Annotated in this window: 46 protein-coding genes, 1 tRNA gene and 1 pseudogene (2 of these 48 only partly in view); 27 read left to right on the top strand and 21 right to left on the bottom strand. The window is 69.0% G+C overall.

All coding sequences use genetic code 11. From position 1 onward, the window contains the following. A protein-coding gene (locus EJ913_RS19640; RefSeq protein ID WP_185909856.1) for a two-partner secretion domain-containing protein crosses the window boundary here: on the top strand, positions 1–5,021 show its 3' portion. The gene continues 1,747 nt to the left of window position 1, outside the view; the window shows 5,021 of its 6,768 coding nt (coding positions 1,748–6,768); its start codon lies beyond the left edge, outside the window; the stop codon is at positions 5,019–5,021. A gap of 350 nt (positions 5,022–5,371) precedes the next feature. On the opposite strand, the gene EJ913_RS19635 is transcribed toward EJ913_RS19640, so the two are convergent. Further along, a complete protein-coding gene (locus EJ913_RS19635) occupies positions 5,372–6,619 on the bottom strand; it encodes a calcium-binding protein (RefSeq protein WP_185909855.1) in 1,248 nt (415 codons plus the stop codon). Here EJ913_RS19635 and EJ913_RS33070 point away from each other — a divergent pair. Further along, the gene (locus tag EJ913_RS33070) at positions 6,527–7,063 is read left to right on the top strand and encodes a tyrosine-type recombinase/integrase (protein ID WP_127000969.1); all 537 of its coding nucleotides are present in this window, start codon (positions 6,527–6,529) and stop codon (positions 7,061–7,063) included. The two genes, EJ913_RS19635 and EJ913_RS33070, sit on opposite strands and share 93 nt — an antisense overlap. Before the next feature lie 69 nt (positions 7,064–7,132). Here EJ913_RS33070 and EJ913_RS19625 read toward each other — a convergent pair. The 4 genes from EJ913_RS19625 to EJ913_RS19610 form a co-directional block, all read right to left on the bottom strand. Beyond that, positions 7,133–7,209 (bottom strand) — tRNA-Arg (locus EJ913_RS19625). 129 nt (positions 7,210–7,338) lie between these two features. After that, entirely contained in the window at positions 7,339–8,340 is a 1,002-nt protein-coding gene (locus EJ913_RS19620) for a glutathione S-transferase family protein (RefSeq protein WP_127000967.1), read from the bottom strand. Positions 8,341–8,439: 99 nt separating this feature from the next. Continuing rightward, positions 8,440–9,015, bottom strand: a complete 576-nt coding sequence (locus tag EJ913_RS19615) for a YceI family protein (RefSeq protein ID WP_127000965.1) — start codon at positions 9,013–9,015, stop codon at positions 8,440–8,442. A gap of 96 nt (positions 9,016–9,111) precedes the next feature. Then, the gene (locus EJ913_RS19610; RefSeq protein ID WP_127000963.1) at positions 9,112–9,981 is read right to left on the bottom strand and encodes a hypothetical protein; all 870 of its coding nucleotides are present in this window, start codon (positions 9,979–9,981) and stop codon (positions 9,112–9,114) included. Positions 9,982–10,100: 119 nt separating this feature from the next. Here EJ913_RS19610 and EJ913_RS19605 point away from each other — a divergent pair, with 119 nt between their 5' ends. Then, on the top strand, positions 10,101–11,024 hold the full coding sequence (locus EJ913_RS19605; protein WP_127000961.1) for a LysR family transcriptional regulator: 924 nt from the start codon (positions 10,101–10,103) through the stop codon (positions 11,022–11,024). A 13-nt stretch (positions 11,025–11,037) separates the two neighbouring features. On the opposite strand, the gene EJ913_RS19600 is transcribed toward EJ913_RS19605, so the two are convergent. From EJ913_RS19600 to EJ913_RS31735, 7 genes are all read right to left on the bottom strand, one after another. Then, positions 11,038–11,736 (bottom strand): nitroreductase, encoded by a 699-nt coding sequence (locus EJ913_RS19600; protein WP_127000959.1) that lies wholly within the window; start codon positions 11,734–11,736, stop codon positions 11,038–11,040. Positions 11,737–11,979: 243 nt separating this feature from the next. Further along, positions 11,980–12,525, bottom strand: coding sequence for an ATP-grasp domain-containing protein (locus EJ913_RS19595; RefSeq protein ID WP_185909853.1), 546 nt, complete (start codon positions 12,523–12,525; stop codon positions 11,980–11,982). A gap of 320 nt (positions 12,526–12,845) precedes the next feature. Beyond that, positions 12,846–15,044, bottom strand: a complete 2,199-nt coding sequence (gene paoC, locus EJ913_RS19590) for an aldehyde oxidoreductase molybdenum-binding subunit PaoC (protein WP_127000955.1) — start codon at positions 15,042–15,044, stop codon at positions 12,846–12,848. 3 nt (positions 15,045–15,047) lie between these two features. After that, a complete protein-coding gene (locus EJ913_RS19585; protein WP_127000953.1) occupies positions 15,048–15,998 on the bottom strand; it encodes an FAD binding domain-containing protein in 951 nt (316 codons plus the stop codon). Further along, positions 15,995–16,633: an aldehyde dehydrogenase iron-sulfur subunit PaoA gene (paoA, locus tag EJ913_RS19580; RefSeq protein WP_127000951.1), complete on the bottom strand. Its 639-nt coding sequence runs from the start codon at positions 16,631–16,633 to the stop codon at positions 15,995–15,997. Before paoA ends, EJ913_RS19585 begins: the two co-directional genes overlap by 4 nt. 541 nt (positions 16,634–17,174) lie before the next feature. Continuing rightward, the gene (locus EJ913_RS19575; RefSeq protein ID WP_127000949.1) at positions 17,175–18,170 is read right to left on the bottom strand and encodes an aldo/keto reductase; all 996 of its coding nucleotides are present in this window, start codon (positions 18,168–18,170) and stop codon (positions 17,175–17,177) included. A gap of 165 nt (positions 18,171–18,335) precedes the next feature. After that, positions 18,336–18,488 (bottom strand): hypothetical protein, encoded by a 153-nt coding sequence (locus EJ913_RS31735; RefSeq protein WP_185909852.1) that lies wholly within the window; start codon positions 18,486–18,488, stop codon positions 18,336–18,338. Positions 18,489–18,918: 430 nt separating this feature from the next. Between EJ913_RS31735 and EJ913_RS19570 the strand changes: the two genes are divergently transcribed. Then, a complete protein-coding gene (locus EJ913_RS19570; protein WP_127000947.1) occupies positions 18,919–19,422 on the top strand; it encodes a YciE/YciF ferroxidase family protein in 504 nt (167 codons plus the stop codon). A 119-nt stretch (positions 19,423–19,541) separates the two neighbouring features. Here the strand turns inward: EJ913_RS19570 and EJ913_RS19565 are convergent, their stop codons facing one another. After that, positions 19,542–20,066 carry a GAF domain-containing protein gene (locus EJ913_RS19565; RefSeq protein ID WP_127000945.1) on the bottom strand — a complete coding sequence of 175 codons (525 nt, stop codon included), beginning with the start codon at positions 20,064–20,066 and terminating at the stop codon, positions 19,542–19,544. Between the two features lie 227 nt (positions 20,067–20,293). On the opposite strand from EJ913_RS19565, the gene EJ913_RS33275 reads away from it, so the two are divergent. The 3 genes and pseudogenes from EJ913_RS33275 (at position 20,294) to EJ913_RS19555 (ending at position 23,755) form a co-directional block, all read left to right on the top strand. Continuing rightward, entirely contained in the window at positions 20,294–20,461 is a 168-nt protein-coding gene (locus EJ913_RS33275; RefSeq protein ID WP_425321120.1) for a hypothetical protein, read from the top strand. Between the two features lie 146 nt (positions 20,462–20,607). Further along, a pseudogene (locus tag EJ913_RS33270) lies at positions 20,608–21,152 on the top strand (hypothetical protein); the annotation flags it as partial. Further along, positions 21,113–23,755, top strand: a complete 2,643-nt coding sequence (locus tag EJ913_RS19555) for an Ig-like domain-containing protein (RefSeq protein WP_127000943.1) — start codon at positions 21,113–21,115, stop codon at positions 23,753–23,755. The pseudogene EJ913_RS33270 and the gene EJ913_RS19555, both read left to right, overlap by 40 nt. A 42-nt stretch (positions 23,756–23,797) precedes the next feature. Here EJ913_RS19555 and EJ913_RS19550 read toward each other — a convergent pair whose 3' ends face one another. Then, positions 23,798–23,980 (bottom strand): hypothetical protein, encoded by a 183-nt coding sequence (locus tag EJ913_RS19550; RefSeq protein ID WP_127000941.1) that lies wholly within the window; start codon positions 23,978–23,980, stop codon positions 23,798–23,800. A 462-nt stretch (positions 23,981–24,442) separates the two neighbouring features. Between EJ913_RS19550 and EJ913_RS19545 the strand changes: the two genes are divergently transcribed. Further along, positions 24,443–25,537 (top strand): hypothetical protein, encoded by a 1,095-nt coding sequence (locus EJ913_RS19545; protein WP_127000939.1) that lies wholly within the window; start codon positions 24,443–24,445, stop codon positions 25,535–25,537. A gap of 135 nt (positions 25,538–25,672) precedes the next feature. On the opposite strand, the gene EJ913_RS19540 is transcribed toward EJ913_RS19545, so the two are convergent. Next, positions 25,673–26,770 (bottom strand): LacI family DNA-binding transcriptional regulator, encoded by a 1,098-nt coding sequence (locus EJ913_RS19540; protein WP_127000937.1) that lies wholly within the window; start codon positions 26,768–26,770, stop codon positions 25,673–25,675. A 123-nt stretch (positions 26,771–26,893) separates the two neighbouring features. Between EJ913_RS19540 and EJ913_RS19535 the strand changes: the two genes are divergently transcribed. The 5 genes from EJ913_RS19535 to EJ913_RS19515 are packed head-to-tail and all read left to right on the top strand — an operon-like array spanning position 26,894 to position 33,040. After that, on the top strand, positions 26,894–27,922 hold the full coding sequence (locus EJ913_RS19535; RefSeq protein ID WP_127000935.1) for a TRAP transporter substrate-binding protein: 1,029 nt from the start codon (positions 26,894–26,896) through the stop codon (positions 27,920–27,922). 43 nt (positions 27,923–27,965) lie between these two features. Continuing rightward, a complete protein-coding gene (locus tag EJ913_RS19530) occupies positions 27,966–29,855 on the top strand; it encodes a TRAP transporter large permease (RefSeq protein ID WP_127000933.1) in 1,890 nt (629 codons plus the stop codon). Between the two features lie 43 nt (positions 29,856–29,898). After that, positions 29,899–30,438, top strand: coding sequence for a VOC family protein (locus EJ913_RS19525; RefSeq protein WP_127000931.1), 540 nt, complete (start codon positions 29,899–29,901; stop codon positions 30,436–30,438). 13 nt (positions 30,439–30,451) lie between these two features. Next, a complete protein-coding gene (locus EJ913_RS19520; protein ID WP_127000929.1) occupies positions 30,452–31,720 on the top strand; it encodes a ribulose-bisphosphate carboxylase large subunit family protein in 1,269 nt (422 codons plus the stop codon). A gap of 3 nt (positions 31,721–31,723) precedes the next feature. Further along, positions 31,724–33,040: a four-carbon acid sugar kinase family protein gene (locus tag EJ913_RS19515; protein ID WP_127000927.1), complete on the top strand. Its 1,317-nt coding sequence runs from the start codon at positions 31,724–31,726 to the stop codon at positions 33,038–33,040. Here the strand turns inward: EJ913_RS19515 and EJ913_RS19510 are convergent, their stop codons facing one another. The 3 genes from EJ913_RS19510 to EJ913_RS19500 all read right to left on the bottom strand — a co-directional run bounded on the left by EJ913_RS19510 (position 33,041) and on the right by EJ913_RS19500 (position 35,467). Continuing rightward, the gene (locus EJ913_RS19510) at positions 33,041–33,520 is read right to left on the bottom strand and encodes an OsmC family protein (RefSeq protein WP_127000925.1); all 480 of its coding nucleotides are present in this window, start codon (positions 33,518–33,520) and stop codon (positions 33,041–33,043) included. A 28-nt stretch (positions 33,521–33,548) separates the two neighbouring features. Then, positions 33,549–34,451: an AEC family transporter gene (locus tag EJ913_RS19505; RefSeq protein WP_127000923.1), complete on the bottom strand. Its 903-nt coding sequence runs from the start codon at positions 34,449–34,451 to the stop codon at positions 33,549–33,551. 248 nt (positions 34,452–34,699) lie between these two features. Continuing rightward, on the bottom strand, positions 34,700–35,467 hold the full coding sequence (locus tag EJ913_RS19500; RefSeq protein WP_127000921.1) for a LuxR C-terminal-related transcriptional regulator: 768 nt from the start codon (positions 35,465–35,467) through the stop codon (positions 34,700–34,702). A gap of 725 nt (positions 35,468–36,192) precedes the next feature. On the opposite strand from EJ913_RS19500, the gene EJ913_RS19495 reads away from it, so the two are divergent. From EJ913_RS19495 to EJ913_RS19450, 10 genes are all read left to right on the top strand, one after another. Further along, positions 36,193–36,810, top strand: a complete 618-nt coding sequence (locus EJ913_RS19495) for a flavodoxin family protein (RefSeq protein ID WP_127000919.1) — start codon at positions 36,193–36,195, stop codon at positions 36,808–36,810. A gap of 205 nt (positions 36,811–37,015) precedes the next feature. Continuing rightward, the gene (gene bcsA, locus EJ913_RS19490) at positions 37,016–39,298 is read left to right on the top strand and encodes a UDP-forming cellulose synthase catalytic subunit (protein WP_127000917.1); all 2,283 of its coding nucleotides are present in this window, start codon (positions 37,016–37,018) and stop codon (positions 39,296–39,298) included. Next, positions 39,295–41,847 (top strand): cellulose biosynthesis cyclic di-GMP-binding regulatory protein BcsB, encoded by a 2,553-nt coding sequence (locus EJ913_RS19485; protein ID WP_127000915.1) that lies wholly within the window; start codon positions 39,295–39,297, stop codon positions 41,845–41,847. The genes bcsA and EJ913_RS19485 overlap by 4 nt, the downstream gene beginning before the upstream one ends. Beyond that, positions 41,844–42,890: a family 8 glycosyl hydrolase gene (locus EJ913_RS19480; RefSeq protein ID WP_127000913.1), complete on the top strand. Its 1,047-nt coding sequence runs from the start codon at positions 41,844–41,846 to the stop codon at positions 42,888–42,890. The genes EJ913_RS19485 and EJ913_RS19480 overlap by 4 nt, the downstream gene beginning before the upstream one ends. Further along, positions 42,887–44,707: a tetratricopeptide repeat protein gene (locus EJ913_RS19475; protein ID WP_244939421.1), complete on the top strand. Its 1,821-nt coding sequence runs from the start codon at positions 42,887–42,889 to the stop codon at positions 44,705–44,707. Before EJ913_RS19480 ends, EJ913_RS19475 begins: the two co-directional genes overlap by 4 nt. Before the next feature lie 13 nt (positions 44,708–44,720). Continuing rightward, entirely contained in the window at positions 44,721–45,383 is a 663-nt protein-coding gene (gene bcsN / locus EJ913_RS19470; protein ID WP_127000911.1) for a cellulose biosynthesis protein BcsN, read from the top strand. A 127-nt stretch (positions 45,384–45,510) separates the two neighbouring features. Next, the gene (locus EJ913_RS19465; RefSeq protein ID WP_127000909.1) at positions 45,511–46,281 is read left to right on the top strand and encodes a Crp/Fnr family transcriptional regulator; all 771 of its coding nucleotides are present in this window, start codon (positions 45,511–45,513) and stop codon (positions 46,279–46,281) included. A gap of 100 nt (positions 46,282–46,381) precedes the next feature. Then, positions 46,382–46,885 (top strand): (2Fe-2S)-binding protein, encoded by a 504-nt coding sequence (locus EJ913_RS19460; RefSeq protein WP_420797541.1) that lies wholly within the window; start codon positions 46,382–46,384, stop codon positions 46,883–46,885. Beyond that, complete coding sequence (locus tag EJ913_RS19455; protein ID WP_127000906.1) at positions 46,882–47,898, top strand: FAD binding domain-containing protein; 1,017 nt, start codon at positions 46,882–46,884, stop codon at positions 47,896–47,898. The genes EJ913_RS19460 and EJ913_RS19455 overlap by 4 nt, the downstream gene beginning before the upstream one ends. Before the next feature lie 16 nt (positions 47,899–47,914). Next, on the top strand, positions 47,915–50,158 hold the full coding sequence (locus EJ913_RS19450) for a xanthine dehydrogenase family protein molybdopterin-binding subunit (protein WP_127000904.1): 2,244 nt from the start codon (positions 47,915–47,917) through the stop codon (positions 50,156–50,158). Between the two features lie 44 nt (positions 50,159–50,202). Here the strand turns inward: EJ913_RS19450 and EJ913_RS19445 are convergent, their stop codons facing one another. The 3 genes from EJ913_RS19445 to EJ913_RS19435 are packed head-to-tail and all read right to left on the bottom strand — an operon-like array spanning position 50,203 to position 52,437. Continuing rightward, entirely contained in the window at positions 50,203–50,628 is a 426-nt protein-coding gene (locus tag EJ913_RS19445; protein ID WP_211099011.1) for a DUF2000 family protein, read from the bottom strand. Between the two features lie 43 nt (positions 50,629–50,671). Continuing rightward, on the bottom strand, positions 50,672–51,532 hold the full coding sequence (locus EJ913_RS19440) for an AraC family transcriptional regulator (protein WP_244939420.1): 861 nt from the start codon (positions 51,530–51,532) through the stop codon (positions 50,672–50,674). Next, positions 51,529–52,437 (bottom strand): LysR family transcriptional regulator, encoded by a 909-nt coding sequence (locus tag EJ913_RS19435; protein WP_127000902.1) that lies wholly within the window; start codon positions 52,435–52,437, stop codon positions 51,529–51,531. Before EJ913_RS19435 ends, EJ913_RS19440 begins: the two co-directional genes overlap by 4 nt. 118 nt (positions 52,438–52,555) lie before the next feature. Between EJ913_RS19435 and EJ913_RS19430 the strand changes: the two genes are divergently transcribed. From EJ913_RS19430 to purT, 4 genes are all read left to right on the top strand, one after another. Beyond that, positions 52,556–53,782: an MFS transporter gene (locus tag EJ913_RS19430; RefSeq protein ID WP_185909851.1), complete on the top strand. Its 1,227-nt coding sequence runs from the start codon at positions 52,556–52,558 to the stop codon at positions 53,780–53,782. A 116-nt stretch (positions 53,783–53,898) separates the two neighbouring features. After that, positions 53,899–54,360 carry a (2Fe-2S)-binding protein gene (locus EJ913_RS19425; RefSeq protein ID WP_127000898.1) on the top strand — a complete coding sequence of 154 codons (462 nt, stop codon included), beginning with the start codon at positions 53,899–53,901 and terminating at the stop codon, positions 54,358–54,360. Positions 54,361–54,363: 3 nt separating this feature from the next. Next, positions 54,364–56,610 (top strand): xanthine dehydrogenase family protein molybdopterin-binding subunit, encoded by a 2,247-nt coding sequence (locus tag EJ913_RS19420; RefSeq protein ID WP_127000896.1) that lies wholly within the window; start codon positions 54,364–54,366, stop codon positions 56,608–56,610. Positions 56,611–56,719: 109 nt separating this feature from the next. Beyond that, positions 56,720–57,175: the beginning of a formate-dependent phosphoribosylglycinamide formyltransferase gene (gene purT, locus EJ913_RS19415; RefSeq protein ID WP_127000894.1), read on the top strand. It continues 714 nt past the right edge of the window; only the first 456 of its 1,170 coding nucleotides appear in the window; its start codon is at positions 56,720–56,722; its stop codon lies off the right edge, out of view.

Below are 57,175 nucleotides of genomic sequence, written 5' to 3'. Positions count from 1 at the left end.
TCCTGGTCAATGTGGGTGGCGGCTCCACGCTCAGCATCCTTACCAACGGCGGCAATCTGCTGATCGGCGGCGGCACGGATCCCACGACCATCCCGGCGCGAGGACCGGCGGGCGGCGTCAACAAGTCGGGCGTCGAATTCCAGTCGGTCAACGTCGACACCGGTGGCGGCGACATCCGGATTCGCGGTAAGGGCGGCACCAGCTCCAGCGCCGGGCACAAAGGCGTTCTGCTGACCGACAGCCATCTGCAGGCGGGCGGCGGTCTCATCAGCCTGACGGGCATCGGCGGATCGAACGACAGCGTCGGCGGCGGCCAGAATTTCGGCGTCGAGCTGTCGGGCAGCCAGCTCGACACGATCGGCGTCATCGAGGTCACCGGCACCGGCGGCCGGGGGCCGGGCGGCCAGAACCACGGCGTCGCCTTTTTCGACAGCACCGTGACGGGGGAGGGTGGCGCCCTCGCCATCACCGGCACCGGCGGCAATGGTCTGGAGGACAGGTCCAGCGGCGGCGAGAACCTCGGCGTTTCGCTATCCGGAGGGTTGGTGAAATCGACCGGCGGCGGCGCCATCCAGATCCATGGTCAAGGAGGCGAGGGTTACGGAGGCTTCAACCACGGCGTCAAGCTGAGCAACGTCGCCGGGGTGGAAAGCAACCTCGGCGCTCTCACCGTCACCGGCATCGGTGGCAGCGGCCGGGACGACGGCGACAACGTCGGCTTCCTGCTCGGCAACGGTTCGTCTCTCAAGTCGCTCGGCAGCACGATCACGGTGACGGGCGATGGCGGCAGCGGCGAAACCAGCATCGGCAACGACGCCATGCAGATCGGCGGCACCATCAACGGGCATGGTACGGTCACGCTCACCGCCCAGGACAACGACCTTCTGCTGACCGAAGGGATCGTGAGGAGCACAAACGGGTCGGTGCTGGTCGACGGGAACGGTTCCGTGCGCCTGGACGGCGGCGGCAACCCCGACAAGGGCCGGATCACCGCCGGACAGATGGTCGAAATCACCGCTCAGGAGGCGCTGGAACTGACCGCCAGCGCCGGAATCAGCGCCGGCCAGTCCGTTGTCGCGGAGGCTCGGGACGGCGTCACGATGGACAACGCCACGGTGTCCGGCTCCCAAGGCGTCATCCTGAGATCCGATGGGGACGTGTGGCTGTCGGCAAGCGCCGTATCGACGAACGGCGGCGCGGCGGTGCTCAACGCCAACCGTTCCCTTTCCGGAGGACTCATCAAGCTCGATGCCGCGAGCAGCATCACGACCTCCGGCGGTGCCATCACGCTTGGCGGGGGGACCGACCCGACGACGGGCGCCGCCAAGGGATGGAGCGACAACTATCCGAACGGCGTGACCATCGCGGACGGCAGTCAGTTGTCGTCGGGCGGCGGCGCCATCACGATCACCGGCGAGAACGGCGAAGACGTCATACGGGGTTATGGCGTGGTCATCACCGGCTCGGGAACGGGCATCGACTCCGGCACCGGCACCGTCACGATCCGTGGCACCGCAACCTCCACCGCCACCCATGCCAATTGCACCGGCGCCTGCTGGAGCACCGGCGTCCTGCTCGACGGCAGCAGCGGACCGGTGACGATCCATTCCACCTCCTCCGCGTCCAACGCCATCCTGATCGACGGCAACGCCAGCGGCGCCACGACCGCTAAGGCGCAGGGGATGGTCGCCCGTGGTCAGGTCGCCATCACCACCGAGACCGGCGGGATCGCGCTGAAGGGGCAGGGCGGCCAGTCGGCCTCGTACGATACGGTCGGTGGTTTGGAACTCGACGCCAGCAGCGCGTCGGAGCTGGCGGTCCACTCCACATCCGGATCGATCAGCCTGGAGGGCACCACGGGGAACGGCAGCAGGTCGACCGGAATCCGGCTGGTCAACAACGTCAGGATCGGCAGTACCGCCAGCACGTCCAGCGCTTCGGCCATCACGCTGACCGCCGACACGATGGAACTGGGCGACAACGGCTCGCCAACGATCGACGGCAGCGGCCCCTTGGTGGTTCAGCCCAGGACGGCATCCACCAGCATCGGTCTTGCCGGCGGTTCCGGCACGCTGGATCTGTCCGACGACGAACTCGCCACCTTCGGTCTCAACCTCGCTTCCCTGACCATCGGGCGGGCCAACGGCAGCGGTCTGATCACGGTCGGCGGGCCGTGGTGGCTCACCACGAACCTGACGCTGAGGACCCCGAACGCGAACGGCCAGAACGTCGGCATCGCCCTCCAGGGCTCCCTGACCGCGCTTTCCACCGGCGTCACGCTGAACAGCGGCGGGATGGTCACGCAATACGCCCCCATCAGCGCCGCGCGGTTGGAACTGCTGGGGACCGGCTCCCACAACCTGTCGGATTCGTCCAACAGCGTTCAGGTGCTGGCCGGCGACACCGGTTCCGTCACTCTCAACAATCTGGGGGAGCTTGAGATCGGGACGGCCGGAGCCAGCGCGGGGTTGCGGGTCGGCGGCGGCACCCTTTCCCTGTCCACCACCGGCCGCATCCTCCAGACGGCGGCGCTGGGGAACGTCGGACTGCTGTCGCTCTCGGCCGGCGGCGACATCGAACTGGACCGCTCGGGCGTGGACAACACCATCGCATCGCTGGGGCACATCCGGCGGGGCGGCAGCCTGAACCTGTCCAACAGCGGCAACGGTCTCACCCTGACCCAGGCCATCGACGCCGATCCCGGCAACGTGACGATCCGCACCGCCGGAAATCTGACCCTGAACAGCGGGGCCAGCGTCGCGGCGGGCGGCAGCGGCAGCATCGTGCTCGCCGCCAACGGCCGCTTCATCAACAACGCGGGCGCGTCGGCCCTGACGGTCGACGCCGGACGCTGGCTGGTCTACGCCGCCGACGCGGGCACCCTGGTGGCCGGCGGCCTGACCGGCGACACGGTGTATGGCAGGAGCTACGCGTCCTACGGGCCGAGCGCCGTGACGGAAAGCGGGAACCTGTTCATTGTCGCGGCGGCGCAATCGGCTCCGACGTCCCCGCCCGTTGCCCCGGTGTCGCCGCCCGTTTCACCGCCGGTTTCGCCACCCGTCACCCCGCCGGTGACAACGGATCCGGACACCGAGACACCCACCACGCCGACGGCACCCACCACGCCGGAAACGCCGACCCCGCCGGTGACGACGGCTCCCGGCCCCGGGACGCCCACCACGCCCCCCCCTCCGGTAACGGCCACTCCCGAAACCGGGCCATCCACCACGCGCACCGTGCCCACCACGCCGACAGCCCCGGTTTCGCCGGCGGTGAGCACGGCGGATGCACGCGTCTCGAACACGTTGCAGACGGTGGCGAACATTGCCAACGCCCCCGTCACGACACCGCCTCCACCACCGAATGGTCCGTCGGGCAGCCCCACGACGACCGGCAGTTCTCCCGTCACCTTCCTGTCCAATCTTCAGCAGGGAACGCCCAACCAGCCCGCGCCGGACGGCGGCGGCACGCCCAACGCGCCGCCGGCCGGCCCGGTGACGGTGACGCTTGCCTCCGGCCGCACCATGACCTTCTCTCCGACGGCGGCCGCCGCCTATTCCACCGGGGCGACGCTGAGCCAGCCCGGTCCACAGGTGTTCGCCGCGCCGCAAGTCCAGGCGGCGGCGGCGACCCTGGTGCAGGCGGCGTCGGGCGACAGCATGGCCCAGGCGGTCGCCGCCGTGGCGAGCAGCGGGTTGACGCCCATCGAACAGCGCGCCGTCCTGCAGAGCGTTCCTGTCGCCACCCTGATCGGTGGGCTGACGCAGAGCGCCGACCCCGTCGCCGCCGGTGTCGGCGCAATCCTGCGGAACAACTTCGCGTCGGGCGCCCCGAACAGCTACGCCGAGGTGCGGACGCTGGTGTCCCAGGCCAACGTCCCGCCTGCCATGGCGATGGCCTACCTCGCCATGGCGCAGCGGGTGCAGCGCGAACAGCGCACCCAGACCCTGGGCGGTGCCCTGCGGCAATTGGTGGCCGATCCGTCGATGTCCGACATGTTCAGCCGCCCGCTGTCCTTGACGGCGCCCACCCTGCGGCAGGCGGGAGGAGGGCGCACGCGCGGCGGCACCATGACCCTGCGCGGCATCGTCGCCGACAGCGCCAACGTGGCGGAGGCGCGGGTCAACGGCCGCTGGGTCTTCATCGACGAGCAGGGCCAGTTCCGCACCAGCATCCCGGTCGAGCCCGGCAGGACCGAAGCCACCCTGACCATGACCGACGAGAAGGGCGACACGACCGAACAGGTCATCCAACTCGACTCCACGGCGATGGCGGCGCCGGACCCGGCGGCGGGGCAGGGGGGCAAGAAGATCGCGCTGATGATTGCGGTGGACAGCTACCGCAACAACGCCATCCCGACGCTGGCCACGCCTGCCGCCGACATCGCGCTGGTCGGCCAAACGTTGAACGAACGGCTTGGTTACGAAACGCGGGTCCTACGCAACCCGACCAAGGCGCAGATCGGCGACGCCCTGCGCAAGCTGGGCCGCGAGGTGGGCGAGCAGGACCAAGTCATGGTCTATTACGCCGGCCACGGCTACGAGCTGTCGGAGACCGGGGCCGGCTATTGGCTGCCGGCCGATGCCGACACCGACAGCGCGAAGAACTGGGTGTCCAACAACGACATCGGCCGCTTCCTCAGCCGCATGCCGGCCAAGCATGTGATGGTGGTGTCGGACAGCTGCTACTCCGGCGCCTTCACCAAGGAGCAGAAGATCGACGCCGCCGATCTCGGCAGCGGCGAGGAACTGCGCCAGCGCCGCTCGGTGATGGCCCTGTCGTCGGGCGGCGACGAGCCGGTGGCCGACGGCGAGGTGAACTCCCCCTTCGCGGCGGCGCTGGTCAACCGGGTGCGCGCCCTGCCCAAGGACAGCGGCGGCTTCGGCCTGTACCAGCAGGTGCGTGAGGACGTGTCCCGTGAGGCGCCGCAGACCCCGCAATACGGCGTCATCAAGGCCGCCGGCTACGACGAGGGCGGTGACTTCCTGCTGGGTGTGCAGAAGGCGCCGCTGGTGAATTGAGGGGGGCGGCCCACCGCCAAGATCACAGCGCCGCCGCCTGGCATCGTCCATGATCCCGTCATCACGGAGTGTCCCCCATGCATGCCGTCCCGGCCATCCGACCGTCTGTTCCGCAAGACGGCCCGTCGGCATGCCCTCGCCCAGGCCCAGAACTGGCGCTGCGTCCATTGCGTTCGCATCGGCCAGGGCCTTGGGCTTCATCGGGAGCAGGGATATGGTCGATCAGGCTGGAGACCGGCGGCAACAGCGCGGTGATGAATAGGATGGCAACGGTCATGGAGGTTGCCCCTCCCTTGGACGTGAAAAAGCCCGCGGCCGGATGGCGCGGGCTTAGGATGCGTCAATGGTGGTCAACGGTAGATGAAGTCGGATGCCTGGAGCGAAGTGACGCGATCCAGTGTGATAGTACCGATCGGAGAAGATGGCGTGGCAGATATGGAAGTAAACACCAATTCAGCTCGGTCCATTCCATTGACGACACTGTAATTGACGGTCATTCTGAGGAAAGGGCCGTGGGAAGGTTTGCCATTTGTTGGAGCGGGGACGCCGGTCAGTGACGTGCCGTCTTGCAGAACCACATCATACGCACTGAATATCCCTGTAAGATCGATCTTATCGAGGCCACTTTGGAAATCGGAAATGCTGTCGCCGAGCTCATCGGTCGCTGAGTAAACGAAGGTGTCTGCCCCCAGGGCGCCCACCAGCCAATCCGCACCGGCCCCACCCTTGATGACGTCATCGCCGGAATTGCCGTTGATCAGGTCGTTGCCGGCGCCGCCGCCGATATAATCAATCCCTTCACCGCCGGCCAACGTGTCGTTGCCGCTCCCGCCCCACAGAGTGTCGTTGCCGCCGCCGCCGAGCAGCGTGTCATTTCCGGCCGCGCCGTAAAGCGCAAAGCTGAACGACGCCCCTCCGTTGATGGTGCGCCCGATGTAGGTTGCCACCCGCCCCTCCGCCATGCCCGACAGCGCGAAGTGCTCCTCGCCGGAACTGATCTGCCCGGCGGCCACCGCTTGCGCCACGTCGGGGTTGCGCTGGAGATACCCGAGTTCATCGAAGGCGTCACCGCTGGCTTTGCGCCCTTCCGCCCGGCCCCAAGTGTTGTAATGCGTTTGAACGGACGGCAGCGTGCCGGCAAAGAAGGCGGCAGCCACGTCAGGGTTCTTGGCGAGATAGCCGCTCTCGCTGAACGCGGAAGCCGAAGGCGAGCGGTGTTCGAGGTTCCCGAAGTTCAGGTAATGCTGCGCGAGCCCGGCTGGTGTGGTCGTGGTCGCGGCCACGTCCGGGTTCTCGGCCTTGTAATAGTTCGCGTCGAAACTGCCATAGGGTGACGCGAGTCGGCCCTCGGCCTGACCGTAGGCGATGTAGTGGTCATAGCCGATCGCGTAGAGCCCGGTGCGCACCGCTGCCGCAACGTCCGGGTTGGCGGCCAGATAGCTCACTTCGTTGTAGCTGAGGGTATCGCTGCCCCAGCGGCCTTCCGCCGCACCGGCAGCCCGGTAATGGGCGAAGCCGCTGAGGTACTGGCCGGATCGGACAGCCGCAGCCACGTCCGGGTACATCGCCAGATAAAACGCCTCGTTGAATGCGGCCATGTTTGTTCTCCACCCTTGGCCAGTGCCTTTGATGCACGACGGTGTCATGGGGAAAAGTATACTGAGGCAGCCTGGGAGAGGGCCACAATCAAACTCATCAGAGACAGAAAATTTCTGGACAGAGTGGATTGGGGATCGCGCCACCTGGGTCCCCACACCCTGATTTTCCTTGGAATGGTTGAACCGCGCTGGGTTTCCCGGAAGTCGATCACCGCTCTGAAGGCGTCGTTCAAGTCGGCGGCGGTCGCGGCCGGTCTCTCCGGTATACACTCGCACACCCTGTGCCACACTTGCGCGACGTGGTTGCTGCGCGACGGGTTGGACATGTGGCAGGTCGGCGGATGCGTCGGGATTCCGCCGCAGACCATGCAGCAGGTCTATGATCACCATGCCGCCGAATTGATGACCAAGGCGGCAACGTCGCGGCAGGGAAACGGGGGATGAAGACGGGGATGAGCGGCCACTCATCCTCGGCAACGAAACTGGTAAATCTTTGATATGCAAGCGAGGAATTGGCGGACCCGAATGGATTCGAACCATCGGCCTCTGCCTTCGGAGGGCAGCGCTCTATCCAGCTGAGCTACGGGTCCGTCGCTTGCGGAGGCGCAACATAGCCCAAGCGAACCTCCAACGCAACAGCCGTTCTCAGATTTACGGATGCCGCGTCGCAGGTTCGCTTCACGGGGACGCGGACAGTGACAAGGACGGCCAAACGCCGCTCATCCCCGCGTCGGGATGCCTTGGCCGCGCAGACGGTCTCGGTCGTGGGAGGCGTCCAGATCCAGGGCCGGTCCCTTCGGCACGATCAGCGTCGGGTTGATCGCCGGATTGGTGTAGTAACCGGCCTTGATGGCCTCGACGCTCACCGTGGCGGCTATGCCGGGCCACTGGTACAGCTCGCGCAGATAGTTGGACAGGTTCGGGTAATCGGCGATGCGCCGCAGGTTGCACTTGAAGGCGCCGTGATAGGCCGGGTCGAAACGCACCAGCGTCACGAACAGGCGCCAGTCGGCCTCGGTCAGCCACTCCCCGGCCAGATAGCGGCTGGACGACAAATGCGCCTCCAGCCGGTCGAGCGTCCCGAACAGCGCGTCGAACGCCGCGTCGTAGCTTTCCTGGCTCTTGGCGAAGCCGCAGCGGTAGACGCCGTTGTTGACGGTCTCGTAGATCAGGCCGTTCCAGCGGTCGATGTCGGCGCGCAAGAACGCGGGGTACAGGTCCAGCCGGTTCCCGGTCAGGCCATCGAAGGCGCTGTTCAGGATGCGGATGATGTCGGCGGATTCGTTGTTGACGATCCGTCCCTCGCGACGGTCCCACAGCACGGGAACCGAAACCTTGCCGGTGTAGGCGGGGTCGCTCGCGGTGTAGAGTTCATGGTGGTGGCGGAAGCGGGGCAGGACTGGGCCTGCGTCCTCGTCGGAGGGGTAGACCCAACCGTCCTCGCCCAGGATCGGCCCGGCCACCGACAGGCCGACAACGCCTTCCAGGCCTTTCAGAGTCCGGAAGATCAATGCGCGCGACGCCCAGGGGCACAGGTAGGAGACGTAGAGGTGGTAGCGTCCGGCCTCCGCCGGGCGGGCGGGTTCGCCCTGCGGATCCGCCTCGCCGTTCGGCGTGATCCAGCCGCGGAAACGCGTCGGTTCACGGTGGAAGGCGCCGTTCCTGATCTCGCTGGCGGCGATGTCGCCCTTGACCCATACGCCGTTCACCAGTTGGGGCATGACCGTCCTCCCGCTGTTTCCTGCACATCGAAAAAGAAGGGGCGCGGCGGAGGGTTCCGCCGCGCCCCGTGTTTTAAGCCCGCGAACGGCGCCGGCGGATCAGGACTTGACCGCTTCGGCTTCGATCAGCAGCTGGATGTCGTCGCTGATGTTGGGAACGCCGTACTTCATGCCGAAATCGCTGCGCTTGATGGTGCCGCGCGCGGAGAAGCCGGCGGTCTCCAGCTTGGAGGCGGCGCTGACGCCGTCCTTGTTGAAGGTGACGGCCAGCGTGATCGGCTTGGTCACGCCCAGCAGGGTGAGGTCGCCGTGCAGGGTGCCGGTGTTGGCGCCGGTCTTCTCGATCTTCGTGCTCTTGAAGGTCATCTTCGGGAACTCCTTCGCGTTGAAGAAGTCCGGCGAGCGCAGATGCTCGTCACGCTTGGCGTGGTTGGTGTCCACGCTGGTGGTGTCGATGGTGACCGACAGGGTGCTCTTCTCGACCGCGTCCTTGTCGAAGCTGAGTTCGCCGGCGGCGGTGTTGAAACGGCCGATCAGGTTGGCGAAGCCCAGGTGGTTGACGATGAACCCGACGCTGAGATGCGAGGGATCGACCTTGTAGGCGACCGGGGCGGCGAAGGCCGGGGCGCCGACCAGCGTGGCGGCGAGGACGGCGGCGGAGAGAAGCTTCTTCATCACGGATGTTCCTGACATTGACGATGGATTGGCGGATGGGGGAGCGGAAACCGGGCGGTCGGAGCTGGAAGGCCCGAACCCGGCAGGATTTTGGTCTTAGTAAGGAGAAGCCTCGCCCCCGCTCAGTGCCCAAGCGGCGGCGATGGCGACCAGGGCGGGCAGCACGGCCAGCACGGTCACCGCGACGGTGCCCAGCGCCGGGCCGAAGCCGGTGTCGGGGATGGGCAGGCGGCGGCGCAGCGGTTCCGCCGCCAGAGCCGGCAAGGCGAGCAGCAGCGTGGCGGCCTGCACCTGGGTGTAGAGCGCAAGGATGGCGGCGAGCAGCAGCGGCAGGCCGAGCGCGACCCGGCCCGAGGCGCCCCAGACATGGCGCTCGGTCGGCCAGTTCCACAACAAAAACCCGCCGGTCGCCGCCGTCAGCGCCAGCCCGAGTTGGGCCAGCGAGGCCGAGGACCCGATCAGCGCGGTGACGCCGACCGCCAGCGCCAGCGCCAGCAGCACGGCCGCCGGGGCGGCGGCGCTGGAGGAGCCAGGGGAATGGCCGTCCGGTGCGGATCCGCCGAAGGCAACCCAGGCGCCGACCGCCAGCAGGACCAGCAGCGGAACGGCGGCGGCCAGCGAATCGAGCGCTGGTCCGGCGATCCAGCCCAGCGCCAGGACCAGCCACACAGCCACCGCCACCGAAACCGGCCGGCCCTTCAAGCCCAGCGCGTCGGCGGCAAGCCCCAGCACCAGACCGCCGGCGGCGGACCAGAACAGCTTGCCCATGCTCGACGGCGGTGGAAAGGCCGGAAGGCCGACGACCAGGATGAACAGGCCGAGGAAGGCCAGCGCGATTCCGGCCGGCGCCAGCAGCCGCCCGGTCCGGGCGCCGCCGACCAGCCGCAAGACGCCCACCGCGACCGCGCCGAGGATCAGCGGCAGAAGGCTGGATTGGACGAAGGGGTCGTTCAGCAGATCGGTCATGGCGGTTTGGCAATATCTTTCGTGGTAGTGGGGCGTTGCGCCGTGCGCCGTCCCTTCCCGGCCAAGCTACCGTGTGCGTAAATGAGCGGGAATTCGCATTCTTCGCATATGGTATCTGCATGAACGCACAGACGGATTGGGACGACGTCCGCTATTTTCTGGCGGTGGCGCGGGAGGGGTCGCTGTCGGCGGCGGCCCGCGTGCTGGGGGTCAACCATTCGACCGTGCTGCGTCGGCTGACCGGGCTGGAGGCGGCGATGGGGGTGCAGCTGTTCGACAAGCTGCCGCGCGGCTACGTCCTGACGGCGGCGGGCGAGGACATGCACCGCACCGCGCTCAGCGTGGAGGACACGCTGGCGGCGGCCAGCCGGCGGCTGTCGGGGCGCGACGCGCAGTTGGAAGGCACACTGCGCATCACCACGGTGGACATCCTGGCGATGCACATCCTGCCCCGCCATCTGGCGGCCTTCCGCGCCCTGCACCCCGGCATCCGGGTCGACATGACCGTTGCGGAAGCCAACCTCAGCCTGACCCGGCGCGAGGCCGACGTCGCCATCCGGCTGGCGGCCCAGCTGCCGGAGAATCTGGTCGGGCGCTCCCTGTCCGGCCTCGCCTTCGCCCCCTATGGCGAGGTCGGGATGGTGGCGCGCCATGGCGCCGCGCCGCCGGCCGAAGCCTGCTGGGTCGGGCTGGACGAAAGTTTCGACCACACCGCGATGGTGCGCTGGCTGAGGGCGGAGGTCCCGGCGGAGCGGATCGTCCAACGGGTGAACTCGGTGGCGGTCCTGGTCGAATCGGTGAGGGCCGGGCTGGGTTACGGCCTGCTGCCCTGCGCGCTCGCCGACCGCATGCCGGAGCTGCGGCGCGTCGGCCCCCCGGTGCCGGATTCGGGCGTTCGGCTGTGGCTGCTGACCCATGGCGACCTGCGCATGATGGGACGGGTGCGCGCCTTCCTCAGCTTCATGGCCGCCGCCCTGACGAGTGACCGCGACCTGCTGGAAGGACGCCTGCCCCAGCCGGTGCCCGCCCTGGCGGATGTGTAGGAAGCGCCCTTTTTCAGAACCCTGAAAACCGCGCGAAGCCAGCCGCCGCTTCGCGCTCCGTCGCGAAGCGGTTCTCCGGGGCCGACCAGTCGGCGTGGCCCAGCGCCATCCCGCTCGCCAGGATCTCGGTGTCGGGAATGCCGAGATGCCGCCGCACGATGGCGTGGCGGTAGCAGAAGGCCGCCTGCGGGCAGGTCTCCAGCCCGAAGCCGCGCGCCACGATCATCACGTTCTGCATGAACATGCCGAGGTCGAGCCAGCTGCCCTCGGTCAGGTCGCGGTCCAGCGTGAAGAACAGCCCGACCGGCGCGCCGAACAGGTCGTAGTTGCGACCGTGCTGGCGGGCCATGCGCTCGCGGTCGCCCTTGGCGATGCCGAGCGCGCCGTACAGATCCCAGCCGATTTTCCGGCGGCGGGCGAGGTAGGGCTCCCGCCAAGTGCCGGGGTAGTAGTCGTATTCCGGCTCCTCCGGCGCACCGGCCTCGTGGGCGGCGCGAAGCTCCGCCGTCAGCGCGTCGCGCACCGAACCGGCGGCGGCGTGGACCTTCCAGGGCTGGATGTTGGAGCCGCTCGGCGCGCGGGCGGCGAGGTCGAGGATGCGCTCCACCGTCGCGCGGGGAACGGGGGTGCCGGTGAAGGCGCGGACGCTGCGCCGTCCGGCGACCGCGTCGAGGGCGGAGACGGTGGAGTTGGGGGTGGCGACGCTGTCCATGCCGGTGACGGTCTCCCTCGTTGCGGTGCCCGGCCATGAAAAGGCCCGCGGATGGTTTTGGCAACCCTCCTTCCGTTCTGCGGATCGGTTCCGTTCTGGACGGCCGGTGCCCACGTCATCATGAAGCGCTTGGCGGCGGAGGTCCCAGAACCAGCCTGCGCGAAAGGGCGCATGGGATGGTCGCCGACAGGGGGCCGGTGACAGCGCAAGGGATGAGGATCGGAAGTGAAAAGGCGCGGGGCATCAAGCGAGATGAAGCTCCGGCGTGCTGCTTATGATCGCATCGGCGACCCGGCGCTCATTCCACGGCACATCATGGTGAGCCTGGATCAGATAGCGGCTCTTATGATCGCGGATCAATTCATTCGGGAACAGGGCAATCCGCATCTGCTCCCGCCTGTCGCGACGGTCTTCATAAGGCTGGCTGCTGAGAGCGCAGACCAATGCTTGGCAGAGGTCGGCACCGACCACTTTGCCCAGATGGGTCGTCTGGGTGGGGCGGGCATTGAATTCCAGAAAGACCGGTTCGCTGCCATCCTCGGGCAGGATGGCATCGATGCCACCAAAACCGGAATATTCCGCCAATTCCACCATGCGCTCAGCAACTTTCAGCAGGCCTGGGTGATCGATCACCTCGATGACGGAGGCAGGACCGAAAGGGGCCGGCTGGTGTTGCAGAGCGGAATATGAAAAAGCCTCCAGCATTTGTCCTTTCAGCGCGCTGAAGGACACCGATGCCGAGCGCCCGGGAATGAACTCCTGCGCGACGGTTTGGCATTCATCCGGCAACAGAGGACCGGATAATCCCTGCCAAGAGCCCCGCCCCCTCTCTCTCGCGCCAAAAAGTTGCCTTTTCGTCCACGAAGTCGGGGGCGTGGTGGCCATAGTCCTGCCGCACGGTCTGCGGCGACATCCCGACGAATCCGCCGACCAGCCCACGGCCACCCTACTCAAACACATCTCTGAAGCTGTACCCGTTCGGAGAGCCGGCCACGCAATAAGGGGCGTTGACCGCGGGCCTCCCTTGGCGGAGCAGCCCCCGGCCGGCACCGTCGCCTTGAGGACGGCTGGCAGGCCGGTGCCAGGTGAACCGCGCCGTCTTCGACGGTTCACCCCACCTCCGGCATCCGGTCCAGCAGTTTGTCGAGCGTGATCGGGTAATCGCGCACGCGCGCACCGGTGGCGTTGTGGATCGCGTTGGCGATGGCGGCTCCCACTCCACAAAGGCCGAGCTCCCCGACGCCCTTGGCCTTCATCGGCGAGGAGATCGGGTCGGTCTCGTCGAGGAAGATCACCTCCTGGTGCGGGATGTCGGCGTGGACCGGCACCTCATAGCCGGCAAGGTCGTGGTTGACGAAGAAGCCGGCGCGCGTGTCGACCGCCAGCTCCTCCATCAGCGCCGCCCCGACCCCCATGGTCATCGCGCCGATCACTTGGCTGCGCGCCGACAGGGGGTTGAGGATGCGGCCGGCGGCGCACACCGCCAGCATGCGCCGCACGCGGATTTCCGCCGTCGCGGCGTCGACGCCGACCTCGACGAAATGCGCGCCGAAGGTGGATTGCTGGTAGCGCTTGCCGAGGTCGCCGTATTCGATGGCGTCCTCGGCGGCGAGGCCCGGATCGCCCGCCGCCTGGGCAAGCGGTGCGCTGCGGTTGCCGGACCGGACCACACCGTCCGAAAACACCGCGTCGGCGGAGTTGAAGCCGAGCTTCTGCGCCACCGCCTCCCGCAGCTTGACGCAGGCGGCGTAGACGCCGGCTGTGGAGTTGTTGGCGCCCCATTGCCCGCCGGAGCCGGCCGACACCGGGAATTTCGAATCGCCCAGGCGCACCACGACCTTGTCCAGCCCCACGCCCATCATTTCGGCCGCCGTCTGGGCGAGGATCGTGTAGCTTCCGGTGCCGATGTCGGTCATGTCGGTCTCGACCGCCACCATCCCGTGCTTGTCGAGCCGCACCCGCGCCGCCGACGGCGTCAGCAAATTGTTGCGGAAGGCCGCGGCGACGCCCGTGCCGACCAGCCAACGCCCGTCCCGGTTCCGGGCGGGCTGCGCGCTGCGCCGGCTCCAGCCGAACCGCTCGGCGCCCAGGCGCAGGCATTCGACCAGTTGCCGCTGCGAGAAGGGGCGGTCGGGCTTTTCGGGATCGACCTGGGTGTCGTTGCGGATGCGGAACTCCACCGGATCGAGGCCGAGCTTTTCCGCCATCTCGTCCATGGCGATCTCCAGCGCCATCAGGCCCGGCGCCTCGCCCGGCGCGCGCATCGCGTTGCCCTCGGGCAGGTCGAGCACCGCCAGCCGCGTCCCCGTCAGGCGATTGGGAGCGGCGTAGAGCAGACGCGTCTGGTCCACCGCGTTCTCGGGCTTGCCGTCCGGCAGGTTGCCGGACCAGCTTTCGTGGCCGATGGCGGTGATGCGGCCGTCCGGGGTGGCGCCGATGCGGATGCGCTGGATCGTCGCGGGACGGTGCGTGGTGTTGTTCATTATCAAGGGGCGGGGCAGGGCCACCTTGACCGGTCGTCCGGTCGCCCGCGCGCCCAGCGCGGCCAGCAGCGTGTCGGCCCGCAGGAACAGCTTGCCGCCGAAGCCGCCGCCGACGAAGGGGGAGACGACGTGCACCTTTTCCTTCGGGATGCCCAGCGTCTTCGCCAGATCGGTCGTCGCCCAGTCGATCATCTGGTTGGAGGTCCAGACCGTGAGCTGGTCCCCGCGCCACGCGGCGATGGTGGCGTGCGGCTCCATCATTGCGTGGGACTGGTCGGGCGTGCGGTAGGTCGCGTCGAGCTGAATCGGCGCGGCGGCGAAGGCTCCGGCGAAATCGCCCAGGGTGGAATCCGGATCGTCCTTCGAAGGACCCGTCACGCCCTCCCTGGCGCGCTCCAGGTCGAAGGCGCCGTCGGCGCGGGTGTAATCGACGCGGATCAGCGCCGCCGCGGCGCGCGCCTGCTCGAAGCTCTCGGCGACCACCAGCGCGATGGCCTGATGGTAGTGCTCGATCTGCGGGCCGCCCAGCAGCGTGGCGATGTTGCGGTCGGCCTTGGCGAGCGGTCCGGCGTTCCCGGCCGTCACGACGGCGAGCACGCCCGGTGCGGCCTCGGCCGCCTTGACGTCCATGGATGCGATCCGGCCCTTGGCGATGGTCGAGCCGACCGCATAACCATAGGCTTGGTTCGCCACCACGTCGTGCCGCTCATAGGCGTAGGGAGCGGTTCCGGTCGTCTTGAGCGGTCCGTCGATCCGGCTGGTCGGGCGCCCGACCACCTTGAGCCGGTCGATCGGGTTGGTCGTTGCGGGGGTGTCGAATTTCATGTCTCAGCCTTTCGCTTCGGCCAGCACCGCGCCGAGCGTGCGCTCGACCAGCGGGAGCTTGAAGGCGTTCGCCGGCGTCGGGTTGGCGCCGGCGAGCAGTTGCGCGGCGACCGCCTTGGCGCCGCGCGGCATCTCGGCCTCGGCGGCCTCGATCCGCCACGGCTTGTGCGCCACGCCGCCCAGCGCCACCCGCCCGCTGCCGTCAGGCTGCACGATCGCGCCGACCGAGACGAGCGCGAAGGCGTAGGAGGCGCGGTCGCGCACCTTGCGGTACAGTTGGACGCCGCCGACCGGCTTGGGCAGCGTGACGGCGACGATCAGCTCACCGGGGGCAAGCGCCGTTTCGATGTGCGGCGTGTCGCCGGGCAGGCGGTGGAAGTCGGCGATCGGGATGCTCCGCGTGGCACCGTCCGGCTTCACCGTCTCCACCGTGGCGTCGAGCGCGCGCATCGCCACGGCCATGTCGCTCGGGTGGGTCGCGATGCACGCCTCGCTTCCCCCCACCACCGCGTGCTGGCGGCTGAAGCCGCCGATGGCGCCGCAGCCGCTGCCGGGCTGACGCTTGTTGCAGGGCTGGGCGGTGTCGTAGAAATAGGGGCAGCGGGTGCGCTGGAGCAGGTTGCCAGCCGTCGTGGCCTTGTTGCGCAGCTGGCCCGAGGCCCCCGCGAGCAGGGCGCGGGACAGCAGCCCGTAATCGCGCCGCACCCGCCCGTCGGCCGCCAGATCGGTGTTGCGCACCAGCGCGCCGATGCGCAGGCCGCCGTCCGGCGTCGCCTCGATGGTGTCGAGCGCGAGGCCGTTCACGTCGATCAGGTGGGGCGGCGCCTCGATCTCCAGCTTCATCAGATCCAGCAGGTTGGTGCCGCCCGCGATGAACTTGGCGCCCTGGCTGCGCGCGGCGGCGGCGGCGGCTTCGGCCGGCGAGCGGGCGCGCTCGTAGGTGAAGGGCCTCATGCTTGCCTCCCGGCGACCTCGGTGATCGCGTCGACGATGTTGGAATAGGCGCCGCAACGGCAGATGTTGCCGCTCATGCGTTCGCGCAGTTCGGCGGCCGTCGCCTGCGGCGGCGTGGTCAGGTCGGTGCTCGCGTGGCTCGGGATGCCGGCCTTGATCTCGTCGAGCACCGCCACGGCGGAGCAGATCTGTCCGGGCGTGCAGTAGCCGCACTGGTAGCCGTCGTGCTTCACGAAGGCGGCCTGCATCGGATGCAGGCCGTCCGGCAGCCCCAGCCCCTCGATGGTGGTGACGCTGTCGCCCTCGTGCATCACCGCCAGCGTCAGGCAGGCGTTGATCCGCCGGCCGGCCACCAGAACCGTGCAGGCGCCGCATTGCCCATGGTCGCAGCCCTTCTTGGGACCGGTGACGTGCAGATGGTCGCGCAGCGCGTCGAGCAGGGTGGTCCGGGTGTCAAGTTCGAGGCGGCGCGGTTTGCCGTTCACCGTAAACGACACCGTCGACAGGATCGGCTCCTGCCGCTTCGCCGCCGCATGGGCGGGTTCCGTGAAAGGGCCCGTCGTCAACGCCACCGCAGCGGCGCTGCCCATCAACACCCCTCGCCGGGTCAGTTCGAGGTCGCCGGGATTCTGCATCGCGTGCATCCCTCCTTCTTCCGCAAAGACAATGGCCGGGCCGATGCCGTACGCCCTGGAGCGCACCTGCCCCGGTAAGAGGGGAAAGGAGCCGTCAGGCCGGCGCGTTCTCCAGACATGGGCCGGCGCGTTGCCATGATTAGGGGCCCGTTGGCGATAGAGCCTATTAATTCAGGACATGAAACAGGAGGATGCTCCAAACGTTACACAAGGTTTTGGCATTCGCTGGAACAGACTCCTTGCGATTCGCTCTCAACAAAGCGACTGAATTCATGCGGTCGTCGCGGCTCGCTCTCTGTGCCGATCCGGATAAGCCGCCGGAGTCCGCTCGGAACCTCGGCCGGCGCTCTCGTTGCCCATGACCGTCACAGCTCCTGCGAGGTCGGGCGAACCAGGATCCCGTTCACAGCGACCTGGTCCGGCTGACCGACCGAGGAGACGTTGATGGCTTCCTTCCGGAAAGGACGGAGCCCGCGCGGGATGAAGCGCGGGCTCGGGCTCAACGCCGATACCGAAGGCGGTGCTGCCGGAAACGGCGGCGTCAGAGGCCGATGGTGGCCATCAGTCGTTCGGGATAGCGCTGTCCCTCGACCGGAATTGCGGCCGCCGCGCTCTGGATCCCGGCAAGATCGTCGGCGGTCAGCGCGACCTGCGCCGCCGCGAGGTTCTCCTCCAGCCGGTGCAGCTTGGTGGTGCCAGGGATCGGCACGATCCACGGCTTCTGCGCCAGCAGCCAGGCGAGCGCGACCTGGGCGGGGGTGGCGTTCTTTTCGGTCGCGATGCGGGTCAGAAGATCGACCAGCGCTTGGTTCCTCTCCATCGCCTCGGGCGTGAAGCGCGGCAGGATCCTGCGGAAATCGCCCTCGCCGAGCTTGGTGTCCTTGGTCATCGCCCCGGTCAGGAAACCCTTGCCGAGCGGGCTGTAGGCGACCAGCCCGATCCCCAGTTCCTCGCACGCCTCAAGGATGCCGTTGGTCTCGGGGCCGCGCGTCCATAGCGAATACTCGTTCTGCAAGGCGGTGACCGGCTGCACCGCGTGCGCGCGGCGGACGGTCTGGGCGCCGGGCTCCGACAGGCCGAAATGCTTGACCTTGCCCTCCCGGATCAGGTCCTTGACCGCGCCGGCCACGTCCTCGATCGGTACGTTGGGATCGACGCGATGCTGGTAGAAGAGGTCGATAACCTCGACGCCCAGCCGCTTCAGCGAGGCCTCCGCCACCTTGCGGATGTTTTCCGGCCGGCTGTCCATGCCGCTCTGCGCCTTCGTCTCGGGATCGATGGCGAAGCCGAACTTGGTGGCGATCACCACGTGGTCGCGCACCGGCTTCAGCGCCGCGCCGACCATCTCCTCGTTGGTGAAGGGGCCATAGACCTCGGCCGTGTCGAAGAAGGTGACGCCACGCTCCACCGCCTGCCGGATCAGCGCGATGCCGTCCTCCTTGCTCACCGAACTGGCGTAGCCGAAATTCAGGCCCATGCAGCCCAAGCCGATGGCCGAAACCTCCAGGCCGCTTTTCCCAAGGACACGCGTCTGCATGGTTCTTCCTCCAACCCACCTTGCGTGGGCGCCCAACCGTTGCGGTGAGCAGGAGATAGGCCACGGGGAGCCGGCCGATTAGACGGCATGATCGGCATGAGGCTATATCGGCATTTCATGAATGCACCGCGCCCTGCCCATCCCCGGCGCGGCGGGTTGGATGGGTCATCCCATGCGCTCCTCTCCGGACGGACGACGCTCCGGCACCGCGCTCTGTCTTGTTTCGTAGCGGAACGGGATCCCGAAGCCGTATCCGCTTCCCACCAGCAGAAGCGCGTAGAAGGAAACGATGACGATACCGATACCGATGCAGACCATGGGGGGAGTCTCCTGCCGCATGACACGGCTTAGCCTGGCACTCCGCCTGGCGGAGGCAGAGTGTGAGAGGAAATGGTCGAGCGAGGCCAAGGTTCCGCCCGCGTCGCCGCCGGTGTCGGGTGGCGGGATCGGTCCCCAGTTCGCTCAACCCGCCGGGAGGGGCGGGAGATAAGCCATTTCAGCCTCGCCGAGTAGACGGCACAATCGGCATGCGGCCATGACCGCGCTTCATGACTGCGTGGCGATACCCCGAAACGCGTGGGCTGGCGACCGCCCCCGCAAGCCCTGAATGTTCAACCGGCTCTGCCGCAGCCTATGCCATCCGATCAACCTCCTTCCGTCGCGGGAACTACGGGAGAGGCCTCTTATTGAACGAGCATCCGCCGCGACGCCGTCGCCGAACTCAACCGAATTCACGGAGGACCTCGCCATGGGTCTTTTCACCAAGGACATCCAAACGATGAACGACCTTTTCGTTCACCAACTGAAGGACATCTATTACGCCGAGAACCGAATCCTCAAGGGGCTGCCCAAGATGATCGAGAAGGCAACCGATCCGGGATTGAAACAGGGATTCGAAACGCACCTGCGCGAAACCGAGGGGCAGATCGAGCGGCTGAAGCAGGTATTCTCGATGCATGGTGTCTCACCCGAAGCCGTCACCTGCCCAGCCATCGACGGCATCTTGAAGGAGGCCGACGAGGTTGCCGGCGAGGTCGCGGACAAGCAGGTACTCGACGCAGCTCTGATCGCGGCGGCCCAGGCCGTGGAGCATTACGAGATTACCCGCTATGGCTCCCTGGTCGCCTGGGCCAAGCAACTGGGACGGAACGATTGCGCGGCCGTACTTCAAAAAAATCTCGACGAGGAGAAGGCGACCGACCTTAAGCTGACCGCGCTCGCCGAGTCCAAGGTGAACCGCGCCGCCGCGTAAGGTCAATGCTGCCGCCGTTGCCCAGAAGGCTTTCCATTCATGCAAAACTGGGGCGGCCTTGGCCGCCCCAGTTCGCGACAACGCCTTCACTCCTGCCTCAAAACCGAGGAAAGCTGTAGCTACCGGGTTTCGATAGCGGTCAGAGCGGAAAGGGTCAGCTGAGCCAGGACCATGCGATCCACCATGCTGAATGGTCGTGGAACCATATCGATCAAGCAAACCGATCCAAGTGCGAGGCGGTCACGGTTGATGATGGGGGCACCCGCGTAAAAACGGATGAAGGGAGAACCGAGGACCAGCGGGTTCTTCTCGAACCGGGTATCAAACAAGGCATCTTCCACCACCAAGGGAAGGCTTTGCTGAATGGTGAAATGGCAGAAAGCCACATCGCGCGGGGTCTGGTGGATGTCCAGCCCCCGTTTTGCCTTGAACCACTGCCGATCCGCGTCCAGCAGGGAGACCAGCGCAATCGGTACACGAAAATGATCGCAAGCCCAGGACACGATATTCTCGAAAGCCGGGTCGGACGACGTGTCGAGAATGCCGGAACGATGCAGCGCCGCAAGCCGAGCTGGCTCGTCAGCGATGGGTTCATCAGCAGTGCTCAACGAATGAGCTGGATCGATGTCATGGCAGATGGTCATGGTTTACTATTTGTGCCTGAAGGAAGTGGACAATTGCTTAACAAGGCAACCATCTGGCAATTGCTCATGGGGCTGGCGAAAAAGGCTGCGCCCTCAGGCTGGATATGATGCAACGTCGGGATGGAGACCCCGCCGCGCCACCGCCTGAGTGATGCCGAGAAGGACGCGCTGTGAACCGTCCCGGGTTTGTCGGATGCCCCGTTTCTTGAAAGGATGGGGTCATCCTGATGAAAGCGGCATCACGCAACTACGGCCCTGAAATGCGCGAGCGAGCGGTTCGGATGGTGTTCGAGCACGCTTCGCCGTGGGCGGCGATCGGCTCGATCGTGGCGGTGGCGAAGATCGGTTGCAATGGCGGAGACGCTGCGGGGCTGGCTCCGGCAGGCCGCGCGTGACCAAGGAAAGCGCTCCGCTGCAACAACGGACGAGCGGGAGCGGGAGCCGGAGCAAGGCGCTGGAGCGGAAGAACCGCGAACTGCGCCAGGCGAACGAGATCCTGCGCAAAACATCGGCGTCTTTCGCCCAGGCGGAGCACGCCGGCTTCGTCCTGGATGCCCTGGGGCAGGCGCTCCACGATCGCCGGCCAGCCCAAGGGCAGCGGCCTCATTCACCATAGCGAGCGCGGGTCGCGATCCGTTGCCATTCGGTACACCGAGTGTCTGACCGACGCCGGTGTCGAGCCCTCCGTCGGCAGCGTCGGCGATTCCCATGAACCCGAAGGGGCAGCGCAGCAACAACGCCTTGGCCGAGACCATCAATGGCCTCAACGAGACCGAGGGGATCCGGCGCCGCAGGCCGTGGCGCACCCTGGAGGCCGTCGAGTTCGCCACCCTGGAATGGGTCGACGGGTTCAACAACCGGCGCCGCCTCGAGCCCATCGGAAACATCCTTCCCGCCGAGGCAGAATTGTTCCCGAGAGCGCCGAAATTCAAAAGAAGCATTTTAACCAAAATGGCCGATAGCCAGTCGCGGCGTTGTGAAAACCGGGCATCGAAAGGAGACTTGCAACCATTGGTCAAAAACATACTGCTGATGGAGCCAAAGGAATGGCAATTCTCTGGGGTGGTGTCGGGGCCGATACGCTGACTGGTGGAGCGGAGGAGAACACGATCGGCGGAGGCGCCGGCAACGACCGGTTGACCGGCAACAACGCGCGCGACCAGATCTTCGGCGGCGATGGGAATGACACCATCACCGGCGGCGGGGGCAACGATTATCTGGAGGGCGGCGCCGGGCGGGACACCTTCGTGCTGCTGCCGGGCGACGGCTGGGACTACATCGGCGACTTCCAGGCCGGGGCCGGTGGCGACGTGCTCGACCTGACAGCCTGGACGGGCATCACCGACTTCGGCACGCTGCTGGCCTTGGCGACCAGCGACGGCAACGACACCATCCTGACCTTCAGCCCGACCGCCAGCGTCCGTCTGGCCGGCGTCGCGCGGTCGGCGCTGACCGCCGACAACGTCACCTTGGCGGCGGGTAGCGGCATGCCCGGCGAAAACCCGGACACGCCCCCGCCTGGCGGCACGCTGAGCCTCGGTCCGGCGACGGTCAGCGTGGCGGAAGGCAGCGGCGGCGGGACGACCAATTTCTTGTTCACGGTGACGCGCAGCGGCGACGTTTCGGCCGCCGCGTCGGTGAACTGGTCCACGGCGGGGGCCGGCGCGTCGGCCGCCGGGGCGGCCGATTTCGTCGGCGACGCGCTGCCCTCGGGGGTGGTGACCTTCGCGGCCGGACAGAGCACGGCGACCATTGCCGTTCCGGTGCGCGCCGACACGGGCGTCGAGACGGACGAGGGCTTCACCGTCACCCTGTCCGCACCTAGCACCGGCTGGACCATCGCCGTCGGCAGCGCCAACGGGCTGATCGTCAACGATGACGCGGCGGGCGGCAACACGCCGGGGCAGGCGCTGACCGGTACCGCCGCGCGCGACGAGCTGTACGGGACAGCTGGCAACGACACGATCGTCGGCGGGGCCGGCAACGACTATATGGAGGGCGGTGCCGGGTCCGACCGCTTCGTCATCAACGCCGGCGACGGCTGGGACGCCATCGGCGATTTCCAGGCGGGAAGCGGGGGTGACGTTCTCGACCTGCGGAGCTGGGGACTGACCAGCGCCGCCGCGCTGCTCGCCTCGGCGACCGAGGACAGCGGCGGCACGGTGCTGAACCTCAGCAGCAACACCGGGGTGCGCCTGATGGGCGTTTCCAAGGCGTCGCTGACCGCCGCCAATTTCCAGTTGGCCGGGTCGACCAACCAGCCTCCGGTCGCCCACGGGCAGGCCCTGACCACGGACGAGGATCGCAGCCTGTCGGGCCAGTTGTCGGCCACCGATCCGGAATCCGGAAGCAATGGGCTGAGCTACAGCCTTGTGGAGGGCGGCGCCCCGCAGCACGGCGCGGTGACGATCAACCGGGACGGCAGCTTCACCTACACGCCGGGCAAGGATTACTTCGGCGCGGACCGCTTCACGTTCCAGGTGACCGATGCGGGCGGCCTGTCGAGCACCGAATCGGTGGCGCTGACGGTCAACCGGCAGCGCGATGACGCCAACGCCTATTTCACGGCGGGCGGCGCCATCTATCGTGTCTCGCTGGACCAGCCGGGGGGCAAGCCGGAGGCCATGTCGGTGCTTAACGCCCAGGCGGGCAGCGGCGGCTTCGGGCAGATGACGGTGATGGGCAGCACGCTGTTCGCCACGACGTCCAATCAGACGATCCGTGCCTTCGACCTGGACAACCCCTCCGACACGGGACGCGCGCTGGCCATGCCGGGGCGCTTGTCCGTCTCCTCGGACGGCAAGCTGTACAGCTTCGATGGATCGCGGCTGTACAGCTACGATCCCACCCAGCCGGAGACCGCTCCCGCCTTGGTCGCCGACGTCAGCGCTTGGGGGGCGAGCCAGGGCTACTACCTGCCCCCGATGAACGGCTATTGGAGCGAGAGTTCCTTCCTCGTCAGCGACAACACTCTCTTCTTCTCCGCCGGTCCCGTGACAGAGATGGGGTTCGAGTTCGAACTGTGCCGTCTCGACCTCGGCACGCCAGGGGCCGAGCCCGTCAGAACCGATCTGTTTCCGGGAACGTTCCAAGCGCAGTACTACTCGAGCTTGGCGACCGCCGCCAACAGGAGCAGTCCTGCATCCTTCACCGAAGCGAACGGCGGCGTGTATTTCTCGGCGGCAACCCAATGGGCTGGCAGGGAGCTGCTCCAGGTCGCCGCCGGCAATTCATTGGGCGGAGCCAACCTGGTGGATGATCTTTACGAGGGATGGAGCCAGCAGGAACGGCCTTGGTACGGCATGCAATCCTCCCAACCCAGGGGCTATTACACGGAAACTATAACGAATGACAGCGCGCCGCAGAATCTGACGGAGGCCGGTGGCGACCTGTTCTTCACCGCCAGCACGCCGGAGAACGGGCGGGAGTTGTACCGTCTGGACACCGATCATCCCGGTGCCACCCCGACGCTGGTTGCCGATCTGATGCCGGGCAGCGCATCGAGCAACCCGACGAACCTGATGAGCACCGACACCGCCCTGTACTTCTCCGCGACCACGGCGGCCGGGCAGCAATTCCTGCGTTACGACCTCGCCTCCGGTCAGCTGGTCGACATGGCTGTCGATTGGAGCGGCTTCGGAACCGATGCCGCAAATCGGCCCACCAACTTCGTGTCCGCCATTACGTAACGTTGCCGCACCAGCCATGATCCGGTAGGCGCCGTCCAGTTGTCAGGCGGCGCCTTCTTCGGCCGGCAGCAGGCGCTGCTTTTCCAAGTCCCGGATCTCGGCGATCAGCGAGGCCGGAGGTGGGCGGCACCCGCAGGCCTGGACATGCTCCAGATGCCATTCGACCCGCTGCTGGCGGGTCGCCTTCGGGGGCATGGGGTGGGCTTCGTGCCAGTTCCTGTTCATTGCGGTTTCCTTTGGCTGGGGCGGTTCGGCTGGGAGCGCTCTTCCGGATCGCCAAAGTGGTCGGTGCCGGTCATCGTCTGCGTCAAGAGGCGGCAGCTGGCCCACCGCCCAAGAGGTGACAGGCGCCTCGGACATCATCGTGCGACAGTGAGGGAGATTGGGGCAAGGCACCTGATCTGGAGAGGGCTTTCTGCCGCACCGGCTTCGGAGGAGCCGCTGTCTCTCATCCCCGTCCTGGGCGCCTCCATCATTGGTCCGATCGAGGTAACTGGCAGGATGGCGCATCCCTCTCAATAGGCACTGATCGCCGCTGGCCAGTCCCTCACCGGAACTACCGACATCCAACAGCGTTCGGGCATGGGTTTTAAATAGGGCGCTGCCAAAAGAAGCCGAGAAACGTGGCAAGAACGGCTTGGCTTTCACAGGCTAATTCTCGCCCTCGATTCGAAAGGCGTTACTCGATTGTCTGCAATTACCCTTCCCAATCGCCCTTTATCGCTAACGCGAGATGCGATCTCCACGCCGCGCGCTTACTTCTGGTCGACGCCCATCATCCTGGCGTTGGCCATCTTCATGCTCGTCTGGGAAGGTCCCGGCGTCGTCCGCGATTTCCAGATCAGCCAAAACCCCTTGGTGCTTGAGGAGGGGGATGTGCGGAACGGGCGGTGCAAAACGCGCAAGGCCCTCTTCACCGACTGCGAGGCGCGGCTCGTCTACAGTTACAATGGGCGGAACTACAGCACCGACGTCGAGGTGATGTTCGTCGACTTCCATGTCGGGGATTATGAAACCGGGCTGGTGATTTCGGCCGATCACCCGGAACTGGCGACGATGACCCTGGCCCTGGACAAACTCTGGAACCGGATCATCACGCTGACGGTGTTCGTCGCGCTGCTGGGCGGCATGAGCTTGGCGATGATCTTCCTGGGCTTCCGGATCTGGCGCGTCAAAGGGCAACTGGGGCAGCCGGCCCCGCTGACAGCGGTCCCGGTCGAGATCACGGCGTTCGACCGTAAGCGCAACATCCTGTCCATCACCTACAACGACAAGATCGCCGACGACAAGACGGGCCGCTCGGCTTACACGCGCATGAGAAGCGGAGAGGAGCCTCTCGTCATCGGTGAAGCCAACGGCAAGGCGGTGGGGCTGGCCGTGAGGCATGGGGACACGGCTTTGCCCGTGCTCCTGGACGATCGGTTGCGGCGCGTCGACCTCACCGACGATGAACGAGCGGCCGCCCTCGCTCCGTTCGCTCATCAGCGTGAGGATGGTCGGAGCGCCCCGGCGCTGATCGACGAACCACGGAAGACGGTATCGGCGTGGAAGCGGCTTCAGGTGTTCTTCGGCATGCTCCTCCTGATCGTCGTGGGCGTGCTGGGCTTCTGGCTTTGGTACGTGACCAGTTCCCCCTCGCAGTTCCAATCGCCCGGAATGGACATCAACAACCTCATGCCGGCGCCTTTGAACCAATGGGGATGCGAGCAGCTCAAGAAGAAGTTCGGTCAGGACCGCGCCCCATACGGATGCGTTGCGGCGGATTACCAGAGCTGGAAATAGCGGCGGCGGCAGACATGGCAGGCATCGGCGCCCCGTTCGTAATCACTCACGGGGATGGCAACGCTGGCGTTCAGGGCTCACGTCCCGGCGCGCGCGGCCCGGCGCGCGTTGTTCGACGCTGCCGCCTCGTCTCTCTCAGGCGTCGGGCAGCACGCCCGGCGGCAGGTTCTCGCGGAAGATCACCTCGCTGCGTGGCGATTCGACGCCCTGCATCGGCGGCCGGCCGGCGCGCAGGTTGGCGAAGACCGACACGCAGGCGGTCAGCGTGTGGCGCGGGTCCTGGGTGATGACGGCGTCCAGCGTGCCGTCGATCAGCAGGGCACGGGTTTCCGGCGTCAGGCCGTGGCCGACGAAGACGATCTCGCGCTCGCGCCGCGTCTCCTTCAGGGCGCGGGCGACGCCTTCCGCCCCGCCGCCGATGTTGTAGACCGCCGCCAGATCGGGGTGCAGGCCCAGCAGCATGCGGGTCTGCCGGTAGGTCTTGCCGTCGTCGTCGTGGCCCTCGCGCAGCCCCACCACCTCGACGGCCGGGGCGTTCTCGTTCAGATGGTGCAAGAAGCCCATCTCGCGGTCCTCATGGGCGCGGTAGCTCAGGCTCCCGGCGACCATCGCCACCTTCGCCGGCCCCCGCCCCGTTCCTTGGCCGAGGAAGCGCGCGATCAGGTAGCCCGCCGTCCGCCCCGCCGCCCGGTTGTCCAGCCCGACATAGCCGGCGCGCCGGCAGTTCAGGATGTCGGAGATCAGCGTCACCGTCGGCACGTTGCGCTCGGCCAGCGCGTCCACCGCCTCGCGCACCGCCGGATGCTCCAGCGCCATGAAGGCGATCCCGTCGGCCTTGCGGCCCTGCTGCGACAGGCTGCGCGCCAGCAGTTCAGGGTTGAAGCTCTTGATGAACTCGACCTGCGCCTTGACCCCCAGCGGCGCCAGCCGGGCGTCGGAGGCGCGGATCATTTCGCCCAGCCGGTTCAGGAAGCGGTTGTCTCCCCCCGGCAGCAGGAAGGTCAGTCGCATCGGCTTGGGCGCCAGGGCGGCGTGGAGGTCGGCCTCCGGCCGGTAATCCAGTTCGGTGGCGGCCTTCAGCACGCGCTGGACGGTGGCGGCGCGCACGCCCGGCCGGTTGTTCAGCACCCGGTCCACCGTGGCCGTCGAGACCCCCGACAGCCGGGCGATGTCCACAATCCGCGGCAGCCCCCGCTCAACGCCTTGGGTTTGCTGATCGATTTCGCCTGCCATGTCGCCTTCCATCAAAATCCATCATTTTTGTCGTTTGACACGCTTGTTCGCTGGACCTACCGTCACTCCAACAATCATCAATTCACATCAGATCGCATCAGAAAACGCAAGGGAGGAACGACGATGAGCATCCTGAACCGCCGCACCATTTTGAAAGGCCTCGCCGCTGCTCCCGCCATCGGGGCCGCCGGCGCCGTCATCGGCATGCCGCACATCGCGCGCGCCGCCGAGTTCGAGCTGAAATACGGCAACAACCTGCCGCTGACCCACCCGCTGAACATCCGCGCCCAGGAAGCCGCCGACCGCATCGAGAAGGAGACGAAGGGCCGCGTCACCATCAAGATCTTCCCGAACAACCAGCTCGGCGGCGACACCGACATGCTGAGCCAGGTCCGCAGCGGCGGCCTGACCTTCTTCACGCCCTCGGCGCTGGTCATCGCGACGCTGGTGCCGGTGGCCGCGATCAACGCGGTCGGCTTCGCCTTCTCCGATTACGACCAGGTGTGGAAGGCGATGGACGGCGGCCTCGGCGCCCATGTCCGCGAGGCGATCTCCAAGGTCGGCCTCTACGCCTTCGAGAAGATGTGGGACAACGGCTTCCGCCAGATGACCACCAGCGGCGCGCCCATCGAGACGGTCGCCAACATGGACGGCCTGAAGATCCGCGTGCCGGTCAGCCCGCTCAGCATCTCGATGTTCAAGTCGCTTGGCTCCTCGCCGGCCAGCTTGCAGTTCAGCGAGGTCTACTCCTCGCTGCAGACCCGCATCGTCGACGCGCAGGAGAACCCGCTCCCCATCATCCAGGTCGCCAAGCTCTACGAGGTGCAGAAGAGCTGCGCGCTGACCAACCACATCTGGGACGGCTACTGGTTCATCGCCAACGGCCGCGCCTGGCGCGGGCTGCCGCCGGACTTGCAGACCATCGTGGCGGGCGCGATCAACGACGCCGGCCTCGCCCAGCGCGGCGACATCAAGGGGCTGAACCAGTCGGTGCAGGCCGATCTGGCCTCCAAGGGTCTGGCCTTCAACGCGCCGGCGCCCGACAGCTTCCGCGCCAAGCTGCGCGAGGCCGGCTTCTATTCGGAATGGAAGGGCCGCTTCGGCGACGAGGCCTGGGGCCTGCTGGAGGCGGCGGTCGGCAAGCTCGCCTGATCGTCCCCCTCCCGCGCAAAGCCCCCTTGTCAAGGAGCCCCCCATGTCCCATCCCGCGTCCGAGCCCGTGTCCCTCTACGCCGATCCCGGAGGCGGCGCCTTCGCCGATCTGGCGCGGCGGCTCGACCGTGGCCTGTCCGTCGGGGTGGAGACCCTGGCGGGGCTCCTGGTCCTGGTCGAGGTCGTCGTCCTGCTGGCCGGTGTCACCGCCCGCTACGTCTTCCACACGCCGCTGGTGTGGTCGGACGAGCTGGCCTCGATCCTCTTCCTGTGGCTGTCGATGCTGGGCGCCGTCGTGGCGCTGCGCCGGGGCGAGCACATGCGGATGACCGGTCTGGTCAGCCGGGTCGGCCCGCAACCCCGCGCCCTGCTGGAGACGCTGGCGATCACGGCGCCCGTCGCCTTTCTCGGCATGATCCTCTACCACGCGGTCGATTACGCGATGGAGGAGCACTTCATCGTCACCCCGGCGCTGGAGATCAGCAACGCGTGGCGCGCCTCGGCGCTGCCGGTCGGGCTGGCGCTGATGATGATCGCCGCCGTCTTCCGGCTGATGCGCGTCGCCCGCCCGGCGACCGTGCTGGCCGCCGTGGCGATCACCGCCGCCGTGGTCGGGGCCTTCTGGACGGCCGGACCGGTGCTCAAGCCGTTGGGGCAGGCCAACCTGCTGATCTTCTTCGTCGGGCTGGTCGCGGTGAACGTCTTCGCCGGGGTGCCCATCGCCTTCTCCTTCGCGCTCGCCACCTTCGGCTATCTGGCGCTGACCACCGGCACGCCGCTGCTGGTCATGGTCGGGCGGCTCGACGAGGGCATGTCGCACCTGATCCTGCTGGCGGTGCCGCTGTTCATCTTCCTCGGGCTGCTGATCGAGATGACCGGCATGGCGCGCGCCATGATCGGCTTCCTCGCCAGCCTGCTGGGCCATGTGCGCGGCGGTCTCTCCTACGTGCTGATCGGCGCGATGTATCTGGTGTCGGGCATCTCCGGCTCGAAGATCGCCGACATGGCGGCCATCGCCCCGGTGCTGTTCCCGGAGATGAAGAAGCGCGGCGCCCCTCCGGGCGATCTGGTGGCGTTGCTCTCGGCCACCGGCGCGCAGACCGAGACCATCCCGCCCAGCATCGTGCTGATCACCATCGGCTCGGTCACCGGCGTGTCGATCGCGGCGCTGTTCACCGGCGGCATGCTGCCCGGCCTCGTCCTCGGCGTGGCGCTCTGCGCCGTCGTCTGGTGGCGCTACCGGCACGAGGATCTGAGCCACGTCGCCCGCACGCCCAAGGCCGAGGTCGCCAAGCTCGCCGCCATCGCGCTGCCCGCCATCGCGCTGCCCTTCGTCATCCGCGCCGCCGTGGTCGAGGGCGTGGCGACGGCGACCGAGGTCTCCACCATCGGCATCGCCTATTCCACGCTGATGGGCCTGCTGGTCTACCGCCAGTTCGATTGGCGCCGGCTGAAGCCGATGCTGATCGAGACGGCCTCCTTGACGGGCGCTATCATCTTCATCGTCGGCTGCGCCACCGCGATGGCCTGGGGGCTGACGCAATCGGGCTTCTCGCAGGATCTGGCGGCCTGGATGGCCGGCATTCCGGGCGGCGCCTACGGCTTCCTTGCCATCTCCATCGTCGCCTTCATCATCCTGGGCAGCGTGCTGGAGGGCATCCCCGCCATCGTCCTCTTCGGGCCGCTGCTGTTCCCCATCGCGCGCGCCGCCGGGGTGCACGAGGTGCACTACGCGATGGTCGTCATCTTCGCCATGGGCATCGGCCTGTTCGCGCCGCCCTTCGGCGTCGGCTACTACGGCGCCTGCGCCATCAGCAAGGTGCACCCCGACGAGGGTCTCAAGCACATCTGGGGCTACGTCGCGGCCCTGCTGGTCGGCCTGATCGTGGTCGCCGCCATTCCCTGGATTTCCACCGGCTTCCTGGCCCGCTGAGCCAGTCCGACCACCTCACACATTTTACCTTCGGGAGTTCGCAATGAGCCGATTCTTCGGCCAGATCCGTCAGGCTGGCTACGTGGTGCACGACATCGAGGCCGCCATGGACTACTGGAGCCGCACGCTCGGCATCGGTCCCTGGTTCTACAACGAACGGGTTCCGATCAAGAAATACACCTACCGGGGCGAATCCTACGAGGTCCACAACTCGGTGGCGCTGGCCAACTCCGGCCCGTTGCAGATGGAGCTGATCCAGACCCGCAACGACGCGCCCTCGATGTACCGCGACTTCCTGAAGGCGGGGAACACCGGCCTCCAGCACGTCGCCTACTGGACCGAGAACTACGACGCCGACCTCGCCCGCCTGACCGCCCAGGGCTTCAAGGCGGTGATGAGCGGCGAGGTCGGCGAGAAGGGCCGCTTCGTCTATTTCGACACCGAATACCACCCCGGCACGGTGATCGAGCTGTCCGAGGTCGCGGGGCCGAAGGGCAAGATGTTCGACCTGATCCGCAACGCCTCGATCGACTGGGACGGCCGCGATCCGGTCCGCCCCTTCCCCGATCTCAGCACCCTGTAAGGCGGTCCGACCCATGGCCGACATGATCGAAGCCAGCTACCTGATCGAAACGCCGCTCGACCCCGCCAAGGTCGCGGAGGTGATGGCGGGCGAGCAGTCCTGCGGCACCTTCACCCGCGTCCATGGCGAGACCGACGACCTGCGCGCCCGCGCCCGCGCCATCGTGGAGTCGGTGGAGGAGCTTCCGCCCGCCGACACCCCCAGCCTGCCCAACACCTGGCTGGAACGGCAGCGCACGCCCGGTCCGTGGCGGCGCGCCCGCATCCGGATCTCCTTCCCCACCGCCAACATCGGCCCGAATCTGCCGACGCTGGCGGCGACGGTGGCCGGAAACCTCTACGATCTGGGCGAGGTCACCGGGCTGCGGCTGGTCGACGTCAAGCTTCCCGCCGCCTACCGCCGCCAGTTCGACATGCCGCGCCACGGCGTCGCCGGCACCCGGCGGCTGACCGGGGTGGCCGAGGGGCCGCTGGTCGGCTCGATCATCAAGCCCAACGTCGGGCTGTCGGCCGAGCAGACCGGCGAACTGGTCGGCACGCTGTGCGCGGCCGGTCTCGACTTCATCAAGGACGACGAGATCTGCGCCGACCCGGCCCACGCGCCGCTGGCCCAGCGGATTCCGGCGGTGATGGCGCGGGTGCGCCGCCACCAGGACCGCACCGGCAAGCACGTGATGGTCGCCTTCAACATCACCGACGAGACCGACGCCATGCGCCGCCACGCCGACCTCGTGGAGCGCGAGGGCGGAAGCTGCGTCATGGTCAGCCTGAACTGGTGCGGCTATTCCGCCGTGCAGACGCTGCGCCGGCACAGCGGGCTGGCGCTGCACGGGCACCGCAACGGCTTCGGCGCCTTCTCTCGGCACCCGCTGCTGGGCATCGGCTTCGACGCCTATCAGGCGCTGTGGCGGTTGGCCGGCGTGGACCACATGCACGTCCACGGCCTGAACGGCAAGTTCGCCCAGCCCGACGCGGAGGTGATCGACGGCGCGCGCGCCTCGCTGGCGCCGCTGGCCGAGGGCACCGACGACGCGGTGATGCCGGCCTTCTCCTCCGGCCAATGGGCGGGAACGGTCCCGGTGACCTGGGAGGCGGTCGGCACCGCCGACCTGCTGTTCATGTCCGGCGGCGGCATCATGGCGCATCCCGACGGCCCGGCCGCCGGCGTGCTCAGCATCCGTCAGGCCTGGGACGCGGTGCGCGCCGGGGTGAGCCTCGACGTGGCGGCGCGCGACCACGCGGAACTGCGCCGCGCGCTCGACTTCTTCGGCAAGAAGGGCTGAGGCATGGACCGGAACGGCACCGCACCGCTGCTTGGCCCAAGGCTTGGCTGGTACGGCGACGACTTCACCGGGGCGACCGACACGTTGGCCGCCCTGGCGATGGCCGGACGGCGGGCGCTGCTGTTCCTCGACCGGCCGGACGCGCGGCGGCTGGCCTCGGCCGGTCCGCTCGACGCGGTGGGGATCGCCGGGGCCTCGCGCACCATGGCCCCCGAGGCCATGACGGCGGAGCTGGAGCCGGTCGGGCGCTTCTTCGCCGAACTCGGCGTCCGGGTCATGCACTACAAGTGCTGCTCGACCTTCGACAGCGCGCCGCATGTGGGCAGTTTGGGCGCCGCCGTCCGCGCCCTGCGGGCGTCCTTCGCCAACCCCTTCCTGCCGGTGGTCGGCGGTCAGCCGAACATCGGGCGCTACTGCCTGTTCAGCACGCTCTTCGCCGCCGCCGGGACCGGGGGCACGGTCCATCGGATCGACCGCCACCCGACCATGCGGGTGCACCCGGTCACCCCGATGACCGAGGCCGACCTGCGCCTCCACCTCGCGGCACAGGGGCTGGAGGGTATGGCGGCGCTGCATTACCCGGATTACGACGGCGCCATTGACGCCACGCTGGACCGGCTTCTGGCCTCCGAGCCACCGGCCGTGCTGCTGGACATCGGGCGCGTCCCCGATCTGGCCGTCGCCGGGCGCCTGATCTGGACCCATGCCCTGAAGGCCCCGCTGCTGGCCGTGGGTCCTAGCAGCGTCGCCCAGGCGCTGACCGCGCATTGGGACGCCGAAGCCGCTTCGCCGGCCTTCGCGGACACCCCGCTGGCCCCGGCGGATGGCCCGGTCTTCGTCATGGCCGGCAGCCTGTCGCCGGTGACGCGGCGGCAGATCGACTCCGCGCCGTCCTTCGACCGTGTCCAGGCCGACGCGGCGCGGCTGTGCGGCGATCCGGCCTACACCGAGACCCTGCTGGCGCAGGTCACCGCCACGCTCCGCGCCGGTCGCCACACGCTGGTGTGGACGGCGCCCGCCGACGCGGCCACGGCCGACACCGGGCGGGCGGCCGACGTGGCGGCGGCGACGGCCAACTTCGTGGCGGCGGTGCTGCGCGCGGTGCCGCTGCGCCGGGTCGGCATCGCCGGTGGCGACACCTCCAGCATGGCGGTGCGCGCCTTGGGCTGCTGGGGGCTGTCCTACCGTACGGCACTGGCCCCCGGCGTCACCGTCAGCCGCACCCACGGCGACGACCCGGCCACGGACGGCATCGAGCTGATGCTCAAGGGCGGCCAGATGGGGCCGGACGACCTGTTCGAACGCCTGCTCGGGACGTGATCAGCCCGCCTCCACCGTCACGACCGGCTCGTGGGTCACGGGGAAGTTCACCGACCGGGCGATGAAGCATTTCGCCGACGCGTCGTGGTGCAGGGCCAGCGCCTTGTCCCGGTCGGACCCCGGCGCCAGCGTGACGCGCGGGCGCAGCACCACGCCGGTGAACTGCCCGGCGCCGCCGGCCTCCTCCTCCATCACGCCCTCGGCGTCGTCCTCGTAGGCGGTGACGACGATCCCGTTGGTGGAGCAGAGCGCCAGATACCAGAGCTGGTGGCAGGCGGACAGCGCGCCGACCAGCGTCTCCTCCGGGTTCCAGCGGGCGGGATCGCCGCGGAAGGCCGGGTCGGACGTGCCGAGGATCGCCGGCTTGCCCGGCGCGCTCAGGCTGTGGTCGCGGCTGTAGCCCCGGTAGGACGAGGTGCCGTTGCCCAGATTGCCCGTCCAATCGAGCCGGACGCCGTAGCGGTGCTGCCTGTTCGCCATCGCGCGTTTCCCTTTCCTTCAGTCGTTTCTATTGCATCACCATCATCAGCAGGGCCGGCAGGGCGATGAAGGCCATCGCCGTCGATCCCAGCACCAGCCCGGCCACGTCCTCGGGCCGGTTGCCGTAGCGCAGTGCCCACAGATAGTTGAACACGGCGACCGGCATGGAGCTTTGCAGCAGCACGACGCCGCGCGTCACCCCGGTCAGCCCCATCGCCCAGCAGACCAGCAACCCGACCCCGAACCCCAGCACCAGCCGCAGCGCCGACATCGACAGCGTCCGCAGCGCGCCCGACAGTTGCAGCTTGGACAGCGCCACGCCCAGCGCCAGCAGCATCAGCGGCACCGCGCAGTTGCCGAGCAGCGTCGTGGTGTTGGAGGCCCATTGCGGCGGGGTGAAGCCGGTCAATTGGCAGAGCACGGCGAGCCACACCGCGTGGATCGACGGGGTGCGGATCATCTGCCCCGGATCGAAGCGCCCGGAGGCCAGCGCCGGCCCCAGCGTGAACTGCGACACCGACATCACCGCGAAGAACAGCACGGCGAGGCTCAGCCCCTCCTCCCCGAAGGCGAACAGGCAGACCGGCAGACCGAGGTTGCCGGCGTTGGGAAAGGCCATGGAGGGCAGGTAGACGCTGACCGGCAGCCTTGCCGCCAGCATGAACGGGACGGAGAGCAGCCCGGCCAGCACGATGCAGGCGGTCGCCGCGACCGCCATCTCGCCCATCACGGCGCCGCTCAGGTGCAGGCGGGTCAGCGCCGAGAACACCAGGCAGGGCGAGGACACGTTGATGGCGAAGGTGGTGATGAAGGCGCTGTCGTAGGGCAGCTTGGCCCGGTTCCAGCCATAGCCGATGGCGGCTACCAGGAACACCGGCGCGATCACGGAAAAGGCGTCGGACAGAAGGGCGAGCGTGGAAAGCGGCGGCATGCGGACGGGTTGTCTCTGGCGAAAGCGGCGGGGGCGGCGGAGCGGTCCTGCCCACCATGGCGGCAAACCCGGCCTCCGTCACCCCTTGCCGCCCGCCCATCCGCGCAAGGCAGGATCGCGGCCCCGGCGTGGAGTTTGCCGTTGGACCGGAACCGCTTTTGCAACAAACAGTCGGCGTTCAGTATTTTTCTTTCTCTGCCTCCGGTTTTTGCCCTTCGTTGAAAATATTCGCAGGCTTTTGAAAGCACTCACGATCCGGTGCGCTCGGCGAAATACTCCATGTCCTGGATGATGCCGCTCTGCGCCGCCCACAGCGCCGCCTGGGTGCGGTTGCGCACGTTGATCGTCTGCATGATGTGGCGGACGTGCAGCTTCACCAGATCCTCGGTGAGGTCCAGCTCGCGGGCGATCTCCTTGTTGCTGTTGCCGTCCATGATCAGCTTCAGGATGCGGGCATGGCGTGGGTAGAGGCCGGGATAGCCGAACAATTCGGTCTCCTGAACCGGCAGGCTGCCGTCGTCGGGAGCCTTGCGGATCGGGGCGGGCGAGAAATGCTCCAGGCTTTCCTCGGGAAAGACCGGCTCGCCCTCGTGGATCAGGCGCAGCGCCAGCACGAAGGCGGTCGAGGACATGCGGTTCAGCAGATAGCCGCGCACCCCGAACCGCAACGCCACCCGCATGTAGTGGGGCGAGAATTCGTCCGCGATCATCGCGAGCTGGGCCTTTTCCCCATACCAGGAGCGGAAGTTCCAGGCATCCACCTTCAAGGACGGAAGGTCGAACAGCACGATGTCCGGCGGACGCCCATCCCACGCCGCGTTTCCATTCACCCGGATCGGCGACGATGCGGTCGCCCGGTCCTGCGCGCCGTTCAGACGATCGCCCAGCCGGTCCTGCGCGCCATTCAGACGGGCCTGCGGGTCGATGACCTCGAAGGCCCCATCCAGGATGTTCAGCATGGATTCACGCAACAACCGGCTGTGGTTGTGGATGATGACGCGGATGCGGTTCGGCATGTCCGTTTTCCCCCGATGGACGCTCGGCACAGGCGTTCGCGCGGCTTTTCCCTGCGCCGTGCGCCGCCTCGGCTCTGCCGGAGCGCGATTGTTTGAAAACCCGTGAGCAACGTCGGGCGGATGGTTGGGCAAGGCCCCCGCGAATTGGCGGCGGGGCAGGGCCGACGGCCGACGCGCCTTGCTGGTGGCGTGTCGCGGCCGGATCGGCACGGAGCCGAACTATGATCCGTCGCGCTCGGATTTGTCTGCTGCGCTTTGGAAGCCCTACAGAGGTGTGCTCGACTGCTCCCATCGGGAGACGGTTCCACTCGAATGGTTCGTTTTCGAAGCATCGCTTGGCGCCTGGGTGAGGGGGCCTACCGCGCGCAACGCCGATGATGCCCGGAGCCCGCCCGAAAGAGAGGTGAAGGAATCGCCGATTGCTCCATTGCCTCAGTCAAATTGCGAATCCTACTGTTATCTGGATACCGCGCAACAGGGACTGTGGAGGTCTGGACATTATCGGTCGGTTAAGACTCCAAATATTACGAAACTGAAGAAGGACAAGCCCTGAAACCCGATTTTGGCGACACGCCGGAACGCCCTTGCTGGGGGTTGTTCCGGGCCGGATCGCCATGCCCTGGAGGCCATGATGCGCGATGGTGGTAAAGGTTCCGCCGCCGTGTTGCCAGCCTCATCATCCGGTCCACTTCCGTCGTTGCCCAACGACCGGTAAGGACCGACCCATGACGGAACTGCGCGCCCTGGCCCTGAACTGTTCCCTGAAGACCTCCGACACGCCGTCCTCCACCGACCGGCTGCTCGGGGAGATCCTCGCCGCGCTGTCCGGCTTCGGCGTGACCGGCGAGATCGTGCGCGTGGCCGGGCTCGACATCAAACCCGGCGTCACCTCCGACGAGGGGCCGGGCGACGCGTGGCCGGAGTTGCGCCGTCGCGTGCTGGCGGCCGACATCCTGCTGGTCGGCACGCCGATCTGGCTGGGCCAGCCCTCCTCGGTCTGCAAGCGGGTGCTGGAGCGGATGGACGCCTTCTTCGACGAGACCGACGGGCAGGGCCGCATGCCGTCCTTCGGCAAGGTCGCCGCCGTCGCCGTGGTCGGCAACGAGGACGGCGCCCATCACGTCCACGCCGAACTCTACCAGGCGCTCAACGACGTCGGCTTCACGCTGGCCGCCGGGGCCGGGACCTATTGGGTGGGCGAGGCGATGCAGGGCAAGGATTACCGCGATTTGCCCGAGACGCCCAAGATGGTGGCCGTCACCACCGCCACCCTGGCCCGCAACGCCGCCCATCTCGCCCGCCTGCTGAAATCCGCCCCGTATCCCGGCGCACCGGAGGAGTGACGGCGCCGATTCGCCGTTGTTTTTAACGGCCGGGAGGAGAGTGCCCGGTAAGCGCTTCCGGTTTCACTCCGTTCCACGGCGGAAATGACGCAAACCCCAGCGCGACCCAGGCAATACCCACCATGCAGTCGTAACGAATTGTAAGGGAGCTTGAGCCATAAGGGAGGGCTGTTTATGTTACCGACCGATCATTTCGCGGACTGGCATGACATCCTCCCCAAGCGCCAAGACTGTTGTTCGGCCGCTGAACAATAAGACGCCGCAAGCAAAGCGCCAGCCGAACCCGCGCAGCCGACGCTTTTCCGTTCGCGGCGTGCTGCTTTGGGTTCTCCTGTTGCTTTCCGCGGGGTTGTTTCTTGCTTTGGCCGCCTTGCCGGTGGGGCGCGTCGCCAGCGTGGCGATCTCGGTGGCGGTGGTGGTCGCCGCCTTCGTGCTCGGCCGCTTCGCGCAGAAGTTCTGGCACGCGCGCACCCTCACCGTGCTGCTGCTCGCCTTCGTCACCTTCCGCTATTTCTTCTGGCGCCTGACCGGCACGATGCCGCCGGTCGACGACCTCGTGAACTTCATCCCCGGCGTCACCCTGTTCGCGGCCGAGGCGCTGTCCTTCGTCCTGTTCCTGACCTCGCTGTTCGTCATCATCGATCCCTTGAGCCGCGAGCCGTCGGAGCCGACCGGCGACCCGGCCTTCTGGCCCACGGTGGACGTCTACATCCCCTCCTACAACGAGGACGCGGAGCTGCTGGAGACGACGCTGGCCGCCGCCGTCTCCATCGACTACCCGAAGGACAAGCTCCGGGTCTACCTGCTGGACGACGGCGGCACCGACCAGAAGACGACCCAGGCCAACCCGGAGGCCGCGGCCTCGGCGCGCGAGCGGCGGACGACCCTGACGGCGCTGTGCGAGCGGCTGCACGTCACCTACATGACCCGCGCGCGCAACGAGCACGCCAAGGCCGGCAACATCAACCACGCCTTCACGCAGACCGACGGCGATCTGGTTCTGATTCTCGACGCCGACCACGTGCCGACGGTCGGCATCCTCCAGGCGACGGTCGGCTTCTTCCAGAAGGACTCCGGCCTGTTCCTGGTCCAGACCCCGCATTTCTTCGTCAACCCGGACCCGGTCGAATACAACCTCGGCACCTTCGAGCGGATGCCGAGCGAGAACGAGATGTTCTACTACTCGATCCAGCCGGGGCTCGACCGCTGGAACGGGGCCTTCTTCTGCGGCTCGGCCGCCGTCCTGCGCCGCGCGGCGCTGGAGGAGGTCGGCGGCTTCGCCGGCGAGACCATCACCGAGGATTGCGAGACCGCGCTGGAGCTGCATTCGCGCGGCTGGCGCAGCGTCTATCTGCCGCGCCCGCTGATCGCCGGGCTGCAGCCGGAGACCTTCGACAGCTTCATCGTCCAGCGCTCGCGCTGGACGCAGGGCATGATCCAGCTCTTCCTGCTGAAGAACCCGCTGTTCAAGCGCGGCCTGACCGTGCCGCAGCGCCTGTGCTACCTCAGCACGATGCTGTACTGGTTCTTCTGGTTCTGGCGGCCGATCTTCCTGCTGTCGCCGCTGTGCTATTCGCTGTTCGGGCTGGAGATCTACCGGATCAACCTGCCGGACTTCGCCTGCTTCGTGATTCCGCACGTCTTCGCCGCCGCCTTCCTGTCGCAGTTCCTGCACGGGCGGATGCGTTGGCCGCTGTTCTCGGAACTCTACGAGTATCTGCAAAGCTTCCACGTCTCGCGCGCAGCGCTGGCGACCATCATCCGGCCGCGCAACCCGGTGTTCAAGGTGACCGCCAAGGGCCAGTCGGTGGACGAGGACGGCTTCTCGCCGCTGGCGACGCCCTTCATCGTCGTCACCTTCCTGCTGGCGCTGGGCCTGGGGGCCTGCGCCTGGCGCTACGCCATCTTCCCGGAGCACCGGGCCGCCATCCTGCCGGTCGCGGTGTGGACCCTGCTGAGCTTCGTCCTGGCGCTGGGCGGTCTGGCGGTGGTCTACGAGCGCAAGCGCGTCCGCCGGCAGGAACGCTTCACCATGGAACGCCCGGCGGTGCTGGCCTTCGCCGACGGGACGACCATCGACGTGACCGTCGCCGACGTGTCGGCCGGGGGGGTCGGCATGGACGTGGAGGGCCGCTGGCGCGACCGCCTGTCCCAGACCGAGAATCCGGTCCTGACCATCACCGCGACCGAGACGGAATCCGCGACCACCACCGGCGTGCGGATCCACCGGCTGGAGATGCGGGGCGGCACGCTGTCGGTCGGCGCCGGCTTCGCGCCGCGCGACCGACAGGACATCGTCGAGATGGCCCGCTTCGTCTTCGGCAACAGCGTCGGCTGGGACGATTTCCTCGACCGCAAGCGGGTGCGGGCCCCGACCTTCTTCGGCGGGCTGCTGTTCTTCGTGACCCAGGTCCTGCCGCGTCTGGGCCATGTGCTGCTGGCCCTGCCGGGCGCCGTGTTCCGCATCCTCACCTTCCGGGCGCCATGAGCCGCACCACCGGAAAGGGGCCTGCCGGAAAAGGCTTCTGGGCGCTGGGGCTGGCCGTCTGGCTGTGGACCTTGGCGGTGGCGGCACCGGCCCAGGCGCTCGACCGCCGGGTCATCCCGCTGTCCAACCTGCGCGACGGCCAGCCCGAGGTCACCCTGCACGGCGAGAGCGAGACGGTGGCGCTGCGCGCCTTCATCCCGCCGACCGGCCCGCTGTCGTCGGTGCTGCTGACGCTGACCTACGAGAACGGCATCGACATCCTGCCGGACAAGGGGGCGCTGGCCGTCTTCATCAACGGCGCCGCCGTGGCGGAGCTGCCGCTCTCGGCCTTCCGGGGGCCGGTCAACGCGACGATCACCCTGCCGGCGAGCCTGATGCGGCCGGGCGAGAACCAGATCGTCTTCCAGACCAACGCCCAGCACCGCGCCATCTGCACGGTGCGCGGCACCTACGACCTGTGGGCGCGGGTCAATCTGGCGGCCTCCTCGCTGACGCTGGTGTCGGACGGCGGCGTGCCGGATCCCGATCTGGCGATGATGCGGCAGTTGATGATGGCGTCGGACCGCGCGCGCGATCCCCTGGCGATCCTGAAGATCGGCACCGAGGTCGATCCCGACCATCTCGGCTGGGGCGCCATGGTGGCGCAGAGCTACGGCCTGCTGCTGGGCGACCAGTCGCCGCGCGTCGTCGCCGTGCCGGTCCCGCCGGTGCGCCCCGCGCCGGCCGGCGCGCCCGCCGCCGCCGCCTCCGCCGCCGCCAGCGGCTCGCCCCTCGACACCCTGCCGCTGCCGGGCGCGAAGAACATCCTGATCGGCACCCGCGACCAGATCGCCCCCCTGCTGGGCGAGGCCCGCGCGGCGGCGATCACCGGGCCGTTCCTGGCGGTCTACCCCGTGGCCGGCGGTCCCGCCCCGCCGGGCGGCGCTGGAGCCGGAGTCGCCGGCGGCGCCTTCGTCGGCGTCGCCTCGGGCCGCACCCCGGCGGAGGTCGATCTGGCGGTGATGCGGCTGGCCGACGTGAACCGCGCGCTGCCGACCCAGGCCACCGCCCTTATCACCGACGCCGCCCCCGTCCAGCCGCCGCCGCGCCCGGTGCAGGCGGAGGGGCGCTACCGTCTGTCGGATCTGGGGTTCCCCACCGTCCAGCACAGCGGCTACCGCTACACCGGCCAGTTCACCTTGACCCTGCCGGCCGGTTTCGCACCGGTCAGCGACCGCGCCGTGCTGTTCCACGTCGACGGCGCCTTCGAGGGCAACCTCGGCCCCGGCGCCATCCTGAACGTCCGCGTCAACGGCGCCGCCGCCACAGCGATGGAGATCGACAAGCGGTCGAGCGGCATCATCGAGAACGGCGAGATGCAGTTGCCGATGGCGCTGTTCCGCCCCGGCCTCAACGTGATCGAGGTCGAGGCCGAGCTTCCCCCGGCCGGCGGCACCGACTGCGTCTTCGCGGTGCGGCGGCCGAGCTTCACGCTGCTCGACAGCTCCACCATCGAGATCCCCGGCTTCGCCCGGCTGGCCACCCTGCCCAACCTCGCGACCACCGCGCAGACCGCCTATCCCTACGGCGGGATGGCCGGACGCGACCCGGTGGAGCCCTTCGACCTCGTGGTGGTCGGCAAGGAGCCGGCGTGGTTCGGCGCCGCCTGGACGATGGCGGCGCGGCTGGCCCAGCGCTCCGGTGAGTTGCTGCGCGTCGTGCCCTACACCGGCTGGGACAGCGGGCCGGATGCCAACGCCCTGATCGTCGGCCCGATCGCGGCCCTGCCGCAGGGCGTCTTCACCAGCGCGCCGCTGCCGGCCGACCGGCTGGCCGGGCTGCTGGAGGCCGGCTCCCTGATCGCCCAGGCCAGCGCGCGGGGCGAGCCGATGGCGGCGAACGACCGCCGCGCCCTGGTGGATCGCCTGCGCACCGCCTGGGCCGGCGGCGGCACAACCCGCCCCGGCGGCTCCCCCCGATCGCTTGCCCCCATCGCCCCGGCGGCCGACAGCGGCGCGCAAAGCCGCTGGCAGCGCATGGCGGAGACCAAGGACGGCACCGCCGCCGCGTCCTCTGGCTGGGTGCCCGACTGGGCGCGGCGCGGGATGGCGGCGGTGGCGCGCTACGTCAACCGCTGGACCGTGGTCGAGGCACCGGTGGACGTCGTCGCCCTGACCGAGAACACCGAGACCCTGCCCGAGGCCGCCCTGCTGCAATACAAGGCGCCGGGGACCGAGCCGCTGACCTGGACGCTGCTGACCGCGTCGGATTCGCGCTCGATGGACCGCGCCATGCGCGCGCTCGGCGACGGCGGGCAATGGGACAAGCTGCGCGGCGGCGGGGGCTTGTGGAGCAGCGCCGCCCCGACGATGACGGTGCTGGAGCCGTCCCACCCGTATCAGGTGATCCTCAATCCCTTTGACATCGGCAACCTGATCCTCATTCTTGCGCGCAACCTGTCGCAGCGGATTGAGCTTCTGTTCGCCCTCCTGCTGGGGACGGCGGTGGTGCTGACGGTCAGCATGCGGTTGCTGCTGAAGCGCGGCCATGCGGAGCGGAGCGGGTCATGACGGCGCCATCGCGGCGTGAGGTGCTGATCGGGGCGGCCGCCGCCGGGCTTCTGGTGGCGGCGAAGCCCGTATGGGCCAAGCCCTTCGACGGGGCGGCGTGGCGCGACTATGCCCAGCGCTTCCTGCTGCCCGAGGGAAGGATCGTCGATTCCGGCAACAAGGGCGTCAGCCATTCGGAAGGGCAGGGCTACGGCATGCTGCTGGCCGAAGCGGCGGACGACCGCGCCGCCTTCGACCGCCTGTGGGGTTGGACCCAGCGCAACCTGATGGTCCGCGAGGACGGGCTGGCCGCGTGGCGCTGGCAGCCCGAAGGCGGCGTCACCGACCGCAACAACGCGTCGGACGGCGACATCCTGATCGCCTGGGCGCTGCTGCGCGGAGCGGAGCGCTGGAAGGCCGAGGCCTACCGGACCGCCGCCGCCGCCATCCTGAAGGCGCTGGCCGCCGCCGTGGTGGTGGAGCAGGCCGGGATGACCGTGCTGCTGCCCGGCCGCGACGGTTTCCGCAAGGGCGATTCCCTGGTCCTCAACCCCAGCTACTGGGTGTTCCCGGCGCTGCGCGCCTTCGCGGCCCAGCCGGGCGGCGCGGTCTGGGGCAAACTCGCCGACAGCGGTCTGGTGCTGCTGTCCAAGGCGCGCTTCGGCGGGTTCCAGCTGCCGCCGGACTGGCTGTCGCTCGATCCCCAGGGCAACGCGACGGTGGCCGAGGGCTTCCGCAAGCAGTACGGCTACGACGCGGTGCGGGTGCCGCTCTACCTCGCCTGGGACGGCTACCGCGATCCCTATTACTTCCGCCCCTTCGCCATGCTGGCGGCCCGATACGCCGGAACGGCGATCCCGGCGACGGTGTCGCTGCCCGGCGGCACGACGACCCAGGTCGCGGCCTCGGTCGGCATGCTGGCGGTCTACCGGCTGACCTGCCTGATCGCCAGCACCGGCAACGCGGTGACGGTCCCGCCCTTCGGGCCGAACGAGGACTACTACTCGACCACCTTGGCCCACATGGCCGCTCTCGCCGCGCAAAGCCTGGGGTTCGAACCATGATGCGTCTCGCCGTTCCGCTGCTCGGCGCCCTGATGGTCGTCCCGCTCGTCGCGGCCCCCGTGGCGCTGGCGCAGTCCGGCCCCGGCGGGCGGGCGCTTGCCCCCGGCGTCAAGGTGGAGGTCGCCCCCGCCCCCGGCAGCGGCACCGCCCCCCAGCCCGGCACAGTGGACGAGACGGCGTTGCGCTATTACGCCCGCATCGGCGACGTCGAGCGGCTGGAGGCGGAGATCGCCCGGCTGCGCGCGCTCGATCCCTCCTGGGATCCGCCCAAGGACCTGTTCGCGCCGCAGCCGGTGACCTCCGGCGTCGACGAGAGCCCGTTCTGGACCCTAGTCTCCGCCGGGAAGTTCGCCGAGGCCCGCGCCGCCATCGCCGAGCAGCGCCGCAAGACTCCCTCCTGGCAGCCCTCGGCCAAGCTGTTGCAGGAACTCGACCTCGCCGAGGGCTCGGGCCGGCTGCGCAGCGCCAGCGACACCAAGCGCTGGCAGGACGTGGTCGACGCCGCCGCCGCCCAGCCGGAGGCGGTGGCCTGCAACCGCCTCGACAACGCGTGGCGGCTGGCCGAGGCGTATGCGGAGCTGAAGCAGACCGACCGGGCCTTCGACACCTACAAGACCGTCGTCAGCCAATGCCCCAGCGCCAAGGAGCGGCGCGACACCATCTTCAAGGCGTCGCGCTATCTGAGCCCGGCGCAGCTGCGCGAGCTGACCGCGCTGGGCGCCACCGCCAACCCGGCCCCCGGCGAGGATTACGCCAGCGTCCGCGCGGCGGAGGCGGAACTCGAGACCGGCCGCCTGCTGGAACGCGCCGGCAACGCCAAAGGCAACCTGTCGGCGACCGAGCTGGCCCAGGTGGAGACCACGGTGCGCGAACGGCGGGACGCCGACAGCGCCATCTCGCTCGGCTGGTATTTCCAGAGCCGCAAGCAATACGCCCTGGCGCAGTCCTGGTTCAGTGAGGCCAACGGCTGGACCCCGTCCGACCGCGCGGCGGAGGGGTTGATCCTCGCCTACAACGGGCTGGGCAAAAAGGCCGAGGCGCGCGAGGCCGGGGCGCCGTGGCGCGGCACCTCGTCCCGCGTCGATCAGGCGTTGAAGGCGGTGGACCCGCCGCGCGGCAGCAGCGGCGGCGCCCGTCCGGGGCCGCAGGGACCGAGCGAGCTGGACCGCACGCTGGCCCGGCGCGACTTCGCCGGCTGCCTGGTCGCCGTCCAGAGCGCCATCGCCAAGGGGGGCAAGACCGCCGCCCTGGTCCAGCAGCGCGGCTGGTGCCTGCTGGAGCTGAAACGCCCCTCGGAGGCCGAGGCCGCCTTCGTCGAGGCACAGGCGCTGGCCGCCCGTGAGCCGGCGCCCAAGACCCCGGCCCAGAACCCCAGCGCCGCCGCCCGCGCGGCGCGCGACGCGGCGACGGCGGGAGCGATCACGCCACCCACGGCGACGCGGGCGCAGGAGAACGCCTACGGTCAGACGGTGGCCCGCATGGCGGCCGGCGACACGGTGGGCGTGAACCGGGATCTGCCGCGCCTGAACATCACGGCGGCCCAGAAGGCGGAGATCCGGGCCAGCCTGCTGGCGACCGAGGCCAACCGGGCGCTGGAGGACATGCGCTACCGCGACGCGCTGCGCCTGCTCGACGCCCGCAAGGAGCTGGAGACGGAGCCGCGCAACCTGAGCATCCTGCGCGGCTGGGCGCTGTACAACCTGTTCCGCTTCGACGAGGCCTACAAGGTGTTCAAGGGGGTCGACGACCGCCTGAGCACCGAGGAATCGCGCGAGGGCGTTCTCACCACCTGGAAAACCATCTACCACGACTGGTAAAGGCTCGACCCGCATGTCCGGCGTTCCAAGGCTTCTTCGGCTGTCCGTCCTCGCCGCCGCCCTGCTGACGGCGGGCTGCGCCGGCTGGGTGCGCGACAACTCGACCCAGCTGCCCAAGCCGTGGCAGCGGATCACGGCCGACGCCCTGCCGGTGACGTTGCCGGAAAGCCAGCAGTTCCCCGTCCTCGCCGCCCGCATGCGCAGCACCGGCACCGTCTACAAATCCTACATCGCCGTGCTGGGCAACCCGACCGTGCTGGAGGGCGAGAACCGCCTGACCGTGGACGTGCAGACCCTGCCCGACAGCCTGTTCGGCGCGCTGGTCCAGCCGGCGCGCGTCTTCCCGGTGCCGCTCTACACCATGGAGACTCTCACCAAGGCGCTGAACCGCGAGTTCCCCGAGATGGAGGTGAAGGTTGCCGACGGCGGGCGCCGCAACCGCTACGGCGACTACGACTACGCCGTGGCGCAGGACGAGGCGAACACCTGCGTCTTCGCGTGGCAGCTCATCACCGACCACGCGCGGATGCTGCCGGAGCGGATCGAGGCGGTCCGGCTGGAGTACCGGGTGTGCGGCGCGTCGCGCAACCCGCGCGTCCTGTTGCAGCCCTTCGACGGCCTGATGCTGACCCTGCCGGAAGGCGTGCTGGACGCGGGCGACATGGGCGTGCTCTGACCGCCCGCAACGGTCAGGGCGCACCCCATCCGGGAAAAACACGGTTGCGTGGAGCCGTCTTTCGTGGCTGCCTGTTGGACAGCGGCCACGCCCCACAACCGTTTCCGCCCGTCCGCGAGACCTCGTCATGCCCCAGTCCGACCCTCCCGGCCCCAAGCGCCACAGCATGCCCGCCGGCATGGTCTTCATGCGGCAGGGCGAGCGCGGCGACCGGGCGTGGCTGATCGAATCCGGGGAGCTGGAAATCCTGCTGACGACGCCCACCGGCACCCGGCGCCTGGGCACGGTGGGCAAGGGGGCGGTGGTCGGCGAGATGGCCCTGATCGACGACGGGGAACGCAGCGCCACCGTCCGCTCGCTCACCGAGGTGACGTGCGTGGAGGTGACCCGCGAGGCGTTCCGGGGCCTGCTGAAACGCAGCCCGCCGCTGGCCTCCTACATCCTGCAAGGGCTGATCGCCGCCATCCGCCGCGACTACGGCCTCGCCGCGACCGAGCGGATCGGCAACGCGGTGGATTTCCGCTCCACCACCTCCTTCCAGAAGGTCGTCGACCGCCGGATGTTCCGCGAGGGCTATGTCTTCTACAGCCCGAACGAGCCGCTCAGCGCCGCCTATCTGATCCAATCGGGCCGGGTCGGGGTGCGGCGCGGCTTCGGCACGCTGGGCGAGGAGATCGCCTCCTTCGGCCCCGGCCAACTGTTCGGGGAGATCTTCCTGCTGACCGGTCAGACGCCCGACGTGACCGCCGTCGCCAGCGCCGGCTCGATCTGCGAGGTCATCGACAAGAAGAGCTTCGACGACGCGCTGTCGGGCATGCCGCCGATCCTGAAATCGCTGGCGCGCATCTACATCGCGCAGCTGACGAAGTCCGCGCGCCGAGAGTCCTCGGGGGGCTGAGGTCCAAAGCACCCCCTCCCCAAAAGCTCAAGGCCCCGGAACCTCCCTCCGGCGGGCGTGTTGCCCTGCGTCCCCAGCCCTCATGCCAGAGGAGACGCCGTTGGCACCGCCCATCGCTCCCCACACCATCGACCTCACGATCAACGGCACGGCGCACCGCCTGGACGTCGCTCCCTGGACCACGCTGCTCGACCTGCTGCGCGAGGATCTGAAGCTCACCGGCACCAAGAAGGGCTGCGACCACGGCCAATGCGGCGCCTGCACCGTGCTGGTCGACGGCAAGCGGGTGAACTCCTGCCTGACGCTGGCGGTCATGAAGGACGGCGCCACCGTCACCACGGTGGAAGGGCTGGCACGGAACGGTCAGCTGCACCCGGTGCAGGAGGCCTTCATCGCCCGCGACGCCTTCCAGTGCGGCTACTGCACGCCGGGGCAGCTCTGTTCCGCCGTCGGGCTGATGGCCGAGGGCCACGCGCACAGCGCGGAAGAGATCCGGGAGCTGATGAGCGGCAATCTCTGCCGCTGCGGCGCCTACGCCAACATCGTGGCGGCGGTGCAGGACGCGCTCGCCGCCCAGTCGACCCAACGGGAGGCCGCGGAATGAACCGCTTCGGCTACACCCGCGCCGGCAGCGTGGCGGAGGCGATCCAAGCCTTCGCCGCCCATCCGGACGCCCGTTTCATCGCCGGGGGCACCAACCTCGTCGACCTGATGAAGTACGACGTCGAGACGCCGGACCATCTGGTGGACATCACCCGCCTGCCGCTCGACCAAGTCGAGGACGGGACGGACGGTGCCTTGCGCGTCGGCGCGCTGGTCGGCAACGCCGATCTGGCCTACGACCGCCGCGTCCAGGAGCGCTTCCCGCTGCTCGCCAGCGCGCTGCTGGCCGGGGCCTCGCCGCAGCTGCGCAACATGGCGACGACCGGCGGCAACCTGCTGCAACGGACCCGCTGCCATTACTTCTACGACCCGGCCACGCCGTGCAACAAGCGCGAGCCCGGCACCGGCTGCCCGGCCATCCAGGGCGTCAACCGCAACCACGCCATCCTCGGCACCAGCGAGCGCTGCATCGCGACCCACCCGTCGGATCTGTGCGTGGCGCTGGCCGCGCTGGAGGCGACGGTGCTGGTCACCGGCCCCAACGGCGACCGCCGCATTCCCTTCGCCGAGTTCCACCGCCTGCCCGACGACCGGCCGGAGATCGACACCACGCTCGCGCCCGGCGAGCTGATCACCGCCGTGGAGATTCCGGCCGCCGATTTCGGCGCTCACCACACCTACCTCAAGCTGCGCGACCGGCACTCCTACGCCTTCGCGCTGGTCTCGGTGGCGGCCGGGTTGGCGATGGACGGCGGGCGGATCGTTCGCGCCCGGCTGGCGCTGGGCGGCGTCGCCCACAAGCCGTGGCGCGACCCGGCGGCCGAGGCCCTGCTGAGCGGCCAGCCGGCGACCGACGACAGCTTCCGCAAGGCCGCCGATCACCTCCTGTCGGGGGCGGTGCCGCGTTCGGGCAACGGCTTCAAGATCGCGCTCGCCCGGCGCGCCATCGTCCGCGCCCTGCGTCAGGCCGCCGCCGGCACGCCGCAGTCGCAGACCGACAAGCGCATCCAGTAAGGGAGGTCCCGAGCCCATGACGACCGTCACACCCTTCGTCGGAACCCCGCGCAGCCGGGTCGACGGGCGCGCCAAGGTGACCGGCGCCGCCCGCTACGCCGCCGAGTTCGACGCCCCCGATCTGGCCCATGGCTGGGTCGTGTCCAGCGCCGTCGCCCGGGGGCGCATCGCCCGCATCGACACCGACGCCGCGATGGCCATGCCCGGCGTCCTGAAGATCTTCACCCACGAGAACCGCCCGCGCACCGCGTGGTTCGACTACAAGCACCGCGACCAGACGGCCCCGCCGGGCCACCCCTTCCGCCCGCTCTACAGCGACACCATCCTCCACAGCGGGCAGCCCATCGCGCTGGTGGTGGCCGAGACGCTGGACATCGCGCGCGACGCCGCCTCGCTGGTGCGCGTCCTGTACGAGACCGAGGAGCACGCCACCGACCTCGCCGCCCGGCGTGACACGGCCTATGTCCCGCCGAAGAAGCGCAGCGGCATCAAGCCGCCGCCCAAGCCGCGCGGCGACGCCCCGGGGGCCTTCACCTCGGCCCCGGTGCAGGTCCGCCAGGAAAGCCGCGTCCCCGCCGAATACCACAACCCGATGGAGCCGCACGCCGCCACCGTGGTGTGGAAGGGCAAGGACGGGATCGTCGTCCACGACAAGACCCAAGGCGCCCAGAACAGCCAGTCCTACATCGCCAGCGTCTTCGGCCTGTCGCCAAGCAAGGTGCAGGTGGTGGCGCCCTTCGTCGGCGGTGCTTTCGGCTCCGGGCTGCGGCCGCAGTATCAGGTGTTCCTGGCGGTGATGGCGGCGCTGGAGCTGGAGCGCTCGGTCCGGGTGTCGCTGACGCGCGACCAGATGTTCACCTTCGGGCACCGGCCGGAGACGCTCCAGATCGTGACGCTGGGCGCCGGGCGCGACGGGAAACTGGTGTCGGTCCAGCACGACGCGGTGGCCGAGACCTCGCGGCTGGAGGACTACCAGGAGGTCGTCGTCAACTGGTCGGGCCTGCTCTACCGCTGCGACAACGTGGCGCTGACCTACCGGCTGGCGCAGCTCGACGTGTCGACTCCCTGCGACATGCGGGCGCCCGGCGCCACCATCGGCGTCTTCGCGCTGGAAATCGCGATGGACGAGTTGGCCCACGCCACCGGCATCGATCCCGTCGAGCTGCGCCTGCGCAACCACACCGACCGCGACCAGAACGAGGACAAGCCCTTCACCAGCAAGGAGCTGCGCGCCTGCTACGCCAAGGGGGCCGAACGCTTCGGCTGGTCGAAACGCAAACCGGCTCCCCGCTCCATGCGCGAGGGCAGCGAGCTGGTCGGCTACGGCTTCGCCACCGGGGTGTGGGAGGCGATGATGATGAAGAGCAGCGCGCGCGCCACCCTGACCCCGGACGGCCGCCTGACCGTCGCCACCGCGACGGCCGACATCGGCACCGGCACCTACACCATCCTGACCCAGATCGCCGCCGACGCGCTGGGGGTGCCGATGGAAAAGGTCACCACGCTGATCGGCGATTCCTCGCTGCCGACCTCGCCGATCGAGGGTGGATCCTGGGCCGCCGCCTCGTCCGGGGCGGCGGTGGACGCGGCCTGCCGGTCGGTGCGCGACGCGCTGATCGGGCTGGCGCGCGGGTTGGAGGACTCGCCGCTCGCCAACATCGACCCCGACCGGGTGACGGTGCGCGATGGCCGCGTCTTCCTGACCGCCGACCCGGACCAGGGCCTCGCCATCGACGCGGTGATGGCGGCGTCGGGGGTTGACAAGATCGAACTGGAGGAGACCGTCCTGCCCGATCCGAAGACCATGCTGACCCACGCCGCCTACACCCATTCCGCCGTCTTCGCCGAGGTGCGGGTGGACGAGGAGCTGGGCATCGTGCGGGTGACCCGGGTGGTCAACGCGGTGGCGGCGGGCCGCATCCTGAACCCGAAGACGGCGCGCAGCCAGATCCTGGGCGGCGTCGTGATGGGCATCGGCATGGCGCTGGAGGAGGAGGCCCTGCACGATCACAAGCTGGGCCGGGTGATGAACCACAATTTCGCCGAGTACCACATCCCGGTGAACGCCGACGTCCCCGACATCGACGTCCTGTTCGTAGAGGAGCACGACGACAAGGTCAGCCCGCTGGGGGTGAAGGGGCTGGGCGAGATCGGCATCGTCGGCACGGCGGCGGCCATCGCCAACGCCATCTTCCACGCCACCGGCAAGCGCGTGAACGACCTGCCGATCACGGTGGACAAGCTGCTCGACGAAGCGTGAGGTTCCGGCGCGGACGCCGCCGCGCCGCACACGGAGGAAGGGGCTCAGCCGTGCAGCGCCAGCCCCTTCACCGCCTTGTCGACGGCCTTCCGGGGGCCGCGCAGGGCAAGCCCGACCCAGTCGGGGGCCTCCGGATCGCCGGCCAGGAAGACGGCGCGGTTGGCGGCGTCGTGGCCGGTTTCGAACATGGCGGCGACATAGGGCACGATGGTCAACTCGCGCTCCACCGCGCGTCCGTGCGTGGCGTGCAGCCCCGCCCGGTCGGCGGCGAAGACCAGCATCGGCTGGCCGAGCATCCGCCCGTAGACCCGGCCCGCCGCGTCCACATAGGGCTCGCCCAGCGCGTCGGGAGCGGCGGCGGCGATGCCGGTGGCGAGGAACGCCGCGACGTTCAGCTTCTGCCAGACGGCGAGGTCGGAGCGGACGATGAGGGCGACCTTGGTGTCGAACAGGGTGTTGCTCTCGGGCATGGGGGTTCTCCTTCGCCGCCAACCCTGCCCGAAGCCCCGGCCGTCAGTCTGGAACGTTTGTGCAGATCCGGCGGTAGGCGGCGGGCGTCATCCCGTAGGCGCGGCGGAACCAGCGGCCGAGATGGCTCTGGTCGGCGAAACCCACCTCCGCCGCGACCATCGCCGGACTCTCCCCCGCCGCCAGCCGCCGCCGCGCCGCCTTGAGGCGCAGCCGTACCAGATAGGCGTGGGGCGACAGGCCGAAGACGTCGCGGAACAGCCGGTTCAGCCGGAAGCGGTCGATCCCGGCCACCATCGCCAGTTCCTCCAGCCCGACGTCCTCGGCCATGCGGTCGTGCAGCGCGTCGCGCGCGCGGAGCGCCGCCGACTGCGTCCCAGCCGCCGGGGCGGGGCGGGGAAAGGCGTGCCCGGCCAGCCGCGCCGCCAGCCGGCCGATCAGCCGGTCCGTCCCGAGATCGCGCGCCAGCCGTCCCTCTCCCTCGTGCACGGCCCAAAAGGCGTTGCGGATCGCCGCCGCCAGCAACGGGTCGTCGGCCAGCGTGTCGCGGAAGCCCAATCCCGCCGCCCGCATGCCAAACCCCCGCAGCCCGTCCATCCGCTCCGCGACCAGCCGTTGCGGCAGGTACAGCATGGCGTAGGTGAAGCCCTCGACGCGCGGACTGTGGCCGTCGTGGGTCTCGCCGGGCTCGATCAGGATGACCCGGCCGGCGGTGCTGGTGTGGGTCCGGCGGCGGCAGCGGAACTCCTGGACGCCCTGCTCGGTCACCCCGACCAGCGCCTCGTCGTGGTCGTGGGGCTCATAGGCGTGGCCCTTGAAATGGGCGCGGATGGATTCGATCCCGGTCTCCGCGTCGCGCCGCATCGCCACCCAGTCGCCGGGGCCGCTTGTATGACTTCCGCTCACAGCCGCTCCGCCTCCTCGGCGATGCGCTGGCGCAGCCAGCCGTGGGAGGGCGAGCCGGCGTTGCGCCGGTGCCACGCCATCGACACCTCGAAGTCGGAGGAGGCGAAGGGCAGGGGGCTGGTGACCAGACCCATCGTCCGCGCGCAGGCGTGCGCCAGCCGGGCCGGCAGGGTGGAGATCATCGGCGTGCGGGTCAGCAGCATCGGGATGGCGACGAACTGCGTGGTCGAGGCCGCCACCCGCCGCCGCGTTCCCAGCGCGTGCAGTTCGTCGTCCACGAAGCTGGTCAGCCCGCCGCGCAGCGACGGCATCAGATGCGGGTAGCGCGTGTACTCCTCCAGGCTGATCGGCGGGGTCAGCGGCACCAAGGCCGGATCGAACAGGCAGACGTGGTTTTCGCAGTAGAGGAACTGGCGGTCGTGCCAGCGCCGCACCTCCGGCATGTAGCCGATGGCGAGGTCGACGGTGCCGTCGTCCAGCGCGTCGAGCATGGCGTCCGGATCCAGGCTCTTCAGCGCGACCGACACCCGCAGCTTGTCGGCGTCGCGTAGGATGCCGGTCAGCAGCACCGCCTGCAGCGAATCCGACGCGCTGAGGGTGAAGCTGCGCTCCTCCCGGCAGGGATCGAAGGTCTCCTCCACCGACAGCGCCCGCGCCGCGCCCAGCAGCAGGTCGCGCAGCGGCTCGGCCAGCCGCTGGGCGCGCGGCGTCGGCTCCATCCGGTTGCCGGTCCGCACGAAGAGCGGGTCGCCGACCAAGCTCCGCAGCCGCCCCAGCGCATGGCTGACCGCCGACTGGCTGACGCCCAGCGCGTCGGCCGCGCGCGAGACGCTGCGCGCCTCCAGCAGGGCGTCGAACACCTTGATGAGGTTCAAATCCAGGGCAGGGCTATGAATGGTTTTCATGACGATATGAACGTGGCCTGTCTTGTTCATGATGTGCGCTGCGGCGTACTCTGTCCAGTCCCAGCCCGCCGTCCCAGCCCGCCGTCCCAGCCCGTTGCCAGGAACGCTCCAGACACGCATGACCACCGACGCCATTCTCAACACGGCCGGCCCTGCCACGGCGAACAAGGCCGCCGCACGGGCCGAGACAACGGCGCTGTTGCTGCTGTCGCTCGCCTATTTCGTGGTCGGCGTCACCTCGCTGGCGGTCGTCGGCGTGCTGGGCGCGATCGGCGGCGACCTCGGCGTGTCGCCGGGGGCGGCGGCCGGGCTGGTCACCGCCTTCGCCCTGTCCTTCGCCGTCGCCGCTCCGCTGGCCCAGGCCTGGGCGACGCGCTGGCCGCTGCCGACGCTGCTGACCGCCGGGCTGGTGCTGCTGGCCGGAGGCGCCGTCGCCACCGGGCTGTCCACCAGCTACGGCGGCGCGGTCGCCGCCCGCATCGCCAGCGGGGCCGCCGCCGCGCTGGTCGGCCCCTCGGCCTCGGCCATCGGGGCGGCGCTGGTGCCGGCGGAACGACGCGGCCGGGCGCTCGGCACCGTCTTCGGCGGTATGACGCTGGCGACCGTGCTGGGGGTGCCGCTGGCCGCCTGGCTCGGCGCGCATCTGTCCTGGCGCACCGTGTTCCTGCTGGTCGCCGGGCTCGGGCTGCTGACCGCCGTCGCCGCGCGGCTTTGGGTGCCGCGCGGCATCGGCGCCGGGCGCGCCCGGCTGGGGCTGGGCGACGTGGCGGCGCTGCTGGCCCGGCGCGCGGTCGGCTTCGGCATCCTGGCGAGCCAGTTGCAGATGCTGGCCCAGTTCGTGACCTACGCCCTGCTCGCGGCCTATCTGGCCGAGCGGTTCGGCAGCGGCGCCGACCGCGTCTCGCTGGCGCTGCTGGTGTTCGGCGCCTCGGGCGTGATCGGCAACGCCGTCGCCGGGCGGCTGTCGGACCGGGTCGGCCCGAACATTCTGATCCGGGTGTCCTTCGCCGGGCTGGCGGTGTCCTTCGTGGCGCTGATGGCCGCCCCCAGCTACGCGCTCGCCCTGGTGGCGTTGGCCGTCTGGGCGGTGTTCTCGCTGATGCTGATGACCCCGCAGCAGAAGCGGCTGGTCGGCGTGGCCGGCGACCGCACGGCGGTGGCGCTCGGGCTGAACTCGGCGGCGATCTACATCGGGATGGCCGCCGGCTCGTCGCTGGGCGGACTCGCCCATGCCGCGTTCGGCGGGGTCTGGCTGCCGGCGCTGTCGCTGGCGGTCGCCGTGGCGGCGGCGGGCTGCGCCGAATGGGCGATGCGCGCGCCCTGTCAACACGCCGTGGGCCAATAAACCGCCAACCATAAACCGCCAGCCGTCGCGCTGCGTAAGAAGCGTCCAGTTTCGTCAAAGCCCGAACCGGGCCATCGGGACCGAACCGGGTTCCGCACAGGGAGCAGAGAGAGATCATGATCACCATCACCGTCAACGGAGAGAAGCGGCAGGTCGACGTTCCGGACGACATGCCGTTGCTGTGGGTCCTGCGGGACGAGCTGAACATGACCGGCACCAAGTTCGGCTGCGGCATCGCGCAATGCGGCGCCTGCACCGTGCATGTGGACGGCGCGCCGGCGCGGGCCTGCCAGACGCCGGTCGGCTCGCTCGGCGCCGACGCCAAGATCACCACCATCGAGGGCGTCCAGGGCAAGGCCGCCAAGGCCGTGCAGGCGGCGTGGCAAAAGCTGGACGTGGTCCAGTGCGGCTACTGCCAGTCGGGCCAGATCATGAGCGCGGTGGCGCTGCTGACCGACAACCAGAACCCGAGCGACGACGACATCGACGCCGCGATGGACGGCAACGTCTGCCGCTGCGCGACCTACATCCGCATCCGGGCCGCCATCAAGGACGCCGCCCAGACCATGAGGGCCTGACCCATGCTGCACCATCTGATCCGTCAGGCCGCCGCCTCGGGCTTCCCGGAGGGCGGCGCCGTCCGTCCGCTGACCATGCTGGCCGCCCCCTCGCGCCGTTCCTTCCTGAAGCTCGCCGGGGCCGGCGGGGCGCTGGTGGTCGGCGCGCATCTGCCGCTTCCGGTGCTGGCCGCCGGGGGCGCGCCCGCCGGCATCGTCGGCCCGGCCGACCCGCGCCCGCACGCCTTCGTCATCGTCGCGCCGGACAACACGGTGACGGTGCTGGCCAAGCATCTCGACAAGGGGCAGGGCATCGTCACCGGGCTGGCCACCATCGTCGCGGAGGAGCTGGACGCCGACTGGGCGCAGGTGCGCGGCGCCTTCGCCCCGGCCGACAGCAAGCTCTACGGCAACCACTTCTTCGGCATCCAGGGCACCGGCGGCTCGACCGCCATCGCCAACAGCTGGGACGAGCTGCGCATGGCCGGCGCCGCCGCCCGCGCCATGCTGGTCGCCACCGCCGCCGCGCGCTGGAGCGTTCCGGCGGGCGAGGTCACGGTGGCCAAGGGCGTCGTGTCGCACGCCAAGTCCAACCGCCGCTTCACCTTCGGCGAGCTGGCCGAGGACGCCGCCAAGCTGCCGGTGCCGCAGAGCGTGGCGCTGAAGGACCCCAAGGACTACGTGCTGATCGGCAAGCCGGACCTCCACCGGCTCGACCACGCCAGCAAGACCGACGGCAGCGCCGTCTTCGCCATGGACATCCGCCGTCCGGGGCAGGTGACGGCGGTGCTCGCCCGCTCGCCGCGCTTCGGCGGGACGGTCAAGAGCGTCGATGACACGGCCGCCCGCGCGGTTCCGGGCGTCCTCGACGTGCTGACCCTGCCGGTCGGCGTCGCGGTGATCGCCAAGAACACCTGGGTGGCGATCCAGGGCCGCGAGGCGCTGAAGATCACCTGGGACGATTCGAAGGCCGAGACGCGCGGCACCGACCAGATGCTGGCCGACTACCGCAAGCTGGCCGCCACGCCGGGCGCCGTCGCCGCCAACAAGGGCGACGTGGGCAAGGTCTTCGCCGGGGACGTGACGGTGGTGGAGGCGGAATTCACCTTCCCCTACCTCGCCCACGCGCCGATGGAGCCGCTGAACGCCGTGGTCGCGCTGAACCCGGAGGGCGGCTGCACCATCTGGGCCGGCTCGCAGTTCCAGGGGGTCGAGCAGCCGGTCGCCGCCCACATCCTGGGCTGCAAGCCCGAGCAGGTGAAGATCGAGACCCAGTGGGCGGGCGGCAGCTTCGGCCGCCGGGCCACCACCACCGCCGACTACATCGCCGAGGCGGTGACCGTCGCCAAGGCCTACGGCAAGGCGCCGGTGCATCTGGTGTGGACGCGCGAGGACGACATCAAGGGCGGCCGCTACCGCCCGCTGTTCCTGCACAGCGTCAAGGCGGCGGTGGACAAGTCCGGCGCGCTGGTGGCGTGGCAGCAGCGCATCGTCGGCCAGAGCTTCATGGCCGGAACCCCGTTCGAACCGGTCATGGTCAAGAACGGCGTGGACGCCACGATGGTCGAGGGCGCCTCGGACATGGCCTACGCCGTGCCGAATCTCGCGGTCGACGCGCACAGCCCGGCTTCGCCGGTGACGACGCTGTGGTGGCGCTCGGTCGGGCACACCCACACCGCCTACGCCAAGGAGGTGATGATCGACCGCCTCGCCAAGGCGGCCGGGAAGGATCCGCTGGCCTTCCGGCTGGCGATGCTGAAGGACCACCCGCGTCTGGCCGGCGTGCTGACGCTGGCGGCGGAGAAGGCCGGCTGGGACAAGCCGATGCCCAAGGGCAAGGGGCGCGGCATCGCCGTGCACGAGAGCTTCAACACCTTCGTCGCCCACGTCGCCGAGGTGACGGTGAACGACAAGGGCCACGTCACGGTGGACCGCGTCGTCGTCGCCATCGACTGCGGCCGGGTCATCAACCCCGACATCGTGAAGGCGCAGATGGAGGGCGGCACCGGCTGGGGCATCGGCCACGCGCTGCGCGGCGAGATCACGATGACCGACGGTCTGGTCGACCAGGGCAACTTCGACGGCTTCCTGCCGCTGCGCATGTCCGACATGCCGGCCGTCGAGGTCCACATCGTGCCCTCGGCCGAGCGCCCGACCGGGGCCGGCGAGCCGGGCGTCCCGACCTCCGCGCCCGCCGTGGCGAACGCGGTGTTCTCGGTGACCGGCCAGCCGCTGCAAAGCCTGCCCTTCAGCCGCGCCGGTCTGGTGTGACCGGAGTGGCGTGACGGCCTGAACGGAGCCGCCGCCCCGATCACCCTCTTGGCCGGACGGCCGCGAGGACCTATGGTCGGGGCGACGGTGCTGTCACGGGAGTTCACGCATGTTCACGGCCAAAATCCTCCTTCTCGGTTCGGGGGAGCTCGGCAAGGAGTTCGTCATTTCGGCCAAGCGGCTGGGCTGCCAAGTCGTCGCCTGCGACAGCTACGCCGACGCGCCGGCCATGCAGGTGGCCGACGCCGCCGAGGTGTTCTCGATGCTCGACGCCGACGCGTTGCGCGCGGCCATCGCCAAGCACCGCCCGGACTACATCGTCCCGGAGGTCGAGGCGATCCGCACCGAGGTGCTGCACGAGTTCGAGGAGGCCGGCACCACGGTCGTCCCCTCGGCCAGAGCCACCACCATGACGATGAACCGCGACCGCATCCGCGAGGTGGCGGCGGCGGAGCTGGGCCTGCGCACCTCCAAATACCGCTACGCCGAAAGCCTGGAGGAGGTGGTGGCGGGCGCCGGACACACCGGCTTCCCCTGCGTCATCAAGCCGGTGATGTCGTCGTCG

Source organism: Azospirillum doebereinerae (genome assembly GCF_003989665.1).
Lineage (GTDB): Bacteria > Pseudomonadota > Alphaproteobacteria > Azospirillales > Azospirillaceae > Azospirillum > Azospirillum doebereinerae.
The sequence above is the reverse complement of the archived record's forward strand: the minus strand, read 5'-3'. Positions and strand labels throughout refer to the sequence as shown.

Excerpts from the sequence above, each read along its gene's own strand:
- EJ913_RS33070 (WP_127000969.1), top strand. The coding sequence starts at position 6,527 with ATGGGCGAAGCCGCTGAGGTACTGGCCGGATCGGACAGCCGCAGCCAC.
- EJ913_RS19635 (WP_185909855.1), bottom strand. The coding sequence starts at position 6,619 with ATGGCCGCATTCAACGAGGCGTTTTATCTGGCGATGTACCCGGACGTG.
- EJ913_RS19620 (WP_127000967.1), bottom strand. The coding sequence starts at position 8,340 with ATGCCCCAACTGGTGAACGGCGTATGGGTCAAGGGCGACATCGCCGCC.
- EJ913_RS19615 (WP_127000965.1), bottom strand. The coding sequence starts at position 9,015 with ATGAAGAAGCTTCTCTCCGCCGCCGTCCTCGCCGCCACGCTGGTCGGC.
- EJ913_RS19610 (WP_127000963.1), bottom strand. The coding sequence starts at position 9,981 with ATGACCGATCTGCTGAACGACCCCTTCGTCCAATCCAGCCTTCTGCCG.
- EJ913_RS19605 (WP_127000961.1), top strand. The coding sequence starts at position 10,101 with ATGAACGCACAGACGGATTGGGACGACGTCCGCTATTTTCTGGCGGTG.
- EJ913_RS19600 (WP_127000959.1), bottom strand. The coding sequence starts at position 11,736 with ATGGACAGCGTCGCCACCCCCAACTCCACCGTCTCCGCCCTCGACGCG.
- paoC (WP_127000955.1), bottom strand. The coding sequence starts at position 15,044 with ATGAAATTCGACACCCCCGCAACGACCAACCCGATCGACCGGCTCAAG.
- EJ913_RS19585 (WP_127000953.1), bottom strand. The coding sequence starts at position 15,998 with ATGAGGCCCTTCACCTACGAGCGCGCCCGCTCGCCGGCCGAAGCCGCC.
- paoA (WP_127000951.1), bottom strand. The coding sequence starts at position 16,633 with ATGCAGAATCCCGGCGACCTCGAACTGACCCGGCGAGGGGTGTTGATG.
- EJ913_RS19575 (WP_127000949.1), bottom strand. The coding sequence starts at position 18,170 with ATGCAGACGCGTGTCCTTGGGAAAAGCGGCCTGGAGGTTTCGGCCATC.
- EJ913_RS31735 (WP_185909852.1), bottom strand. The coding sequence starts at position 18,488 with ATGGTCTGCATCGGTATCGGTATCGTCATCGTTTCCTTCTACGCGCTT.
- EJ913_RS19570 (WP_127000947.1), top strand. The coding sequence starts at position 18,919 with ATGGGTCTTTTCACCAAGGACATCCAAACGATGAACGACCTTTTCGTT.
- EJ913_RS19565 (WP_127000945.1), bottom strand. The coding sequence starts at position 20,066 with ATGACCATCTGCCATGACATCGATCCAGCTCATTCGTTGAGCACTGCT.
- EJ913_RS33275 (WP_425321120.1), top strand. The coding sequence starts at position 20,294 with ATGAAAGCGGCATCACGCAACTACGGCCCTGAAATGCGCGAGCGAGCG.
- EJ913_RS19555 (WP_127000943.1), top strand. The coding sequence starts at position 21,113 with ATGGCAATTCTCTGGGGTGGTGTCGGGGCCGATACGCTGACTGGTGGA.
- EJ913_RS19550 (WP_127000941.1), bottom strand. The coding sequence starts at position 23,980 with ATGAACAGGAACTGGCACGAAGCCCACCCCATGCCCCCGAAGGCGACC.
- EJ913_RS19540 (WP_127000937.1), bottom strand. The coding sequence starts at position 26,770 with ATGGCAGGCGAAATCGATCAGCAAACCCAAGGCGTTGAGCGGGGGCTG.
- EJ913_RS19535 (WP_127000935.1), top strand. The coding sequence starts at position 26,894 with ATGAGCATCCTGAACCGCCGCACCATTTTGAAAGGCCTCGCCGCTGCT.
- EJ913_RS19530 (WP_127000933.1), top strand. The coding sequence starts at position 27,966 with ATGTCCCATCCCGCGTCCGAGCCCGTGTCCCTCTACGCCGATCCCGGA.
- EJ913_RS19525 (WP_127000931.1), top strand. The coding sequence starts at position 29,899 with ATGAGCCGATTCTTCGGCCAGATCCGTCAGGCTGGCTACGTGGTGCAC.
- EJ913_RS19520 (WP_127000929.1), top strand. The coding sequence starts at position 30,452 with ATGGCCGACATGATCGAAGCCAGCTACCTGATCGAAACGCCGCTCGAC.
- EJ913_RS19515 (WP_127000927.1), top strand. The coding sequence starts at position 31,724 with ATGGACCGGAACGGCACCGCACCGCTGCTTGGCCCAAGGCTTGGCTGG.
- EJ913_RS19510 (WP_127000925.1), bottom strand. The coding sequence starts at position 33,520 with ATGGCGAACAGGCAGCACCGCTACGGCGTCCGGCTCGATTGGACGGGC.
- EJ913_RS19505 (WP_127000923.1), bottom strand. The coding sequence starts at position 34,451 with ATGCCGCCGCTTTCCACGCTCGCCCTTCTGTCCGACGCCTTTTCCGTG.
- EJ913_RS19500 (WP_127000921.1), bottom strand. The coding sequence starts at position 35,467 with ATGCCGAACCGCATCCGCGTCATCATCCACAACCACAGCCGGTTGTTG.
- EJ913_RS19495 (WP_127000919.1), top strand. The coding sequence starts at position 36,193 with ATGACGGAACTGCGCGCCCTGGCCCTGAACTGTTCCCTGAAGACCTCC.
- bcsA (WP_127000917.1), top strand. The coding sequence starts at position 37,016 with ATGACATCCTCCCCAAGCGCCAAGACTGTTGTTCGGCCGCTGAACAAT.
- EJ913_RS19485 (WP_127000915.1), top strand. The coding sequence starts at position 39,295 with ATGAGCCGCACCACCGGAAAGGGGCCTGCCGGAAAAGGCTTCTGGGCG.
- EJ913_RS19480 (WP_127000913.1), top strand. The coding sequence starts at position 41,844 with ATGACGGCGCCATCGCGGCGTGAGGTGCTGATCGGGGCGGCCGCCGCC.
- EJ913_RS19475 (WP_244939421.1), top strand. The coding sequence starts at position 42,887 with ATGATGCGTCTCGCCGTTCCGCTGCTCGGCGCCCTGATGGTCGTCCCG.
- bcsN (WP_127000911.1), top strand. The coding sequence starts at position 44,721 with ATGTCCGGCGTTCCAAGGCTTCTTCGGCTGTCCGTCCTCGCCGCCGCC.
- EJ913_RS19465 (WP_127000909.1), top strand. The coding sequence starts at position 45,511 with ATGCCCCAGTCCGACCCTCCCGGCCCCAAGCGCCACAGCATGCCCGCC.
- EJ913_RS19455 (WP_127000906.1), top strand. The coding sequence starts at position 46,882 with ATGAACCGCTTCGGCTACACCCGCGCCGGCAGCGTGGCGGAGGCGATC.
- EJ913_RS19450 (WP_127000904.1), top strand. The coding sequence starts at position 47,915 with ATGACGACCGTCACACCCTTCGTCGGAACCCCGCGCAGCCGGGTCGAC.
- EJ913_RS19445 (WP_211099011.1), bottom strand. The coding sequence starts at position 50,628 with ATGCCCGAGAGCAACACCCTGTTCGACACCAAGGTCGCCCTCATCGTC.
- EJ913_RS19435 (WP_127000902.1), bottom strand. The coding sequence starts at position 52,437 with ATGAAAACCATTCATAGCCCTGCCCTGGATTTGAACCTCATCAAGGTG.
- EJ913_RS19430 (WP_185909851.1), top strand. The coding sequence starts at position 52,556 with ATGACCACCGACGCCATTCTCAACACGGCCGGCCCTGCCACGGCGAAC.
- EJ913_RS19425 (WP_127000898.1), top strand. The coding sequence starts at position 53,899 with ATGATCACCATCACCGTCAACGGAGAGAAGCGGCAGGTCGACGTTCCG.
- EJ913_RS19420 (WP_127000896.1), top strand. The coding sequence starts at position 54,364 with ATGCTGCACCATCTGATCCGTCAGGCCGCCGCCTCGGGCTTCCCGGAG.